This window comes from Tabrizicola oligotrophica (assembly GCF_011008935.1).
Taxonomy (GTDB): domain Bacteria; phylum Pseudomonadota; class Alphaproteobacteria; order Rhodobacterales; family Rhodobacteraceae; genus Tabrizicola_A; species Tabrizicola_A oligotrophica.
The window spans coordinates 610,905-666,068 of record NZ_JAAIVJ010000001.1; the positions used below are offsets into that span (position 1 = coordinate 610,905).

At 66.1% G+C, this 55,164-nt stretch carries 56 protein-coding genes (2 of these 56 running past the window's edge); 26 read left to right on the forward strand and 30 right to left on the reverse strand.

Annotated elements, in window-relative coordinates; translation table 11 throughout:
* From purL to grxD, 5 genes are all read left to right on the forward strand, one after another.
* Positions 1–1,223, forward strand: partial view of a phosphoribosylformylglycinamidine synthase subunit PurL gene (purL, locus tag G4Z14_RS02935; RefSeq protein ID WP_164623241.1) — the 3' portion only. 937 nt of this gene lie to the left of the window's left edge; the window shows 1,223 of its 2,160 coding nt (coding positions 938–2,160); its start codon lies off the left edge, out of view; it ends in the stop codon at positions 1,221–1,223.
* Positions 1,223–1,675, forward strand: a complete 453-nt coding sequence (locus G4Z14_RS02940; RefSeq protein ID WP_164623242.1) for a GNAT family N-acetyltransferase — start codon at positions 1,223–1,225, stop codon at positions 1,673–1,675. The genes purL and G4Z14_RS02940 overlap by 1 nt, the downstream gene beginning before the upstream one ends.
* Positions 1,672–2,175 carry a GNAT family N-acetyltransferase gene (locus G4Z14_RS02945; RefSeq protein ID WP_164623243.1) on the forward strand — a complete coding sequence of 168 codons (504 nt, stop codon included), beginning with the start codon at positions 1,672–1,674 and terminating at the stop codon, positions 2,173–2,175. The genes G4Z14_RS02940 and G4Z14_RS02945 overlap by 4 nt, the downstream gene beginning before the upstream one ends.
* Before the next feature lie 69 nt (positions 2,176–2,244).
* A complete protein-coding gene (locus G4Z14_RS02950) occupies positions 2,245–2,487 on the forward strand; it encodes a BolA/IbaG family iron-sulfur metabolism protein (protein ID WP_164623244.1) in 243 nt (80 codons plus the stop codon).
* Between the two features lie 107 nt (positions 2,488–2,594).
* A complete protein-coding gene (grxD, locus tag G4Z14_RS02955) occupies positions 2,595–2,957 on the forward strand; it encodes a Grx4 family monothiol glutaredoxin (RefSeq protein ID WP_164623245.1) in 363 nt (120 codons plus the stop codon).
* A gap of 114 nt (positions 2,958–3,071) precedes the next feature.
* On the opposite strand, the gene G4Z14_RS02960 is transcribed toward grxD, so the two are convergent.
* The 3 genes from G4Z14_RS02960 to G4Z14_RS02970 all read right to left on the reverse strand — a co-directional run bounded on the left by G4Z14_RS02960 (position 3,072) and on the right by G4Z14_RS02970 (position 4,328).
* Entirely contained in the window at positions 3,072–3,437 is a 366-nt protein-coding gene (locus G4Z14_RS02960; RefSeq protein WP_164623246.1) for an MliC family protein, read from the reverse strand.
* A gap of 98 nt (positions 3,438–3,535) precedes the next feature.
* Entirely contained in the window at positions 3,536–3,904 is a 369-nt protein-coding gene (locus G4Z14_RS02965) for a cell division protein ZapA (protein WP_164623247.1), read from the reverse strand.
* Positions 3,897–4,328: a hypothetical protein gene (locus tag G4Z14_RS02970; RefSeq protein ID WP_164623248.1), complete on the reverse strand. Its 432-nt coding sequence runs from the start codon at positions 4,326–4,328 to the stop codon at positions 3,897–3,899. The genes G4Z14_RS02965 and G4Z14_RS02970 overlap by 8 nt, the downstream gene beginning before the upstream one ends.
* Before the next feature lie 220 nt (positions 4,329–4,548).
* Between G4Z14_RS02970 and tkt the strand changes: the two genes are divergently transcribed.
* On the forward strand, positions 4,549–6,564 hold the full coding sequence (gene tkt / locus G4Z14_RS02975; protein WP_164623249.1) for a transketolase: 2,016 nt from the start codon (positions 4,549–4,551) through the stop codon (positions 6,562–6,564).
* Positions 6,565–6,649: 85 nt separating this feature from the next.
* Here tkt and G4Z14_RS02980 read toward each other — a convergent pair whose 3' ends face one another.
* Positions 6,650–7,834 (reverse strand): ABC transporter substrate-binding protein, encoded by a 1,185-nt coding sequence (locus G4Z14_RS02980; RefSeq protein ID WP_164623250.1) that lies wholly within the window; start codon positions 7,832–7,834, stop codon positions 6,650–6,652.
* Positions 7,835–7,956: 122 nt separating this feature from the next.
* Complete coding sequence (locus G4Z14_RS02985) at positions 7,957–8,931, reverse strand: DUF808 domain-containing protein (protein ID WP_164623251.1); 975 nt, start codon at positions 8,929–8,931, stop codon at positions 7,957–7,959.
* Positions 8,932–9,121: 190 nt separating this feature from the next.
* Here G4Z14_RS02985 and gap (G4Z14_RS02990) point away from each other — a divergent pair, with 190 nt between their 5' ends.
* From gap (G4Z14_RS02990) to G4Z14_RS03005, 4 genes are all read left to right on the forward strand, one after another.
* On the forward strand, positions 9,122–10,126 hold the full coding sequence (gene gap, locus G4Z14_RS02990; protein ID WP_164623252.1) for a type I glyceraldehyde-3-phosphate dehydrogenase: 1,005 nt from the start codon (positions 9,122–9,124) through the stop codon (positions 10,124–10,126).
* A 12-nt stretch (positions 10,127–10,138) separates the two neighbouring features.
* On the forward strand, positions 10,139–10,282 hold the full coding sequence (locus G4Z14_RS02995; RefSeq protein WP_164623253.1) for a hypothetical protein: 144 nt from the start codon (positions 10,139–10,141) through the stop codon (positions 10,280–10,282).
* Between the two features lie 126 nt (positions 10,283–10,408).
* Positions 10,409–11,410, forward strand: a complete 1,002-nt coding sequence (gene gap, locus G4Z14_RS03000) for a type I glyceraldehyde-3-phosphate dehydrogenase (protein ID WP_164623254.1) — start codon at positions 10,409–10,411, stop codon at positions 11,408–11,410.
* Between the two features lie 176 nt (positions 11,411–11,586).
* Entirely contained in the window at positions 11,587–11,748 is a 162-nt protein-coding gene (locus G4Z14_RS03005; RefSeq protein ID WP_164623255.1) for a DUF1127 domain-containing protein, read from the forward strand.
* Positions 11,749–11,797: 49 nt separating this feature from the next.
* Here the strand turns inward: G4Z14_RS03005 and G4Z14_RS03010 are convergent, their stop codons facing one another.
* Positions 11,798–12,460: an HAD hydrolase-like protein gene (locus tag G4Z14_RS03010; RefSeq protein WP_164623256.1), complete on the reverse strand. Its 663-nt coding sequence runs from the start codon at positions 12,458–12,460 to the stop codon at positions 11,798–11,800.
* An 84-nt stretch (positions 12,461–12,544) separates the two neighbouring features.
* Between G4Z14_RS03010 and glmU the strand changes: the two genes are divergently transcribed.
* The 3 genes from glmU to G4Z14_RS03025 are packed head-to-tail and all read left to right on the forward strand — an operon-like array spanning position 12,545 to position 16,391.
* Positions 12,545–13,894 (forward strand): bifunctional UDP-N-acetylglucosamine diphosphorylase/glucosamine-1-phosphate N-acetyltransferase GlmU, encoded by a 1,350-nt coding sequence (glmU, locus tag G4Z14_RS03015; protein ID WP_164623257.1) that lies wholly within the window; start codon positions 12,545–12,547, stop codon positions 13,892–13,894.
* Positions 13,894–15,711 carry a glutamine--fructose-6-phosphate transaminase (isomerizing) gene (glmS, locus tag G4Z14_RS03020; protein ID WP_164623258.1) on the forward strand — a complete coding sequence of 606 codons (1,818 nt, stop codon included), beginning with the start codon at positions 13,894–13,896 and terminating at the stop codon, positions 15,709–15,711. Before glmU ends, glmS begins: the two co-directional genes overlap by 1 nt.
* Before the next feature lie 2 nt (positions 15,712–15,713).
* Positions 15,714–16,391: a DNA alkylation repair protein gene (locus tag G4Z14_RS03025; protein ID WP_407703792.1), complete on the forward strand. Its 678-nt coding sequence runs from the start codon at positions 15,714–15,716 to the stop codon at positions 16,389–16,391.
* A gap of 79 nt (positions 16,392–16,470) precedes the next feature.
* Here the strand turns inward: G4Z14_RS03025 and G4Z14_RS03030 are convergent, their stop codons facing one another.
* The 9 genes from G4Z14_RS03030 to yajC are packed head-to-tail and all read right to left on the reverse strand — an operon-like array spanning position 16,471 to position 22,580.
* Positions 16,471–17,007, reverse strand: a complete 537-nt coding sequence (locus G4Z14_RS03030; RefSeq protein WP_164623260.1) for a DsbE family thiol:disulfide interchange protein — start codon at positions 17,005–17,007, stop codon at positions 16,471–16,473.
* Positions 17,000–17,161 carry a heme exporter protein CcmD gene (ccmD, locus tag G4Z14_RS03035; RefSeq protein ID WP_164623261.1) on the reverse strand — a complete coding sequence of 54 codons (162 nt, stop codon included), beginning with the start codon at positions 17,159–17,161 and terminating at the stop codon, positions 17,000–17,002. The genes G4Z14_RS03030 and ccmD overlap by 8 nt, the downstream gene beginning before the upstream one ends.
* The gene (locus G4Z14_RS03040; protein WP_164623262.1) at positions 17,158–17,886 is read right to left on the reverse strand and encodes a heme ABC transporter permease; all 729 of its coding nucleotides are present in this window, start codon (positions 17,884–17,886) and stop codon (positions 17,158–17,160) included. Before G4Z14_RS03040 ends, ccmD begins: the two co-directional genes overlap by 4 nt.
* A gap of 47 nt (positions 17,887–17,933) precedes the next feature.
* The gene (gene ccmB / locus G4Z14_RS03045) at positions 17,934–18,590 is read right to left on the reverse strand and encodes a heme exporter protein CcmB (protein WP_164623263.1); all 657 of its coding nucleotides are present in this window, start codon (positions 18,588–18,590) and stop codon (positions 17,934–17,936) included.
* Positions 18,587–19,216: a heme ABC exporter ATP-binding protein CcmA gene (gene ccmA, locus G4Z14_RS03050; RefSeq protein WP_164623264.1), complete on the reverse strand. Its 630-nt coding sequence runs from the start codon at positions 19,214–19,216 to the stop codon at positions 18,587–18,589. Before ccmA ends, ccmB begins: the two co-directional genes overlap by 4 nt.
* Positions 19,213–19,572, reverse strand: coding sequence for an Mth938-like domain-containing protein (locus G4Z14_RS03055; RefSeq protein WP_164623265.1), 360 nt, complete (start codon positions 19,570–19,572; stop codon positions 19,213–19,215). Before G4Z14_RS03055 ends, ccmA begins: the two co-directional genes overlap by 4 nt.
* A gap of 3 nt (positions 19,573–19,575) precedes the next feature.
* The gene (gene secF / locus G4Z14_RS03060; RefSeq protein WP_164623266.1) at positions 19,576–20,553 is read right to left on the reverse strand and encodes a protein translocase subunit SecF; all 978 of its coding nucleotides are present in this window, start codon (positions 20,551–20,553) and stop codon (positions 19,576–19,578) included.
* A 14-nt stretch (positions 20,554–20,567) separates the two neighbouring features.
* A complete protein-coding gene (gene secD, locus G4Z14_RS03065; protein WP_164623267.1) occupies positions 20,568–22,235 on the reverse strand; it encodes a protein translocase subunit SecD in 1,668 nt (555 codons plus the stop codon).
* 12 nt (positions 22,236–22,247) lie between these two features.
* A complete protein-coding gene (gene yajC / locus G4Z14_RS03070; protein WP_164623268.1) occupies positions 22,248–22,580 on the reverse strand; it encodes a preprotein translocase subunit YajC in 333 nt (110 codons plus the stop codon).
* A 176-nt stretch (positions 22,581–22,756) separates the two neighbouring features.
* On the opposite strand from yajC, the gene G4Z14_RS03075 reads away from it, so the two are divergent.
* Together G4Z14_RS03075 and serS are read left to right on the forward strand one after the other, a co-directional pair.
* Positions 22,757–23,767, forward strand: a complete 1,011-nt coding sequence (locus tag G4Z14_RS03075) for a glycosyltransferase family 2 protein (protein WP_164623269.1) — start codon at positions 22,757–22,759, stop codon at positions 23,765–23,767.
* Positions 23,768–23,813: 46 nt separating this feature from the next.
* The gene (gene serS, locus G4Z14_RS03080; RefSeq protein ID WP_164623270.1) at positions 23,814–25,118 is read left to right on the forward strand and encodes a serine--tRNA ligase; all 1,305 of its coding nucleotides are present in this window, start codon (positions 23,814–23,816) and stop codon (positions 25,116–25,118) included.
* A gap of 71 nt (positions 25,119–25,189) precedes the next feature.
* Here serS and der read toward each other — a convergent pair whose 3' ends face one another.
* From der to G4Z14_RS03095, 3 genes are read right to left on the reverse strand one after another with little or no spacing between them, the layout of a single operon-like run.
* On the reverse strand, positions 25,190–26,659 hold the full coding sequence (gene der, locus G4Z14_RS03085; RefSeq protein WP_164623271.1) for a ribosome biogenesis GTPase Der: 1,470 nt from the start codon (positions 26,657–26,659) through the stop codon (positions 25,190–25,192).
* A gap of 46 nt (positions 26,660–26,705) precedes the next feature.
* A complete protein-coding gene (locus G4Z14_RS03090) occupies positions 26,706–28,061 on the reverse strand; it encodes an outer membrane protein assembly factor BamB family protein (RefSeq protein ID WP_227751482.1) in 1,356 nt (451 codons plus the stop codon).
* Between the two features lie 47 nt (positions 28,062–28,108).
* On the reverse strand, positions 28,109–28,777 hold the full coding sequence (locus G4Z14_RS03095) for a hypothetical protein (RefSeq protein WP_164623272.1): 669 nt from the start codon (positions 28,775–28,777) through the stop codon (positions 28,109–28,111).
* Positions 28,778–29,049: 272 nt separating this feature from the next.
* Between G4Z14_RS03095 and G4Z14_RS03100 the strand changes: the two genes are divergently transcribed.
* Positions 29,050–30,681: a calcium-binding protein gene (locus tag G4Z14_RS03100; protein ID WP_164623273.1), complete on the forward strand. Its 1,632-nt coding sequence runs from the start codon at positions 29,050–29,052 to the stop codon at positions 30,679–30,681.
* 3 nt (positions 30,682–30,684) lie between these two features.
* Here the strand turns inward: G4Z14_RS03100 and G4Z14_RS03105 are convergent, their stop codons facing one another.
* From G4Z14_RS03105 to G4Z14_RS03120, 4 genes are all read right to left on the reverse strand, one after another.
* Positions 30,685–31,125 (reverse strand): DUF1499 domain-containing protein, encoded by a 441-nt coding sequence (locus G4Z14_RS03105; RefSeq protein WP_164623274.1) that lies wholly within the window; start codon positions 31,123–31,125, stop codon positions 30,685–30,687.
* Complete coding sequence (speB, locus tag G4Z14_RS03110; protein WP_164623275.1) at positions 31,122–32,087, reverse strand: agmatinase; 966 nt, start codon at positions 32,085–32,087, stop codon at positions 31,122–31,124. The genes G4Z14_RS03105 and speB overlap by 4 nt, the downstream gene beginning before the upstream one ends.
* A gap of 639 nt (positions 32,088–32,726) precedes the next feature.
* Positions 32,727–34,124: an aminotransferase gene (locus tag G4Z14_RS03115; protein WP_164623276.1), complete on the reverse strand. Its 1,398-nt coding sequence runs from the start codon at positions 34,122–34,124 to the stop codon at positions 32,727–32,729.
* Positions 34,125–34,243: 119 nt separating this feature from the next.
* Positions 34,244–35,407, reverse strand: a complete 1,164-nt coding sequence (locus G4Z14_RS03120) for a M20 aminoacylase family protein (RefSeq protein ID WP_164623277.1) — start codon at positions 35,405–35,407, stop codon at positions 34,244–34,246.
* Positions 35,408–35,461: 54 nt separating this feature from the next.
* Here G4Z14_RS03120 and mazG point away from each other — a divergent pair, with 54 nt between their 5' ends.
* From mazG to G4Z14_RS03135, 3 genes are all read left to right on the forward strand, one after another.
* Positions 35,462–36,340 (forward strand): nucleoside triphosphate pyrophosphohydrolase, encoded by an 879-nt coding sequence (mazG, locus tag G4Z14_RS03125; protein WP_164623278.1) that lies wholly within the window; start codon positions 35,462–35,464, stop codon positions 36,338–36,340.
* Positions 36,341–36,450: 110 nt separating this feature from the next.
* The gene (locus G4Z14_RS03130) at positions 36,451–37,452 is read left to right on the forward strand and encodes a Fe(3+) ABC transporter substrate-binding protein (RefSeq protein WP_164623279.1); all 1,002 of its coding nucleotides are present in this window, start codon (positions 36,451–36,453) and stop codon (positions 37,450–37,452) included.
* A 110-nt stretch (positions 37,453–37,562) separates the two neighbouring features.
* Positions 37,563–38,498: a nucleoside hydrolase gene (locus tag G4Z14_RS03135; protein WP_164623280.1), complete on the forward strand. Its 936-nt coding sequence runs from the start codon at positions 37,563–37,565 to the stop codon at positions 38,496–38,498.
* Between the two features lie 95 nt (positions 38,499–38,593).
* On the opposite strand, the gene G4Z14_RS03140 is transcribed toward G4Z14_RS03135, so the two are convergent.
* On the reverse strand, positions 38,594–39,709 hold the full coding sequence (locus tag G4Z14_RS03140; RefSeq protein ID WP_164623281.1) for an anhydro-N-acetylmuramic acid kinase: 1,116 nt from the start codon (positions 39,707–39,709) through the stop codon (positions 38,594–38,596).
* 60 nt (positions 39,710–39,769) lie between these two features.
* Here G4Z14_RS03140 and tyrS point away from each other — a divergent pair, with 60 nt between their 5' ends.
* Entirely contained in the window at positions 39,770–41,020 is a 1,251-nt protein-coding gene (gene tyrS, locus G4Z14_RS03145; RefSeq protein ID WP_164623282.1) for a tyrosine--tRNA ligase, read from the forward strand.
* A gap of 93 nt (positions 41,021–41,113) precedes the next feature.
* On the opposite strand, the gene G4Z14_RS03150 is transcribed toward tyrS, so the two are convergent.
* Positions 41,114–41,671 carry a peptidylprolyl isomerase gene (locus G4Z14_RS03150; protein ID WP_407703782.1) on the reverse strand — a complete coding sequence of 186 codons (558 nt, stop codon included), beginning with the start codon at positions 41,669–41,671 and terminating at the stop codon, positions 41,114–41,116.
* The gene (locus G4Z14_RS03155; RefSeq protein WP_164623283.1) at positions 41,661–42,170 is read right to left on the reverse strand and encodes a peptidylprolyl isomerase; all 510 of its coding nucleotides are present in this window, start codon (positions 42,168–42,170) and stop codon (positions 41,661–41,663) included. Before G4Z14_RS03155 ends, G4Z14_RS03150 begins: the two co-directional genes overlap by 11 nt.
* Before the next feature lie 121 nt (positions 42,171–42,291).
* Between G4Z14_RS03155 and G4Z14_RS03160 the strand changes: the two genes are divergently transcribed.
* The 6 genes from G4Z14_RS03160 (at position 42,292) to G4Z14_RS03185 (ending at position 48,736) form a co-directional block, all read left to right on the forward strand.
* Positions 42,292–43,482, forward strand: coding sequence for a phosphoglycerate kinase (locus G4Z14_RS03160; RefSeq protein WP_164623284.1), 1,191 nt, complete (start codon positions 42,292–42,294; stop codon positions 43,480–43,482).
* A 117-nt stretch (positions 43,483–43,599) separates the two neighbouring features.
* A complete protein-coding gene (locus G4Z14_RS03165) occupies positions 43,600–44,493 on the forward strand; it encodes a fructose bisphosphate aldolase (protein WP_164623285.1) in 894 nt (297 codons plus the stop codon).
* 108 nt (positions 44,494–44,601) lie between these two features.
* A complete protein-coding gene (locus G4Z14_RS03170; RefSeq protein ID WP_164623286.1) occupies positions 44,602–44,904 on the forward strand; it encodes an FtsB family cell division protein in 303 nt (100 codons plus the stop codon).
* A 150-nt stretch (positions 44,905–45,054) separates the two neighbouring features.
* Positions 45,055–46,044 (forward strand): pyruvate dehydrogenase (acetyl-transferring) E1 component subunit alpha, encoded by a 990-nt coding sequence (gene pdhA / locus G4Z14_RS03175; RefSeq protein WP_164623287.1) that lies wholly within the window; start codon positions 45,055–45,057, stop codon positions 46,042–46,044.
* An 11-nt stretch (positions 46,045–46,055) separates the two neighbouring features.
* Positions 46,056–47,423, forward strand: coding sequence for a pyruvate dehydrogenase complex E1 component subunit beta (locus tag G4Z14_RS03180; RefSeq protein ID WP_164623288.1), 1,368 nt, complete (start codon positions 46,056–46,058; stop codon positions 47,421–47,423).
* Between the two features lie 11 nt (positions 47,424–47,434).
* Positions 47,435–48,736, forward strand: coding sequence for a pyruvate dehydrogenase complex dihydrolipoamide acetyltransferase (locus tag G4Z14_RS03185; protein WP_164623289.1), 1,302 nt, complete (start codon positions 47,435–47,437; stop codon positions 48,734–48,736).
* Between the two features lie 63 nt (positions 48,737–48,799).
* Here G4Z14_RS03185 and cysE read toward each other — a convergent pair whose 3' ends face one another.
* The 5 genes in view from cysE to G4Z14_RS03210 are tightly spaced (at most 30 nt apart) and all read right to left on the reverse strand, a layout consistent with a single transcriptional unit that may run on beyond the window.
* Positions 48,800–49,612 (reverse strand): serine O-acetyltransferase, encoded by an 813-nt coding sequence (cysE, locus tag G4Z14_RS03190; RefSeq protein WP_164623290.1) that lies wholly within the window; start codon positions 49,610–49,612, stop codon positions 48,800–48,802.
* A gap of 30 nt (positions 49,613–49,642) precedes the next feature.
* Complete coding sequence (locus G4Z14_RS03195) at positions 49,643–49,957, reverse strand: DUF7742 family protein (protein WP_164623291.1); 315 nt, start codon at positions 49,955–49,957, stop codon at positions 49,643–49,645.
* A gap of 3 nt (positions 49,958–49,960) precedes the next feature.
* The gene (locus tag G4Z14_RS03200; protein WP_164623292.1) at positions 49,961–53,851 is read right to left on the reverse strand and encodes a baseplate multidomain protein megatron; all 3,891 of its coding nucleotides are present in this window, start codon (positions 53,849–53,851) and stop codon (positions 49,961–49,963) included.
* 14 nt (positions 53,852–53,865) lie between these two features.
* The gene (locus G4Z14_RS03205; protein ID WP_164623293.1) at positions 53,866–54,297 is read right to left on the reverse strand and encodes an NlpC/P60 family protein; all 432 of its coding nucleotides are present in this window, start codon (positions 54,295–54,297) and stop codon (positions 53,866–53,868) included.
* Positions 54,294–55,164 carry the 3' portion of a DUF2163 domain-containing protein gene (locus G4Z14_RS03210; RefSeq protein WP_164623294.1) on the reverse strand. Its footprint extends 17 nt past the window's final position, so the window shows 871 of its 888 coding nt (coding positions 18–888); its start codon lies beyond the right edge, outside the window; it ends in the stop codon at positions 54,294–54,296. The genes G4Z14_RS03205 and G4Z14_RS03210 overlap by 4 nt, the downstream gene beginning before the upstream one ends.

The window sequence follows — 55,164 nt, forward strand, 5'->3', positions numbered from 1 at the left end:
AGCGGATGCTGATGGTCCTCAAGCCCGAGCTTGAGGATGTGGCCCGCGCGATCTTCGTCAAATGGGATCTCGATTTCGCCATCGTTGGCGAGACCATCCCCGAGGACCGCTTCCTGATCCTGCATGGCAATGAGGTGAAAGCCGACCTGCCGCTGTCGAAACTCTCGTCCAGCGCGCCGGAATATGACCGGCCCTGGATCGAAACCCCTGCGGCGGCGCCCTTGGGCGTGGTGCCGGAAATCGCACCGATTTCCGGGTTGCGCGCGTTGCTGGCCTCGCCGAATTATGCCCAGAAGGCCTGGGTCTATGAGCAATATGACAGCCAGGTCGGCGCCGATACCCTCGTCGCGCCGGGGCTGGGTGCCGGCGTGGTGCGGGTGCATGGCACCGGCAAGGCGCTGGCCTTCACCAGCGACGTGACGCCGCGCTATGTAAAGGCCAACCCCTTTGAGGGCGGCAAGCAGGCGGTGGCGGAAGCCTATCGCAACCTGACCGCTGTCGGCGCAACGCCCCTTGCCACCACCGACAACCTGAACTTCGGCAATCCCGAAAAGCCCGAGATCATGGGCCAGTTCGTCGGCGCGATCAAAGGCATTGGCGCGGCGGTCGCGGCCCTGGACATGCCGATCGTCTCGGGCAACGTCTCGCTTTACAACGAAACCGACGGCTCGGGCATCCTGCCGACCCCGACCATTGGTGCGGTGGGTATTCTTGCCAGCCTTGACGATCTGATCGCCGGCCGCCCGGCCGAGGGCGATCTGGCGGTCATCATCGGCGCGACCAAGGGCCACCTTGGCCAATCCGCCCTTCTGGCCGAGGCCTTCGGGATCGAAGCCGGCGACGCGCCGCATGTCGATCTGGCGGCGGAAAAGCTGGCTGGCGATTTCATCCGCGCCAACCGCAAGGCCTTTGCCGCCTGCACCGACCTTGGCGATGGCGGGCTGGCGCTGGCGGCCTTTGAAATGGCCGAAGGCGCGGGGCTGGGGGTGAAGATTGACGCCGCCGAAATCGGATTCCTGTTTGGCGAGGATCAGGCGCGCTACCTTGTCGCCCTGCCCCAGTCCGGCCTTGCTGCACTGACCGCCGCTGCGAAAGCCGCCGGCGTGCCGCTGGCGCTGGTCGGCCAGTTCGGCGGCAAGACGGTGAGCCTTGGCGGTGACAGCGCGGCGCTGGCGGACCTGTCGGCGCTCTACCGGTCGGCCTTTGCCGCCGCCGTCGCCTGATGCTGCGGCAGGCCCGGCTTTCGGACCTGCCGCTGATCGACGCCCTCTGGCGCGCGCCGGACAATGCCGCCTGGATCGAGCCGCCCGATGCGGGCGAGATCGAAGCCTCCCTCGCCGCGGGCCTGACCTATCTTTGGCAGGCCCCCGGCACGCCCGCCGGCTTTGCCGTGCTGATGACCTGGGTGCCGCGCGTCTTTGGCCTGTCGGCCATCGCCTGCCCGCCCGGTCAGGGCACGCTGTTTCTGCGCGCCCTGCTGGCGGAAGTGTTCGGCCCGCTGGACGGCCACCGCATCGGCTTTGACGTCACCACCGACAACGCCCGCGCCATCGGGCTGTATCACAAGCTGGGCTTCCAGCGCGAAGGCCATATCCGCGAATGCTGGCAGCGCGCCGGCGGGGATTGGACCGACTGCTATCTGTACGGCCTTCTGGCCAAGGAATGGACATCATGAGCCTGCGCCCCGCCACGCCCGCCGATTTCGCCTTCATCCGCGCGCTGGCGCAAGACCCGGCCAACGCCCCCTTCATCACCGATGAGGACGACACCGCGCTGGCGGCCTATCTCACCGATCCGGCCTCCCGGCTCTACATCTGGGAGGACGCGGCAGGACCCGCCGGTTTCGCGCTCTACTGCGAGATCGGCCACCCGGCCGGGCGGGTCGAGTTGCGCCGTCTCGCGCTGTCCCAGACCGGGGGCGGGCGCGGCATGGCCTTCATCACCGCCCTGACCGACTACGCCTTTTCCGGGTTGAACGCCGCCCGCGTCTGGCTGGATGCCAGCGGCGAAAACCCCCGCGCCGCGCGGGTTTACGAAAAGGCGGGCTACCGGCTGGAAGGCACGCTGCGCGCCCATTGGTGGCGCCCGGCGCTTGGCCGCCCGGTGGACCTGCTGCTGTTCGGCATGCAGCGCGGGGAATGGCAGCGCCGCGACGCCCCCCGCGCCACGGCCTGAGGCCGACAGCCCCTTGCCCCTGCCCGCCCCCGGCCTTACATCTTGGGCAATACCCAAAGGAGCCCCCTCATGGCCATGGAAGCCGAAGACATCGAAGCCCTGATCCGCGCCTCCTTCCCGAAGGCGAAGATCACCGTGATGGACACTGTGGGCGACAAGAACCACTGGGCCGCCGAGGTGATCGACGAGTCGTTTCGCGGCCTGAACCGGGTGCAGCAGCAGCGCGCGGTCTATGCCAGCCTGAAGGGCAAGATGGACGGCGCGCAAGGCGAGTTGCATGCTCTGGCGCTGACCACCAAGGCGCCGGATTGACAAGACCGGCCGTTGACTTTGGTCAATGGCACCCCTGCCCGCGAAGGGCAAAGAAACAGGACCAAAGCGCACCACCCCACCGGTGCCCGACGCAAGGAAACGCGACAATGACCGCAGCCGACCAGATCCGCGAGACGATCTCGAAAAACGACGTGGTGCTTTTCATGAAGGGCACCAAGATGATGCCGCAATGCGGGTTCTCCTCGCGCGTTGCGGGCGTGCTGAACTACATGGGCGTGGACTATGCCGATGTGAACGTGCTGGCCGATCCGGAAATCCGTCAGGGGATCAAGGACTTCTCCGACTGGCCGACCATCCCGCAGCTTTATGTGAAGGGCGAGTTCGTCGGCGGTTGCGACATCGTGACCGAAATGGCGCTTTCGGCCGAGTTGGACGCCCTGTTCGACCAGAACGGCATTTCCTATTCGAAAGAGGCGGCCGACCGCATCCGCGAAGCCAACAACGGCTGATCCGCCTCTCCTCGGGGACTTCGTCGCCTCGTCGGGCAATCCCACGAGGAGCGCACGAAGTGCCCGACGAGAATGGGATGTGAACGGGGGGGCCGCTTTGGCCCCCTTTTGCGTTCAGTCCTTCCGCGCCCTGCATTCGGCCAAAAGCTGTTCTTCGGTCGCACCACCGGGTTCCTGCTTCAACAAAAGCACCTGATCGCCCTTGCTGTGCAGCCGATAGCCGCTTTGCGCGTCGGTATCGACAAAGCGCACCCCGGAGCCGCTGACCTCCTGCACCATGGCATGCACCACGCCGGCAATCTGCACGGCGGCAAAGCTGGTGGCGTCCGGGGCGGTGAAATAGGCCACCGACAGATCGTCCATCGCCGTGGAGCAGGTATAGGCCACGGTTTCCACCCGCGCGCCCTGCGCTTGCCACAGGCTTTGGGCAAGGGTCGCGGAAGGCAGAAGGCCAAGGGAAAGGGCAAGCAGTTTCAGCATCATGGGCCTGTGACAAGGGCGGGAAATTCCGCCCCTGATGGCCCAGAACCCGGGGAATGGAAAGGGGAAGAACGGTGCGGATTTCCCCGCCCCTGCCGTCAGGCGCCTTCTTCCACCCGGTCGGCCAGCGCCTCGGCCCGCGCGGCAAGCTCGGCCAGCGTCTCCACCACCTGCGGCGGGATCACCGGCACTTCCATCTTCTCGCGCTCGGGCGTCGGGCGGCCCTCGATCTCGGCCAGCTTCAGCTTCAGCTGGCGGTTCTCGTCCTCGATCGCCGCCGCCTTGTCGGCCAGCATCAGGCCCGACATCAACAGAAGCCGCGCTTCGGGCAGGCGGCCCATGGCGGCAACCAGCGGCTGCGCCTCGCTGTCGAGCATGGCGGCGGCGGCGCGCAGGAAGTGTTCCTCGCCCGGCTGGCAGGAAACCTGAAAGGCCCGGCCGCCGATGATGATGTCCAGCTCAGGCATGCGTGGCCCCCGTCGTAGCTTCGGTCGTTGCTTCCGTCACAAGCGGCTCCAGCGCGGCGACGACCTCGGCCAGCTCGGCGGCCTCGGCGCTGCGGGCGGCGCGCAGCGCGGCGATTTCCTTGCCCGCCTCGGCCAGAACCCGGCGCAGGGTGGCGATCTCGTCGATCTGGGCAGCCAGCTGGGCCTGCAACTCCTCGACGGCCTCGGCGCTGCCCTGCCCGGCAATCTCACGCTCGCGCAGGACCCTGACCCGCTCGTTCAGCTGGGCATTGGCCATGCGCTCCTCGTCCAGAGCCTCGGTCAGCCGGGCGAGTTCATCTGCCCCCGCGCTGTCGGAGGCGCGGCCGGCAAACCGGTCAAGCCCGCTGCCGATCCGCTCCATCGCGGCGGTGATCCGCCGCTCCAACTCGACGATGTCCTGCATGGGTCTTGCGCCCTTTCTGGTCTTTCCCGGCCCAAGGCAGCGCCCAAGGCCCATTTCCCGCAACCGTTGCGAATCGCACGGCCAGCGTCAAGCCCGATCATAGCCGCAGCCGCGCCCGCGGTCTTGTGTTTAAGCCCAAGAGCTTGCGGGCCGTGCTTGATCTTGCCGCCAAGGCTGATATGCACCCCGCAACGCCCCTTTCAGCCACAGGACAGCCGCCTTGGACATCGAAACCCTCCGCGCCCGCCACCCCGACCACTGGATGCGCGCCGCCGCGATCCGCACGCTTGCCCTTGACGCGGTGGCCGCCGCCAATTCCGGCCATTCCGGCATGCCGATGGGCATGGCCGATGTGGCCACCGTGCTGTTCGAAAAACACCTGAAGTTCGACCCCAAGGCGCCGCGCTGGCCCGACCGTGACCGCTTCATCCTGTCGGCCGGCCATGGCTCGATGCTGATCTATGCGCTCTTGCATCTGACCGGCTATGAGGATGTGACGCTGGACGAGATCAAGAACTTCCGCCAGTGGGGCGCCATCACCGCCGGCCACCCGGAATACGGCCATGTCGCAGGCGTTGAAACCACCACCGGCCCGCTTGGTCAGGGCATTGCCAACTCGGTCGGCTTCGCCATGGCCGAGGCGCATCTGCGCGCCCGCTGGGGTGCCAAGGTGCAGGACCATTACACCTGGGTCATCGCCGGGGACGGCTGCCTGATGGAGGGTGTCAGCCAGGAAGCCATCGGCATCGCCGGCAAGCACAAGCTGAACCGGCTGATCGTGATGTGGGATGACAACGGCATCACTATCGACGGCAAGGTCTCGCTCTCGGACGCCACCGACCAGAAAGCGCGCTTTGCCGCGTCGGGCTGGAACGTGCTGGCCTGCGACGGCCACGACCCCGAGGCGATTGATGCCGCGATGGTGGCGGCGAAGAAGTCGGACCGCCCGACGCTGATCGCCTGCAAGACCCATATCGCGCTTGGCCATGCCGCGCAGGACACCTCGAAAGGCCACGGCGCGCTGACCGACAAGGCCCAGCTCGAGGCCGCCAAGGCCGGCTATGGCTGGAACCACGGCCCGTTTGAAATTCCGGCGAACATCAAGGCCGAATGGGAAGCCATGGGTGCCCGCGGTGCTGCGGCCCATGCCGACTGGCAGGCCCGCGTGGCCGGGCTGTCGGCCGCCAAGCAGGCCGAACTGCGCCGCATCTTCACCGATGAGGCCCCGGCCAAGCTGCCGGCCGCCATCCGCGCCGTGAAGAAGGCCGCTGTCGAGGCCCCGGCGAAACTCGCCACCCGCTCGGCTTCGGAAAAGGTTCTGGCGGCGGTCAACCCGATCATGCCGGAAACCTTTGGCGGCTCGGCCGACCTCACGGGCTCGAACAACACCAAGACCGCCGATCTTGGCGCGTTCAATCAGGAAACCCCCGCCGGGCGCTACATGTACTGGGGCATCCGCGAACATGGCATGGCCAGCGCCATGAACGGCATGGCGCTGCATGGCGGCGTGCGGCCCTATTCCGGCACCTTCATGGCCTTCACCGACTATGCCCGCCCGGCGATGCGGCTGTCGGCGCTGATGGGCCTGCCGGTGGTCTATGTCATGACCCACGATTCCATCGGCCTTGGCGAGGATGGCCCGACCCACCAGCCGGTCGAGCATCTGGCGATCAGCCGCGCCACCCCGAATACGCTGGTGCTGCGCCCCGCCGATCTGGTGGAAGTGGCCGAATGCTGGGAAATCGCCTTCAGCCAGAAATCCACCCCCTCGGTGATGGCGCTGTCGCGCCAGAACCTTGCCGCGGTGCGCAAGACCCACACCAACACCAACCTGTCGGCCAAGGGCGCCTATGTGCTGGCCGAAGCGACCGGCAAGCGTCAGGTGATCCTGATGGCGACGGGTTCGGAAGTGGAGATTGCACTGAAAGCCCGCGAGATGCTGGAAGCGCAGGGCATCGGCACCCGCGTCGTCTCGATGCCGTCGATGGAGCTGTTCGCCCAGCAGGATGAGGCCTATCGCAAGAAGGTTCTGCCCGCCGGCCCGGTGCGCGTGGCGATCGAGGCTGGCGTGCGCCTCGGCTGGGACCGCTGGCTTCTGGGCGAGCGCGGCCGCGACACCAAGGCCGATTTCGTCGGCATGTCGTCCTTCGGCGCCTCGGCCCCCTATGACCGGCTCTACAAGGAATTCGGCATCACCGCCGAAGCCGCTGTCGAAAAGGCCAAGGCGCTGCTCTGACGCGCAAACCTCTTCGAAGAAAATTGCCCCCGAAACCAAAACGGCCCGAGGTTTCCCTCGGGCCGTTTCGCATTATTCCAACCGCTTACCGGTAGCCGACGGTTTCGATCTTGCCGTCCTTGATCTCGAACTCGCGGAAGTTGCCAGCACTTTCGCCGCCGCCGATCAGCTCGACCGAAGTCGCACCGACATAGTCGATGTCGGTGCCTGCCGCGATCAGCTCCAGCGCCTTGCCCAACTCGCCCGGCAGGATCACCTCGCCCGGCCCGTTGGCGATGTCCATCACCTTGGCGGTCCAGTCCGCACCCTTGGTCGAATTGGCCGCCGCCATCGACAGCAGCATCAGCGCCGCCGCGTCATAGGATTCGCCGGCATAGGACGAGGACGGGTCGAAATTCGCGGCCTTGGCCAGCTCGGCAAACGTCGCCGCCCCCTCGCTGTCGGTGCCCGGAACCGAGCCGTAGGAGCCGTTCAGCGCATCGCCGATTGAGGCGATCAGGCTTTCGCCATACATGCCATCGGGCAGGTAGAAGGTCGAGAAGGCGCCGGTATCGACCGCCGACTGGATCACGCCCTTGCCGCCCTGATCGACATAGCCCGCGACCACCAGCACCTCGCCGCCAGCCGAGGCCAGCGTCGCCACTTCCGCCGAATAGTCGCCCTTGCCGTCCTCATGCGGGACGGTCGCGGTCACGGTGCCGCCGCCAGCGGTGAAGGCCGCGGCGAAGGCGTCCGCCATGCCCTTGCCATAGTCATTGTTGGTGTAGGTCAGCGCCACGGTCTTGACGCCGCGCGCGGTCAGGATATCCGACATGATCTGGCCTTGCCGGGCATCCGACGGCGCGGTGCGCAGGAACAGGCCATCATCCTCGGCGGTCGACAGCGCCGGCGAGGTGGCCGAGGGCGAGATCATGCCAATGCCCTGCGGACGTGCCACCGCCTGCAGCACGGCGCCCGTGACGCCCGAGCAATCCGCCCCGACGATCGCCTTGACGCCTTCGGCCGTCACCAGCCGCTCGGCCGCAGCCGTTGCCGCCGCCGCGTCAACGCAGGTCGAATCCGATCGCACCGGAGTCACGGTCGACCCGCCCAGAAACTTGCCCGAGGCCGAGACTTCGGCCATGGCGAGTTCGGCCCCTGCGGCCATAGTCGGGGTGATCGATTCCAGCGGCCCGGTAAAGCCCAGCAGCACGCCGATCTTCACCTCTTCTGCCACAGCCGCACCCGCCAAAAGGGTGAAGGCCGCCACGGTGCCCATCAAATGTTTCATCTTGGTCTCCTTGAACGCGCCGCCAGATCTGGCGGCCTCAAGTACTTAGGTGAAAAGGGAAATCCCGAAAAGCCCACGGGACATAACGTCACCGTGACCGCGCAGGAAGCCGCCGCTTGCGCCTAGTGCGTTGCCGTTTTCTTGCCGGTCATCGCCGCCCACACCGGCCCGATCAGCCGCGTCGCGACCGGGATCAGCGCCAGCCCCAGCGCCAGCCCGATGACCCCGTCAAGGCCCGCCTGCACCGCCCAGGCGACAAAGCCCGCCGCTTGCGGCACGGCATGGGCGGCGGTTTCGGCGAAGTGGTGAATGGTCTCATAAGGCCAGGCCCAGAGATGCGTCACCTCCAGCCCGTGCAGCACGATCGAGCCGCCGACCCAGAGCATCGCCGCCGTGCCGACCGTGGACAGGACCGCCATCAGCTTCGGCATCCCCGCCACCAGCCCGCGGCCAAAGGCCCGCGCGGCGGCGGTCCGGCGGTTGGCCGCCATGTGCAGCCCGATGTCGTCCATCTTCACGATCAGCGCCACCGCACCATAGACCGCCACCGTGATCGCCACCCCCACCACCGCGAGCGTGATGGCCTGCATCCAGAACGACGGGCTTTCCACCGTGGCCAGCGCAATCGTCATGATCTCGGCCGACAGGATGAAATCGGTCTTGATGGCGCCGGCCACCTTTTCCTCTTCCAGATGCGCCGGGTCGCGGATGTCGAAATCCGTCTCCACCGCTGCGTCGCCATGCGGAAACAGCATGTGGAACACCTTCTCGGCGCCCTCGAAACACAGATAGGCCCCGCCCAGCATCAAGAGCGGCGTGATCGCGGCGGGCAGGAAATAGTTCAGCAGCAGCAGCGCCGGCAACAGGATGATGATCTTGTTCTTCACCGAGCCCAGCGAGATGCGCCAGATGATCGGCAATTCGCGGTCGGCCTCAAAACCGTGGACGTATTTCGGCGTCACGGCGGCATCGTCGATCACCACCCCCGCCGCCTTGGCCCCGGCCTTGGCCGCTGCCGCCGCGATGTCGTCCACGCTCGCCGCCGCCACCTTGGCAATCGCCGCCACATCGTCGAGAAGCGCCAGAAGTCCGCTCATCACCCACCCGTTCCTTGCCTGCCCCCCTGTCTAGCCGGGTCGGTGCCCGAAGGCAAAGCCTGTGACTTGTTAGCGCGAACGGGCAATGTTTGCGATAACACGCTGAAAAACAGTCGCTTTTGCGCTTTTGGCAAGGGGTGGTCTGCGCTATAGGCTGCGCGGGCATTCCATGGCTGCAAGGAACCACTACATGACCATCACCGTCGGAATCAACGGATTTGGCCGCATCGGGCGCTGCACGCTGGCGCATATCGCGGAATCGGGGCGCAACGATGTGCAGGTCGTGGCGATGAACGCCACCGGCCCGATCGAGACCAATGCGCATCTGTTGAAATACGACTCGGTGCATGGCCGCTTCCCCGGTTCGGTGAAGGTCGAAGGCAATACGCTGGATCTGGGCCGCGGCCCGATCCGGGTGATGTCGACCTACAACCCCGAGGAGCTGGACTGGGAAGGCGTTGATATCGTTCTGGAATGCACCGGCAAGTTCAACGAGCGCGAAAAGGCCGCCGTCCACCTGTCGCGCGGCGCCAAGCGCGTGCTGGTCTCGGCTCCGGCCAAGCGCGCCGACCTGACCGTGGTCTACGGCGTCAACCACCGCAGCCTCCTGCCCGAGCATCTGGTGGTGTCGAACGCCTCCTGCACGACGAACTGCCTCGCGCCGCTCGCCAAGGTGCTGAACGACGCCATCGGCATCGAATCGGGCGTGATGACCACGATCCACAGCTACACCGGCGACCAGCCGACGCTGGACCGCCGCCACAAGGATCTTTACCGCGCCCGCGCCGCCGCCATGGCGATGATCCCGACCTCGACCGGCGCCGGCAAGGCGATTGGCGAAGTGCTGCCGGAACTGGCGGGCAAGCTGGATGGCTCGGCGATCCGCGTGCCGACGCCGAATGTCTCGGCGGTGGACCTGACCTTCGTCGCCGGCAAGAGCGTGAGCGTGGCCGACGTGAACGAGATCGTCCGCGAAGCCTCGCTTGGCAAGATGAGCGCGGTTCTCGCCTATGACCCCGAGCCGAAAGTGTCGATCGACTTCAATCATACGCCGCAATCTTGCATCTTTGCTCCGGATCAGACCAAGGTTGTCGGCGGCCGCACCGTGCGCGTGCTGGCCTGGTATGACAACGAATGGGGCTTCTCCTGCCGGATGGCCGATGTGGCCGCTGCGATGGGGCGGCTTCTGGGCTGAACCGGAGGCGACTTGAGCGACCGCATTGCATTTGTTCTTGCCGGGGTTCTTGCCCTGGCCGTGCTGGCCGACCTTAGCCTGAATGGCGGGTCGGCCCTGCTGTTTCTGGCCCGCAAGATGCTCGACCTGATCGACCTGATTGCGATCTGGCGCTGAGGCCATTTCCCGCTACCTTTTGCCGAATTGCAGCAGGCCGGTCCTTTTCGGCTTGATCTTTTGGCCGTTTTGCGGATGTTAGCGCTAACGCGCGCTGTGAGTCGCGCCCTAGCCGGGGGAAATGCCATGGCCGTCAAGGTTGCCATCAACGGGTTCGGACGGATCGGCCGCAACGTGCTGCGCGCCATCATCGAATCCGGCCGTACCGACATTCAGGTCATCGCCATCAACGATCTCGGCCCGGTCGAGACCAACGCCCACCTGCTGCGCTTTGACTCCGTCCACGGCCGCTTCCCCGCCGAAGTGACCACCGGCCCGGACTGGATCGACGTCGGCCGCGGACCGATGCAGGTGACGGCGCTGAAGAACCCCGCCGATCTGCCCTGGGCCGGTGTCGATGTGGTGCTGGAATGCACCGGCATCTTCACCTCGAAGGAGAAATGCCTGCCGCACTTGGAAAACGGCTCCAAGCGGGTGCTGATCTCGGCCCCCGGCGACGGCGCCGACAAGACCATCGTCTATGGCGTGAACCATGGCACCCTGACCGCCGCCGACATCGTGGTCTCGAACGCCTCCTGCACGACGAACTGCCTCAGCCCGGTGGCCAAGGTGCTGAACGAGGCCATCGGCATCGAAAAGGGCATGATGACCACGATCCACAGCTATACCGGCGACCAGCCGACGCTGGACACCATGCACAAGGATCTCTACCGCGCCCGCGCCGCCGCGCTCAGCATGATCCCGACCTCGACCGGGGCTGCCAAGGCCGTGGGGCTGGTGCTGCCCGAGTTGAAGGGCAAGCTTGATGGCTTTGCCATCCGCGTGCCGACGCCCAATGTCTCGGTCGTCGACCTGAAATTCATCGCCAAGCGCGCCACCAGCGTCGAGGAGATCAACGCCGCGATCAAGGCCGCCGCCAACGGCCCGCTGAAGGGCATCCTCGGCTATACCGAGTTCAAGAACGTCTCGTCGGATTTCAACCACGATCCGCATTCCTCGGTGTTCCACATGGACCAGACCAAGGTGATGGACGGCACGATGTGCTCGGTGCTGTCGTGGTATGACAACGAATGGGGTTTCTCCAACCGCATGGCTGATACCGCAGTGGCGATGGGCAAGCTGATCTGATTGCAGGAAAATTCTGGAAACGGGGCGCCTTCGGGCGCCCTTTTGCCATGCGCGGGCTGCATGGCGGCAAGGCCTGCGCGCGGGTTGTTAACGCTAGCGCTGCGGCGCATATGCTGCACATGCGAAGAAGGGAGCGACCATCCGGGTCCTCCGGTCGCAAGACGAAAGGAAAGACCATGCTGAACCTGATGACCCGCCTGCGCGATGCAGCCGACAAACATGCCGCCTACCGCCGCATCCGCGACGAGATCGCCAACCTCTCAGACGCCGAGGCGCTGGATCTGGGGATCTTCCGCGGCGATGCCGAGCGGATGGCCCGCAAGGCCGTCTGGGGCTGAGCCGGCAGACACCGCGATGGACCGGGGGCCGCAAGGCCCCTTTTTCATGTCAGCCGATCAGCCGCACCACCAGAGCCGGCAGATCGCTGTAATGGTCGAGCAGCGCCTCGGGCGCCAGCCGCTCGATCGAACGCCCCTCCGGCCCGAAGGTCACCAGCGCCACCGGCACCCCCGCCGCCAGCCCGGTCTTGCGGTCGGTCTCGGTGTCGCCCAGCAGCATCGAGCGCCGCACATCGCCCCCCGCCTTGACGACCGAGGCGACATAGGGCGCGGGATCGGGCTTGCGGGTCGGCAAGGTATCGGCGCCGATCAGCGCCCCGAACAGCCCCGTGACCCCCAGCCGCCGCACCAGTTCCACCGCCAGCCCCTCGGGCTTGTTGGTGCAGATCGCCGTGGCATAGCCGGCCGAACGCAGCGCCTCCACCGCTTCGGCCGCGCCGGGATAAAGCCGGGTATGGGTGTCGATGCCCTCGGCATAGGCGGCCAGCAGCCGCGGATAGTCGCGCGCGATGTCGTCTTCGGTAAAGCCGATCCCCAGCCGGTCATAGCCCGCCCGCAGCATCGCCCGCCCACCGTGGAACGCCGTCAGCCGGTCGCGCCCGTCCAGCACCAGCCCATGCCCCTGCGCGATGAAACAGGCATTGGCCGCCGCGAGAAGATCCTCGCTGGTATCGGCCAGCGTTCCATCCAGATCGAAAACCACCGTGCGCATATTGTAACCTTCCGTGAGCCGGGGCGGGCTTGCAGACCCCGCGATCCGGGGTAAAACGGGCAGCAAAAGAAGGAAAGGGGCAGTATGCCGGTTTCGTTGATCGTTCTGGCCGCAGGCATGGGCACGCGGATGAATTCCGACTTGCCCAAGGTGCTGCACAAGCTCGCCGCCGCGCCGATGCTGCATCACGCCCTGCAGGCCGGGGCCAGCCTTGGGCTGGACAAGGTGGTGGTGGTGACGGGGCATGAGGCCGAGGCGGTGGCCCGCGCCGCCCGCAGCTATGACGAGACCATCGAGACCGTGGTACAGGAGCCGCAGCTTGGCACCGCCCATGCGGTCGCGCAGGCCGCCCCGCTTCTCTCCGATGCACCGGGCGACGCGATCGTGCTTTACGGCGACACCCCCTTCATCCGCCCCGAGACGCTGGAGGCGATGCTGGCGGCGCGGTCCGATCATGCCGTGGTGGTGCTGGGCTTTCACGCCGCCGATCCCGGCCGCTATGGCCGGCTTTTGACCGAGGGCGACCGGCTGCTGGCGATCCGCGAGTTCAAGGATGCCTCGGATGAGGAACGCCGCATAACCATTTGCAATTCCGGCGTGATCTGCGCTGAGGCCAAGGTGCTTTTCGCGCTGGTTTCCGAAGTCGGCAACCAGAACGCCAGCGGCGAATACTACCTGACCGACATCGTGGAACTGGCCCGCGCCCGTGGCCTGTCGGCCGGCGTGGTGATCTGCGAAGAGGCCGAGACCATGGGCATCAACACCCGCCAGCAACTGGCCGAGGCCGAATTCGCCTTCCAGTCCCGCGCCCGGGCCGAGGCGCTGGAGAACGGCGTCACTCTGACCGCCCCCGAAACCGTGTTCTTCGCGCTGGACACCGTGATCGGCCGTGATGCCATCATCGGCCCCAACGTGCTGTTCGGCCCCGGCGTCACCATCGAATCCGGCGCCGAGATCAAGGGATTCTGCCACCTTGAGGGTTGCCACGTCAGCCGCGGCGCCGATGTCGGCCCCTTCGCCCGCCTGCGTCCCGGCGCCGAGCTGGCCGAGGACGTGCATGTCGGCAATTTCGTGGAAATCAAGAACGCCATCCTCGACGAAGGGGTCAAGGTCGGCCATCTCAGCTATATCGGCGATGCCGACGTGGGCGAGTTCACCAATATCGGCGCCGGCACCGTGACCTGCAACTATGACGGGGTGATGAAGCACCGCACCCGCATTGGCAAACGCGCCTTCATCGGTTCGGACACCATGCTGGTGGCGCCGGTCAGCGTGGGCGACGGCGCGCTCACCGCCTCGGGTTCGGTCATCACCGAGGATGTGCCGGCCGAGGCCGTGGCGCTGGCCCGCGCCAAGCAGGTGAACAAGGCGGGGCTGGCCACCAAGCTCTTTGAACGGCTGCGCGCCATCAAGGCCGCGAAAGGAAAAGCATAATGTGCGGGATTGTCGGGGTTCTGGGCCATCACGAGGTGGCCCCGCTGCTGGTCGAGGCGCTGAAACGGCTGGAATATCGCGGCTATGACAGCGCCGGGATCGCCACGGTGAACGGCGGCAAGCTCGACCGCCGCCGTGCGGTGGGCAAGCTTGTCAACCTCTCCGACCTGCTGGTGCATCACCCGCTGCCCGGCAAGTCCGGCATCGGCCACACCCGCTGGGCCACCCATGGCGCGGCGACCACGCTGAACGCCCACCCGCATCTGTCGGGCCGGGTGGCGGTCGTGCATAACGGCATCATCGAGAACTTCCGCGAGCTGCGCAGCGAGCTGACCGCCGCCGGCGCCGCTTTCGAATCCGAAACCGATACCGAAACCGTCAGCCAGCTGCTGCGCCATCACCTCGACAAGGGCGCAAAACCCGCCGAGGCCGCCCGCGAGACGCTGAAGCGGCTGCACGGGGCCTTTGCGCTGTGTTTCCTCTTTGAAGGCGAGGAAGACCTGATGATCTGCGCCCGCAAGGGCAGTCCGCTGGCCATCGGCCATGGCGAGGGCGAGATGTTCGTGGGGTCCGACGCCATCGCGCTCGCCCCGATGACCGACCGCATCACCTATCTGGAAGAGGGCGACTGGGCGGTTCTGACCCGCAAGGGGGCTGAGATCTATGACGAGGCGGGCCGGCTGGCCAACCGGCCCGAGGCGCGGATTCAGGTCGACGCCACCCGCATCGAAAAGGCCGGCTACAAGCATTTCATGGCCAAGGAAATCGCCGAGCAACCGGTGGTGATCGCCGATGCGCTGAAGCATTACGTTGCCGGCGACGGCACGCTGCGCCTGCCCGAAGCGCTTGATTTCAAGGGCGTCGACCGGCTGACCATGGTGGCCTGCGGCACGGCAAGTTATGCCACCCATGTGGCGAAATACTGGTTCGAACAAATCGCCGGCCTGCCCGTCGAAATCGACATCGCTTCGGAATTCCGCTACCGCGAGCCGCCCTTGTCGCCGCAGCAATGGGCGCTGTTCGTCAGCCAGTCGGGCGAAACCGCCGACACGCTGGCGGCGCTGCGCTATGCAAAGGAGCATGTCGGCAAGGTGGTCTCGGTGGTCAATGTCGCCACCTCCTCCATCGCGCGGGAAAGCGATCTCGCCTTGCCGATCCTTGCCGGGGTCGAGGTGGGGGTGGCCTCGACCAAGGCCTTCACCTGCCAGTTGACGGTGCTGGCGATTCTGGCGCTGAAGGCCGCGCTTGACCGCGGGCGGCTGGATGCGGCGGGTCTGGCCGGGCATCTGGCCGCGCTGAATGCCCTGCCGGGGCTGATGAACCACGCGCTCGGGCTGTCGGCCGATATTTCCGCCGTGTCGAAAAACCTCGCCGAGGCGCAGGACATCCTGTTCCTCGGGCGCGGCCCGATGTTCCCGCTGGCCATGGAAGGCGCGCTGAAACTCAAGGAAATCAGCTACATCCACGCCGAAGGCTACGCGAGCGGCGAGTTGAAGCACGGCCCCATCGCGCTGATCGACAGCCATGTGCCGGTGATCGTGTTGGCGCCGCGCGACGGGCTTTTCGACAAGACGGTGTCGAACATGCAGGAGGTCATGGCGCGGCATGGCAAGGTGGTGCTGATCTCGGACGCCGCCGGGGTGGCCGAGGCGGGGGCGGGCTGCTGGAAGACCATCACCCTGCCCGAGGTCGCCGCCCAGTTCGCGCCGATCCTCTATTCGGTGCCGGCGCAGCTGCTGGCCTATCACACTGCGATTGCGAAAGGCACCGATGTCGACCAGCCGCGCAATCTGGCCAAATCGGTGACTGTGGAATGAGCGTGCCCGTCGAACAGGCGCTGGCCGCGCTTGAGGCTTTGGCCGACCCGGCCAAGGCCGCCGACATGGCGGCCTATCACAAGTCCACCCGCCGGTTTTACGGCGTGAGCGTGCCGCAGATCGACGATCTGACCGACCAGTGGCGGGCGGGCTGCACGCTGGAGGACCGGCTGGCGCTGGCCGCCGCGCTTTGGGCGGCTGACATCCACGAGACCCGGATCGCGGCGGCAAAACTGCTGACGCAGGCCCGCATCCGCCCCGATGACGAGGGGGCGTGGGTCTTGATCCAGTCCTGGCTGCCCGATTTCGACGGCTGGGCGATTGCCGATCACGCCATGATCGCCGGGCAAAAGCGGCTGGTCTGGCAGCCCGACCGCATCGCGACGGTGGAGGGTTGGACGCAAAGCCCGCAGATGTGGACACGCCGCGCCGCCATGGTCATCACCCTGCCCTTCGCCAAGAAGAACAACCCCAAGCCCGAAGAAACCGCCATCCGCGAGCGGGTTCTGGGCTGGGCCGCAAGCTATGCCACCGATCCCGACTGGTTCATCCAGAAATCGGTCGCCTGGTGGCTGCGCGATCTGTCCAAACATGACGCCGCGCGCGTGCGGCTCTGGCTCGAGGAGCATGGGGCGAAGCTGAAGAATTTTGCGCGCAAGGAAGCGGCGAAGTATCTCTGAGACCCTGCTCCTCGTCGGCTTCGCCGCTCGTCGTTGCTCCCCGAGGAGAAGCCGAAGGCGTCACGACAAGCGCGCGGCGCTACTGCGTCGCCAGCGCCTTGTCCAGCTCCGGCCGGAAGCGTTGCAGATAGTCGTCGCCCACCAGCGGCCCGATGAAGCGGAACACCACCTCGCCCTTGCCGTTGACGATGAAGGTTTCGGGCGGGGCGGTCACGCCCCATTCCAGCCGGGTCTTGCCCTTCGGATCATAGGCGATGGCGGCAAAGGGGTTGCCCTCCTCGGCCAGAAACCCCAGGGCATCCGCCTCGCGGTCCAGCATGTTGACGCCGATCACCTGGATGCCCTCGGCGGCAAGCGCCTTCAGCGTCGGATGTTCGGCCCGGCAGGGCGGGCACCACGAGGCCCAGAAATTCACCACGGTCACCCGGCCAGCCTGAAGATCGGCCTGCAGCGGTGCCGGAATGCCCGGCAGGGCCGCCTGTTCGATCGACGGCGCGGCTTTGCCGATGAACACCGAGGGCAGCTCATTGGGGTTGTCGCGGCCCATCCCTGTCCAGAAGAGCAGGCCGAGGCCGACGAACAACAGAACCGGCAGCAGCAGCAGAACTCTATTCACCGGCCTTCTCCTGCCGTTTTTCCACCTCGTCCAGCGCCCGCTTCATCCGGCGCGACTGCCACAGCGACAGCGCCACGAAGCCAAGGATCAGCGCCAGCGAGGCCGCATAGGACCACATCACCGCGCCGGCGTATTTGCCCAGTTCCGGCATCATGCCAGCCTCTCCCGCGTCAGGAGCGCCTGCAACCGGCGCGAACGGATTTCGGTGCGGGTGCGGATCAGCACCAGCGTGACGAACAGCAGAACGAAGCCCGCAATGCAGACCACCAGCGGCAGCCAGTAGACATCCGAGACGTTTTCCTGCTCATCCAGCGACAGCGAAGCCCCCTGGTGAAGCCCTTGATTCCAGAAGAGAACTGCATAGCGCGACAGGAAGGCAAAGACCGAGCCGACGATGGCCAGAACCGAGGTCAGGTCAGCCGCCGTGTCGGGGTTCTCCACCGCCGCCCAAAGCGCGATATAGCCGAGATAAAACAGCGCGAGGATCAGGAAGGCCGTCAACCGCGGATCCCAGGCCCACCAGGTGCCCCACATCGGCTGGCCCCAGATTGCGCCGGTGACAAGGCCGATCACGGTGAACATCAGGCCGATGGGGGCCGCCGCCTTGGCCGCAAGCGCCGAGACATGGTGGCGGCGAATGAGCCAGATCAGCGACGTGACCAGCATCATCGTCCAGGCTGAAATCGCCATCATCGCGGCGGGCACATGCAGGTAGATGATCTTCACGGTCGCGCCGAACTTGTCGGCGTCGGGCGTGAAGAAGAAGCCCCAGACCAGCCCGACCAGCATGGCGATCAGGGCAAGGCCCGTGACCCATGGCAGAAGGAAAGCCGAGGTCTGCATGAACTTCTTGGGGTTGGCATATTCCCAGATCGACATCGTTCTTCCTTGGCTTGGCGCTGCGGGCTTTCTAGCACGTCCGGCGGTCAGCGCAAATTGACGCGGATTGCCGCAGCCGCCGCGAAGGGCAAGAGCGCCAGCGCCCCCGCGGTGATCGCGGCCAGAAGCGCCAGCGGCGTCGCAACCGTCATGCCGGCCGCACCCCGCTTGACCACCTCGGCCCCGAAGATCAGCGTCGGCATGTAGAGGGGCAGCACCAGAAGGCTCATGAGCAGGCCGCCGCGCTTCAGCCCGACGGTCAGCGCCGCGCCGAAGGCCCCGATGATCGACAGCGCCGGCGTGCCGAGCGCAAGGCTGATCACCAGCCAGGGATAGCCCGGCAGCGGCAGGTTCAAGAGCACCCCCAGCACCGGCGCCGCCAGCACCAGCGGCAGGCCCGTCACCAGCCAATGCGCCAGCGCCTTCACGGCCACCGCGCCCTCCATCGGCAGGGGCGAAGTGGCGAGAAGGTCCAGCGAGCCATCCTCGAAATCCAGCGCAAAGATGCGGTCGAGCGACAGGAGGCAGGACAAGAGCGCGCCCACCCAGAGGATGCCGGGGGCGATTCTGGCCAGCGTCGCGGGTTCCGGCCCGACGCCCAAGGGCACGATCACCGCGACCAGCAGGAAGAACGCCAGCCCAAGGCCAAAGCCCCCGCCCGCCCGGACGGCCAGACGCAAGTCGCGGAAAAGAAGCGCGATCATGTGAACGCCTCGTCAAAAGCCGAACGGATGCCGCCCGCCGCCGCCGGCCGGGCGCGGAAGCGCCCGAGATCCAGCACATCGGCATCCAGCCCAAGGTCGATATGGGTGGCAATCAGCGCCGCGCCGCCCGCGGCCAGATGGTCGCGCACCACATCGCCGAAAAGCTGCACCGAGGCGGTGTCCAGCGACACCGTGGGCTCGTCCATCACCCAGACCGGACGCCCGGTCACCAGAAGCCGCGCAAGGCCAAGGCGGCGCTTTTGCCCGGCGGAGAGGTTGGCGGCGCGGCGGTCGGCCAGATCGCGCAGGTTCATCCGGTCAATCGCGGCCGCCACCGAGGCCGTGCCAAAGACCGAAGCCCAAAAGGCCAGGTTTTCCGTCACCGACAGCGTGCCTTTCACCCCGTCGGCATGGGCGGCATAGGCCACCGCGTCAGGGGCGGCCTGCACTCGCCCGTGCAGCGGCGGCTGCAACCCGGCGACAGTGCGCAGAAGCGTGGTCTTGCCGATGCCGTTCGGACCGCGCAGCACCAGCGCCCGACCTGCGGCCAGCGCGAAGCCCACGCCTTCCAGCACCGGAACCCCGGCGCGGGCAACGGCAAGGTCATGGGCGGACAGGAGGCTCATGGCCCGACCGGCAGCAGGGCAGCGGCGATGCGGCGCCCCTCGCCCAGAAGCACGTTGTAGGTGCGGCAGGCGGCAGGAGTGGACATCGGCTCGACGCCGATCCCGGCCGCCTCCAAAGCCTCGCGGAAGGCGCGCGGCACCGGGGCGATGGCAGCCCCCATGCCCAGCAGGAGCACGTCGATCCGGCCGGCCAGCGCCAGCGGTGCGGCGCTGTCGCTCAGCCCGCCCCAGTGTCCCGCATCCCAGGGCGTGACCAGCGTGGGCCCGCGCAGGACATGGGGGCCGACCCGGAAGAAATCCGGGCCATAGCCCTCGATCGCCTGCGCCGTGCCATAGCTGATCTCGACGAGCCGCATGGCTCAGGCATCCACATTGGCGAATTCGTGGTCCAAGGGCTTGCCGTTCTTCGGCTTGTCCGAGCGGTCCAGCCCCAGCATCAGCACGATGTTCTTGGCGACATAAAGCGTCGAATAGGTGCCGATCACCACGCCGAACAGCATGGCAAAGACAAAGCCCCGGATCACGTCGCCGCCAAGGATGATGAGGCAGGTCAGCGAAATGAGCGTCGTCGTCGCGGTCATGATGGTGCGGCTCAGCGTCTCGTTCGCGGTCAGGTTCATCATGTCGCGCAAGGGCATGGTCTTGTATTTCGCAAGGTTCTCGCGCAGCCGGTCGAAGATCACCACGGTATCGTTGACCGAATAGCCAAGGATGGTCAGCAGCGCCGCCACGATGGTCAGGTCGAACTTGAGCTGGAAGATCGAGAACACGCCGACGGTGACGACAACGTCATGGATCAGCGCTGCCACCGTGCCGACGGCGAATTGCCATTCGAACCGCAGCCAGACATAGATCCAGATGCCCAGGGCCCCGGCGGCGATTGCCAGAACGGCGGACCAGATCAGTTCGGACGACACTTTGGGGCCGACCGATTCCACCGAGGGGAAGGTGATCGCCGGGTCCACCGCCACCAGCGCAGCCTCGATGGCGGCGATGGCTTCGGGGGTGATGGCCTCTTCGCCTTCCTGCGCCTCGATGCGGATCTGCGCCACATGCTGATCGGCGCGGAAGCCCGGATCGAAGACCTGCGTGATCGCCACGTCGCCAAGGCTCAAGCCCGACAGCGCCTCGCGGTAGACGCCGACATCCAGCTCTTGCGTGCTTTCAGTGCGGATCGTCGTGCCGCCCTTGAAATCGACGCCGAAGTTCAGCCCGATGACCGCCACCGCCAGAAGCGAGACAACCACCGCCAGGACCGAGGCGCCGAAGGTCACCCATTGCAGCTTGAAGAAATCGATGGTGGTCTTTTCGGGAACCAGCCGCAAACGCCATGCCATTTTGTCGCTCTCCCTCAGACCACAAGCGCTTTGGGCTGTTGCCAGTTGATATAGGTCGTGACGATCAGCCGCGTCACATAGACGGCGGTGAACATCGAGGTGAAAATGCCGATGCCGGTGGTGACGGCAAAGCCCCGCACCGCACCCGAGCCGATCATGAACATGATGACGGCGGTGATCATGCCGGTCACGTTGCTGTCGAGAATGGCCGAGAAGGCCCGTTCAAAGCCCAGTTCCACCGAGCGCGCCGGCGACTTGCCGTCGCGCAATTCCTCGCGGATGCGCTCGTAGATCAGCACGTTGCTGTCCACTGCGACCCCCATTGTCAGCACGATCCCGGCGATGCCCGGCAGCGTCAGCGTCGCCCCGATGGTCGACAGTACCGCGATCAGCAGGATGACGTTGACCGCCAGCGCGATATTGGCAAAGACGCCGAACAGCCCGTAGCTCAGCACCATATAGGCCGCGACCGCGACCATGCCGACGATGCCGGCAAGCTTGCCCGCGTCGATCGAATCCTGTCCAAGCTCAGGGCCGATGGTGCGTTCTTCCAGAAAGGTCATCTTGGCCGGCAGCGCGCCGGCGCGCAAAAGGACCGCCAGATTGGTCGATTCCTCGACGGTGAAACTGCCGGTGATGATGCCCGAGCCGCCCGCAATATGGGCCTGGATGGTGGGCGCCGAAATCACCTCGTCGTCCAGCACGATGGCGAAGGGCTCGCCGATATGGGCGGCGGTGTAGTCGCCGAAGGCGCGCGCGCCCGAGGGGTTGAAGCGGAAGTTCACCGCCGGCTGGCCGTTCTGGTCAAAGGACGGCTGCGCGTCGGTCAGCTCTTCGCCGCCAACGACCGCTTCGTCGGCGATGATGTAGAAGATGTCCTTGTCATAGGCATCGCCCACCAGCTTGTTGCGCGCGCCGGGATCGGCGCCTGCATCGCTGGTGCGGCCCAGAACCTGATGGAAGCTCAGTTTCGCGGTGGTGCCGATCAGGTCCTTCAACTCCTGCGCCGAGCCGATGCCCGGCACCTGGATCAGGATGCGGTCATCGCCCTGCCGCTGGATCGTCGGTTCGCGCGTGCCGACCTCGTCGACCCGGCGGCGGATGATTTCAAGGCTCTGCTGCACAGTGCGCTGGTCGGTCGCCACCCGTTCGGCCTCGGACAGCTGCACGACGATGTCCTGGCCTTCGGCCACCACCTCAAGGTCAGATGCCCCTGCCCCGGTCAGGGTCATGACCGGGGTGGCCAGCGCCCGCACCTTTTCAAGCGCGACCGCCATGCCGTCTGGCGTGCTGATCGTCACCCGCAGGACGCCCGGCACCGAGGGCTGCCGCCGCACCGCGCCGACCTGATCGCGCACATCGCGCAGGGCGTCGCGCACTTCGGGCCAGAGCGCGTCGATGCGCTGCGCATAGACGTCGGCGACCTGCACCCGGGCGAGAAGATGCGCCCCGCCGCGCAGGTCAAGCCCCAAGCTCATCAGCGCCGAGGGCAGCACCTCGGGCCAAAGCCCGCGCGCCGCGGCCTGATCTTCGGTCGCCACGCCTTCCGCGGCGGCAATCGCCTTGTTGGCGTCGTTATGCTGCTCGACCCGCGTGTAGAACACATTGGGCAGGGCGGCGAGAATCCCCCAGACAATGATCGCAACGATCAGGAGGCGCTTCCACAGCGGAGTGTGCAGCATGGTTCGCTTGCCTTATGCGGCCGAGGCCGGTTCGGTCTTGTTCATGACCTGAACGATGGTGTGCTTCAGCACCTTGACTTTGACGCCATCGGCGATTTCCACATCCAGCACGCCATCTTCCCCGACGCGGTGAACCTTGCCGATGATGCCGCCCTGCGTCAGCACCTGATCGCCCTTGCGCAGCGCCTCGACCATCGCCTTGAGGTCCTTCATCTTCTTCTGCTGCGGACGGATCAGCAGGAAATACATGATCCCGAAGATCAGGATCAGCGGCAGGAAGGAACCGAAGGCGGCTCCGGCGCCACCGGCACCAGCGGCCTGCGCATAGGCGGGCGTGACGAACATGGGCAATATCCTTGTCGTTGGGGGCCTCACGCCCCGGTATGGATCGGCGCGCACCCTATCCGCGCCGAGCGGCTTGCGCAAGTTGCCCCGAGATGGGGTCTGCGCCGATCAATTCAATGTGCATTCGCCCCGCGAGTTGGGTAAGCAGGGTCAAAACCCCGGTGAAATGAGCCCGCATGCCGCGCATCTGCCTGCTCTCTGCAATGAAGAACGAAGGCCCGGATGTGCTGGAATGGGCGCTCTATCACCGGCTGGTCGGCTTCGATCACATCCTTGTCTACACCAACGGCTGCACCGATGGTTCGGACGGGCTGCTTGATGCGCTCGCGGGCCTCGGCTGGCTGACCCACCGCCGGCATACGCCGCCGCCGGGCCTGTCGCCGCAGGACGCCGTGGCGGCGCGCGCCATGGCCGATCCGGCGCTCGCCGGGGCAGATTGGCTGATGTGGCTCGATGCCGACGAATTCCTCGTGGTGCATGCCGGCGCGGGCCGGGTGGCCGACCTGATCGCGGCGGCGCGCGGGGCCGAGGCGCTGGCGCTGAACTGGCGCAACTTCGGCGATGGCGGGCGGAAGGTGACGGGCAGCGGGCTGGTGGTGGAAAGCTTCAGCCATGGCATGGCGCTCGACAATCCGCAAAGCCGCAGCGTGAAGACCCTGTTCCGCCTGACGCCGCGCATCGCCGGATTTGCCATCCACCGCCCGATCTTCACCGACGGCCCCGAGATTTCCTTCCGCGACGGCGCGGGCAAGCCGCTGGGCCACGCCTTCCAGTTCGGTCGCAACAAGGACGACCGCCCAAGGCACCGCGTGCCGGAAGGCCGGCAGAGCTGGCGGCTGGGCCAGATCAACCATTACCCGATCAAGGCGCTGGACCGTTACCTGCTGAAGCGCCTGCGCGGCAACGGGCTGGACCCGAACTGCGCGCCCGAACGGTTCGATCCCGAGTATCTCGACATCTTCAACTTCAATGAGATGGAGGATACCGCCCTTCAACGCGATGTGCCCGCCCTGAAAGCCGCCATGGCCGAGGCGCTGGCCAATCCGGCGGTGGCCGCCGCCCATGCCGCCTGCACCGCGCTGGATGCCGCCCGCCGCGCCGAGGTGGCCCCGATGATCGCCGCCCTTCTGCCCTTGCGCTATCGCCGGGGCGGCCCCCCTTCCCCATCCGGCGCGAATGGGGCATAACCCCGCCACTTCATTGCCAGACCCGTCCCGAAATTCGAGGCCCAAAATGCACGACATCCGCGCCATCCGCGAAAATCCGGCGGCCTTCGACGCCGCCCTCGCCCGCCGGGGCCTTGCCGCGCTGTCGCCGGAGATTCTCGCGCTCGACAATGATCGCCGGGCGAAAATCCTCGCCGCCGAAACCGCCGCCGCCGCGCAGAACGCCGCCTCGAAAGAGGTGGGTGCCGCCAAGGCCCGCGGCGACAATGCCGAGTTCGAACGCCTGCGCGCACTGGTGGCCGAGAAGAAGGCCGAGGTGGCCAAGCTGACCGAAGAAGCCGGCGCCGAGGATGCGAGCTTGCGCGACATGCTGATGCGCATCCCGAACCTGCCGCTGGACGACGTGCCGACCGGCGCGGACGAGACTGACAACGTCGAGATCCGCCGCTGGGGCACGCCGCGGACCTTCGATTTTCCACCGAAAGAGCATTTCGATATCGCCGGCGTCGCGCCCGGCATGAACTTCGAGGCCGCCGCGAAACTCTCGGGCGCACGCTTTGTCGTGTTGCAGGGCGCGGTGATCCGCGTTCACCGGGCGCTGGCGCAGTTCATGCTGGATACCCATATCGCCGAGCATGGCCTGACCGAGACCTGGACTCCGGTTTTGGTCAAGGAAGAGGCGATGTATGGCACCAACCAGTTGCCGAAATTCGCCGAGGACAGCTATCAGACCACCAATGGCTGGTGGCTGATCCCGACGTCCGAGGTCACGCTGACCAATATGGTCGCGGGCGAGATTCTTGAGGAAAATCAGCTTCCCATCCGGATGACCGCCCATACCCAGTGCTTCCGCTCCGAAGCCGGATCGGCGGGCAAGGACACCACGGGCATGCTGCGCCAGCACCAGTTCGAGAAGGTCGAGATGGTGACGATCTGCGCCGCGGATCAGGCTTTGGCGGAACACGAGCGCATGACGAAATGCGCCGAGGCCATTCTGGAAAAGCTCGGCATTCCCTATCGCACGATCGTCCTTTGCACCGGCGACATGGGCTTTGGCGCGCAGAAAACCCATGACCTTGAGGCCTGGCTGCCGGGGCAAGGCAAATACCGCGAGATTTCCAGCGTCTCGACCTGCGGCCAGTTTCAGGCCCGCCGGATGAATGCGCGGGTTCGCCCCGCCAAATCTGAAAATGGGGGCGGCAAGCCCGAGTTCGTGGCGACGCTGAACGGCTCCGGCCTTGCCGTCGGGCGCTGCCTGATCGCGGTTCTGGAGAACGGCCAGCAGGCCGATGGTTCGGTGGACCTGCCGGCGGTGCTGCATCCCTACCTTGGCGGCAAGACCCGGATTTCGGCGGCGGGCACCCTCGAGTAACGCTCTTCGTCGCCTTCGGCGCTCATCGCGGGGCCTGCCCGACGAGAAGCGCGACGCGCGCCCGAGGAGGGTCACTCGCCGGTGTTCTTTTCCTTGTGCTTGCGCAGCCGGCTCGGGGTGTGGAACTTGCGCACCTTCCACGGGTTCTGGTCGCCCTGCCCGCGGAAGAACAGCCGGATCGGCGTGCCCGGCATGTCAAAATGGTCGCGCAAGCCATTGACCAGATAGCGTTTATAGCTTTCCGGCAGCTCATCGGGACGCGAGCATTTCACCACAAAGCCCGGCGGCCGGGTCTTGGCCTGCGTCATGTAGCGCAGCTTGATGCGGTGGCCGCCCGGCGCCGGTGGCGGGTGGGCTTCGGTCATGGCGCCAAGCCAGGTGTTCAGCTTGGCCGTCGGCACCCGGCGGTTCCAAACGTCATGCGCCTTGCGGATGGCGTCGTGCAGCCGGTCGAGGCCCCGGCCGGTCTTGGCCGAAACCGTGATCAAGGGCGCCCCGCGCAATTGCGGCAAGAGACGCTCGAACATCTCTTTCAGCTCCGCCAGCTTTTCCTGCTTTTCGTCCTCGAGATCCCATTTGTTGATCGCCACCACCACCGCCCGGCCTTCGGTTTCGGCAAAATCGGCAATCCGCAGGTCCTGGGTTTCGAACGGGATTTCCACATCCAGAAGCACCACGACCACCTCGGCAAAGCGCACGGCGCGCAGCCCGTCGGAGACCGAGAGCTTTTCCAGCTTTTCCGTGACCTTGGCCTTCTTGCGCATGCCTGCGGTGTCGAAGATCCGGATCGGCGTGCCCTGCCAGTCGGCGCGCACCGAAATCGCGTCGCGGGTGATGCCGGCCTCGGGGCCAGTCAGCAGGCGGTCATAGCCAAGGATCTTGTTGATCAGCGTCGATTTTCCGGCATTCGGCCGCCCGATCACCGCAATCTGCAACGGCTTTTTCGCCGTCGGATGATGGGCGAATTCGTCGGCCTCCAGCTCGGCCTCTTCCTCCGACAGATCCACATCCACCACGGGCGCATTTTCCGCCTCGCGCTCGGCAAACTCGCCTTCCAACGGCTTCAACTCGCGGTAAAGGTCGTCCATCCCCTCGCCATGTTCCGCCGAAATGCGGATCGGCTCGCCCAGACCCAAGGAATAGGCCTCGAGCGCGCCGGAATCGCCCGCCTTGCCCTCGGCCTTGTTCACGGCCAGAAACACCCGCGCGTTCTTCTTGCGCAGGATATCGGCAAAGACCTCGTCCGTCGGCGTCACCCCGGCGCGGCCGTCGATGACGAAGAGACAGGCATCCGCCATTTCCACCGCGCGTTCGGTCAGCCGCCGCATCCGGCCCTGCAGGCTGTCGTCGGTGACTTCCTCAAGCCCGGCGGTGTCGATCACGGTGAACCGCATGTCGAAAAGCTTGGCATCGCCCTCGCGCAGGTCGCGCGTCACGCCGGGCTGGTCGTCGACCAGCGCCAGCTTGCGGCCCACGAGCCGGTTGAAAAGCGTCGATTTGCCCACGTTCGGGCGGCCCACGATGGCCAGCGTAAAGCTCATGATGCGTCCGTTTCTCTCAAGCCGCCCCCCTTACAGGGCTTTGCCTTCAACGGAAAGCGTGAAGTTGCCCGTTTCCGCCGACGACAAACAGCATCCCCCCGGCCAGAGCGGCAGGCGCTGCCGCGCCGCCCGGAATCTCGCCCGTGCCGACCAGCGCGCCATCGGCCGGGTTGAACAGCCGGATGCCACCGTCCGACGAGACCACTGCCACGCGGCCGCCCGCCAGAACGGGGCCGTAATGTGCGGTGATTTCCTTGAATTTCTTCGGCTTTTCCGCCTTGAAATAGGGCATCTGCACCGCCCAGATCACCGCGCCGGTGCCGGCGTCAAGCCGCACCAGCTTGGCTTCGTCATTGACGACGAAGACCGAGCCGCCCACCACCAGCGGCGGATTTGCCGCGCCTTCGGTCGCCGTCCAGAGCCGCTGGCCGGTAGTGGCATCGAAGGCCGCGGTGCGCCCGGCCGCCGAACCGACGTAGACCACGCCGCCTGACAGCACCGGATCGCCGGTCAGATCGCCCATGCCCGAGGCGAAAGCCCGGCCCAGACGCTGGCCCGCAATCGCCGCGCCCCAGGTTCTGGTGCCATCTTCGGTGTTGATCGCCGCAATCTCGCCGGCGGCAAAGGGAAAGACCGCCATGCCATTGCCCGCCGCCGGCGAGCCGGTGCCGACCATGCCGGAGGCCGCACGCGTGCCGCTGGCGTTCCAGCGCATCTTGCCATTGGCGGCATCCACCGCCAGCGCCGAACCATCACGCGCGGTGGCGTAAACCGTGTTGCCCTCGACCGTCGGGGCGCCGATCACCGGAGCATCGAAGCGCTGGCGCCACTGCACGGCCCCGGTCGCGGCATCCAGCGCCGCCAGTTCGCCATAGGCGGTGGTGACAAAGACCTGCCCGCCCTGTGCAGCCAGACCGCCGCCCGACACTTCCGAAGCGTTGCGGTCGAACTCGGCGCGCAGATCGGCGGTCCACAGCGCCTTGCCGGCAGTCGACAGCGCCGTCACCTGCGCATGAGCATCCATGGCAAACACCCGACCGCCGGCGACCACCGGAGCCGCAGTCAGCCGGTTGCGGCGCGAATTGCCGGTGCCGATCGCGGCCGACCACAGCCGCTGCGGCGCAGCCGAGAGCGCGGCATGCGGGCCGGAATGCTGGGCCGAGCCGCCGCGATGGGTCCATTCGGCATTGGCCACCGCGCCGGGCAGTGCGATCGGACGGGATTCGTTTTGCGGCAGCAGGGCTTCGGCCTGCGGGTCGGGCTGCTCTTCCGTCGGGAGTGAGGCCGCGAGCGGGGTGCGCACGTCAAACCGCTCGCCTTCAAGGATCACTTCCTTTTCGCAGGCGGCAAGGCTGAGCGCCAGAAGCGAAACCCCCAGAACCGGACGCATGAAACCAGCCATCGAAACCTTCCCCGCCTGCCCGAACGCCATGAGTGCCGCCTTTCCCCTTAGCCCTGATCGGCAGGTGCCGCCGCGTCGGGAAGGCTTCCCCCCAGAGCGGTAATCACCTGCCCCGCCCGGCCGCGCAGGCCTTGCGGTGCTTCCTGATCCTGCATGAGCGCAGTCAGGGCGGCAATCGCCTCGTCCGTCTTGCCTTCTTCGATCAGCAGATAGGCGAGTTGTTCGGCAGCCAGCGTGCGGAAGGCGCGACCGGGGGCGGAAATGCCTTCCAGTGCGGCGCGGCGGTCGGCCAGCGGCAGATCAGCCCCCGCCACCATCACCCGGCGCAACTGCGCCATGTCGCGGTAGATCTCGGGCTGGGCGGCATCGGCGATCAGCGCCTCGAGCGCGGTCAGCGCCGCAGCCTTGTCCTCGTCCGGGTCGGAGGCCAGCATCAACGCCCGGATGGCAAGCTGTTCGCCGTCCGCAGGCACCGCCGCCATGGCGTCGCGGCGTTCCACCGCGCCGCCGGTGTCCAGCGCCTCGAGCATGGCATCGCCGAAGCCTTGCGCGCGCGCCTCGGCCCTGGCCTTCTGCCATTCGTTCCAGCCCGCGCCGCCGACGATGGCCAGAACCACCAGCCCGCCGACCCAGCCATATTTGCGGAAGGCCGCAAACAACCGGTCGCGGCGCACCTCTTCGGTCACCTCTTCGATGAAACTGTCGGGATTGCTCACCTTGGGCCTCTCCTTGGCACGGGCCTTGCGACAGCCCGGCCCGCATTCCTTTTCTCGGGCCGGCCGGGCGTGAAACCACCGCGACAGTCCGTTCTCTTGCCCTGTCTTACAAGGCTTGCTGCCGCGCGCCAAGCCCTCGCCCCGCGCTTGGCGCATCAATCCTTGGCGGGTGGGCCGGGTTCAGGTCGGGCGAAGGGCGGATTTGCGCCCATCTGGGGCCATATTCGCTTGCGACAAGCTGGATTGATGCCGTGTCACCCGGAGAGTCCTGTATGGACGTCGCAACGATTGCCAATTTTCTGCTGTTTCTCGGGGCTTTCGGTGCCAGCTTTGCCTTGGACACCGAGGAAAGCGCTGGCCCCCGGTTGGAGGAGGATTCGCTTTATGACCGCGAGGCCTATGACCGCACCGACCGGCTTGGCGATGCGGATGACGAGGTCACGGCGGATGCCGACAACCTCGCGTGGTTCATGGAAGGCGGCAACGACGCGCTGACCGCCTCGGACGGCGCGGATTTTGCCGATCTGGGCCGCGGCGATGACCGCGCCGACATGGGGGCGGGCAATGATCTCATCGCGGCGCAGGACGGCAATGACAGCGTGGCCGGGGCCAGTGGCGCCGACCTTGCGCTTGGGGGCGGCGGCGATGACTGGCTGGACGGCGGGGCTGACCATGACAGTCTTGCCGGCGAGACCGGGGAAGACCTGCTGACCGGCGGGGCCGGGTCGGACATTCTGGCGGGCGGCGAGGGCAATGACGTGATTTCGGGCTTCTCGCAGCTTGGCGGCGCGAGCGGCTCGCTGAGCGGCGCCGATGGGGCTGACCAGATGTTCGGCGGCACGGGCGACGACCGGTTGATCCTTGGCCGCGGCGACAGTGCCACCGGCGGCGAGGGGGCGGACCGTTTCGAGATGGACGCGCGCTGGCACGATGGCAACGGCCCCTTCACGATCACCGACTACCGGGCCGGCGAGGACAGCCTCGTGCTGCAGTATGATCCCCAGATCGACCCGGACAGTTCACTGCCGCTGACCCCCGAACTGGAGGTGCAGCTCAGCGAGGATGGGCTGTCGAGCCTTGTCCTTCTGGATGGCGCGGTCGTCGCCGTAGTCGAAGGCGTCACCGGCCTCACCGCCGCCGACATCAGCTTGCTGCCCGATGGCGACACCGACACCGGCTATCGCCCCGAGGATTTTGACGCCACCCTGCCCGGCAGCGCGGCGGACGACAGGGCAGCCGGCAGCGCGGGCGATGACTATGGCCGCTTCGGCGCCGGCGACGATGCCGCACTTGGCGCGGCGGGCGAGGATTCGCTCTTGGGCGACGGCGGGTCCGACACATTGGCGGGCGAGACCGGCGATGACACGCTCAAGGGCGATGACGGCGACGACGCGCTGGCGGGCGACGGTGGCAATGACGCCCTGTTCGGCGGGCTTGGCGCGGACCGGCTGACCGGCGGCGACGGGGTCGACCGTCTCTGGGGTGGTGGTGGCAATGACATCCTCTCGGGCGGTCACGCCGATGCCGCGGGGGGCAGCGAGGCGGTGATCGACGGCGCCGACAGCCTGTCGGGGGGCGACGGCGATGACCTGCTGCTCTTGGGCAGGGGCGATCTTGGCCTTGGCGGCACGGGCGCGGACATCTTCTGGCTGGACGCCGCGACCAATGCCGGAGCTGCGGCCGTTGCCACCCTGCACGACTATGACGCGGACACCGACCGGATCGAGATTCACTATGACCGGATCTACGATCAGGACATGATCGAGATTGCCCCGACTGTCGCCGTCCTGATGGGGCCGATGAGCGCTTATGCCGTCATCACCTTCAACGGCGAGCCTTTGACCCATGTCACCGGCGCGACCGGGTTGACGGCCGCGGATCTGGCATTGGTCGCGGCGGGGTGAGCCTCACATCCGCCCCAGCCAATCGGTCAGCCGCCGCAGGTTCACGCCAAGATCGCCGCGGCCATAGCGTTGCCGCGACCAGATCCGCAGGCCGCGGTCGGTGGTTTCGGCACTGATGTAATCGGGAAAGCCGATCAGCTGCGACCGCGCGATCCAAGTGATGCGGCCCTCGTCAAGGCTGCCGGCAAGCCTGCGAGTGCGGGGGCTGGCTTCGGCCACCTCCGCCAGTCGGGCGAGCGCCGCTGCCGGGTCGGCGGCAGGCAGGAAGGCCACCGCCCCGCCCGGCACCTGTCGTATCACGGGCGAGACGGCCTCCGCCTCGCCCGCGATTTCGGCCAGGGCCACATGCCAGCGCGCCGGGTCGTCTGGGGCTAGCCGCACATAGGCGGCCAGGCCGAACAGCCCGGCCAGCAGCAGGACCAGAAGCCCCCGGCTGCAGCTCATCTGCGGGTTTTGGCCCAGTGGTAAAGGCAGATCAGCTCATGGGCCACATGCGCCCCGGCAATCGCCGTCGCGCCGGTGGTGTCATAGGCCGGCGAGACCTCGACGATGTCGCCGCCCACCATGTTGATGCCGGCGAGATCGCGCAGGCAGGCTGCGGCCTGCCAGCTGTGCAGCCCCCCCCAGACCGGAGTGCCGGTGCCGGGAGCGACCGACGGATCAAGGCAGTCGATGTCGAAGGTCACATAGGTCGGGCGGTTGCCGACGATCTCCTTCGCCCGCGCCACCACATGCGCGCTGCCCTTTTCATGCACAGTGCGGGCGTCGATGTAATCCACCCCGAGATAGTCGTCGCAGGCCGTGCGGATGCCGATCTGGACGCTGGTTTTCGGGTCGATCACCCCGGATTTCACCGCCTTGTAGAAGAACGTCCCGTGGTCGATGCGGTCCATGTCATCATCGGCCCAAAGGTCGGAATGGGCGTCGAAATGGATCACCGACATCGGCCCGTATTTCTCGGCATAGGCGCGCAGGATCGGCAGGGTGATGAAATGATCTCCCCCCAGCGTCACCGTCCCTGCCCCGGCGGTCAGGATGGTGCGGATATGGTCGGTGACAAGGCCGGGAAAGCTGGGCGTATGGGCATAGTCGAAGGCGACATCGCCATAATCGATGATGTTCATGTCTTCGAGCGGGTTGGTCGGCCAGCCATAGGGCGGATCAAAGGCCTGCAGCGCGCTCGCCTCGCGGATGGCGCGCGGGCCAAAGCGGGTGCCGGTGCGGTGCGTCACCGCCTGATCGAAGGGCACGCCGGTGATGGCCAGATCCACCCCCGTCAAGTCCTTGGTGTAGCTGCGCCGCAGGAACGAGGTTGCGCCGGCAAAGGCGTTTTCAAATGCAAGGCCACGCAGGCCCTTGCGGGTGAACGCAGTATCGACCTGCGTCTTGGCGTCTTCGAGTGCCATGGATATCTCGGGATTTGGGTCGCGTCGTCGTTATGAAAAGCCCCGGAGACGCCGCGGATCGCATGGGCAGGCGCGAGGGTGGCAGGTGGGGGGTGGGGGTGTCAAGGGGGCCGTTTCCCGGGGGCATTTCCCAGCCGCCTGACATATGAGCCGGCCCGGCGGGCGTCGCTCTTGCTTCCGGCCTTTTGCAGCGCAAGTCAGCAGAGGGTGGGGCAAGCGGAGCGCGCAGGTCGGCATTCCGCCCGACTCCGCATGGCTGTTTCACTGCGGGCGGAAGCCTGCCCTGCAAGGCCCCGCCCCGGCGCACATCGGGGAAGCATTCCGTTCATCTCATCCCCCACAGGGCCGCGCCCGACCTCGGGATGGCGCTCCAACCACCGTTCCAGGCGGTTTATGGTTCAGCCAATCCTACCGGAGTTCTAGCGGCGAACGGCGCAAACGCGCCCTCCCGGGGGGAGGTCGGGCCATGCCATTGGTTTCTCGAACCAATGGCGAAACCAATGGCATACCCGGCGGCGCAAGCGCCTTGATTCCGGGCTTTTCGGCACAAGTGTAGGTCGGACTTCAGCCCGACTCTTCTCGGCGGGCTGAAGCCCGCCCTACATTCCCTCGGGGGCGTATGATGCATGGGACCGCACCCTACCCCAGCCGATACCCCTCCCGCACCAGATCGTCCGTCACCCGGGCGATGGCCTTGCCCAGCGTTTCCACCACGAAATCGACCTGCCCTTCCGTGATCGTCAGCGCCGGGCTCATCACGTTCAGGTGGCCAAGCGGGCGCACCATCAGGCCCATGGCCTCGGCGGTGGCGGAGATGCGTTTGCTCTCGTTTGCCTCGTCGGGCAGGAGTGCCTTGCTCTCCTTGTCCGCCACCGATTCCACGCAGAGCATCAGCTTGCGGCCCCGCACGTCACCGACCAGCGGCAGGGCGGACAGTTCGGCCAGCCGGGTTTCGAAATAGGCCCCGACCCGGGCGGCGTTGCCCAGAAGATCCTCGCGTTCCATGATCTCGATGTTCTTCAAGGCCACCGCGCAGGAAACCGGGTGGCCGGAATAGGTGAAGCCGGTGGTGAACCAGCGCTGGCCACCTTCAGCCATCACCGCCCAGATGCGGTCCGACAGCAGCAGCGCGCCAAGCGGCACATAGCCCGAGGTCAGGCCCTTGGCCGTGGCGATCATGTCGGGCATGACCCCGAACTCGTCCCACGAGGCGAACCAGTGGCCGAGACGGCCGAACGAGGTCACCACCTCATCGGCGATGAACAGGATGTCGTGGCGCTGGCAGACCTCCCACATGCGTTGCAGATAGCCGGCGGGCGGCACGATGATGCCGCCCGACGCCTGGATCGGTTCGGCGATGAAACCGCCGATGCGGTCAGCGCCTTCGCGGGCGATCAGGGCCTCGAACTCGGCGATCAGCTGGTCGCAGAACTGCGCCTCGGTCAGATGGGCCGGGCGGCGGTAGAGGTAGGGCGAGGAGAGGTGGTAGATACCCTCGGACTGGTAGCGGAATTCCTCCACCCGGTCGCCGTTGCGCTTGCCGACCGATTGGGTCAGGTAGGTCGAACCGTGGTAGGAATTCTCCCGCGCCACGATGCCGGTCTTTTGCGGATTGCCCTTGCAATGGTGGTAATAGGCCACGGTGCGGATGGCGGTTTCCACCGCGGTCGAGCCGCCGGTGGTGAAGAAGACCCGGTTCAGATCCCCCGGCGCCAGCGCGGCCAGCTTGCCCGCCAGAAGTGCCGTGGTGTCCGAGGTCACGTCGCAGAAATAGTTGGTATAGGCGAGCTTCATCGCCTGATCGGCCATGGCCTGCGCCATTTCGGCCCGGCCCAGCCCGACATTCGTACACCACATGCCGCCGATGGCATCGAAATAGCGCGTGCCGGCGGCGTCCCAGACATGACAGCCCTCTCCTCTGGTCAGGACGAGAGAGCCGTCGCGTTCAAAGGCCCCGAAGTTGACCCAAGGGTGAACGGCATGGTCGTGGTCCAGGGTCCAGGGGGTGGCGTTGGTCAGGATCTGCGGCACATTCATTTTGAATCTCCAGTCAATATGAGACCGGAATAGCAGAGCCGCGCGGCAAAATCCAGAGTTTTGATCAAAAAAGGCGACAGACCGGGGTCTGCCGCCTTTGCCGTGCGGGATGGGGGGCCTCAGGCGAGCGGCTGGGCGCGCTCCACCAGACGCGCGAAGAAGCTGGCGCCGATGGGGGCGGCTTCGTCGTTGAAATCATAGGCGGCGTGATGCAGACCAGCCCCCGGACCGGTGCCAAGGAACAGATAGGCGCCGGGGCGGGATTCCAGCATGTAGGAGAAATCCTCGGACCCCATTTCGCGCACCGAGTTGCCGTTGACCAGCCCCTCGCCCACCACCTCGGCCGCCACTTCGCAGGCGAAGGCGGCGTTATCGGCGTGGTTGATGGTGGCCGGATAGCCCCAGTCATAGTCGATACGAGCGGTCACGCCATAGGCGGCGGCGTGGCCCTCAACGATCTCGTGGAAGCGCTTTTTCAGCAGCGCCCGGACATCGGGTTTGAAGCAGCGAATGGTGGCGCAGAACATCGCCTCCTCGGGGATGATATTCGAGGCCGTGCCGGTGTGGATCTGCGTCACCGAAACCACCGCCTCGTCCAGCGCATAGACGTTGCGTGGGATGATGGTCTGGATCGCCTGCACCATGCCCACGACCGCCACCACCGGATCGACGCATTCATGCGGCGTGGCGCCATGGCCGCCCTTGCCGGTCAGATAGACAAAGGCGGTGTCGACCGAGGCCATCAGCGCGTCGGGCGTGGTCAGGAACTGGCCGAAGGGAATGTTCGGGGCGTTGTGGATGCCGTAGACTTGAGTCACGGCGAAGCGGTCCATCACGCCTTCCTGCACCATGACCTGCCCGCCGCCGCCATCTTCCTCGGCCGGCTGGAACAGGAGCGCGACGCGGCCGGAGAATTTCCGGGTCTCGGCCAGATACTTGGCCGCGCCCAGAAGCATGGTCACATGGCCGTCATGGCCGCAGGCATGCATCTTGCCGGGGATGGTGGAGGCATAGGCCGCCCCGGTGATTTCCTCGATCGGCAGGGCGTCCATGTCGGCGCGCAGGCCGATCGTCGGGCCTGCCCCCTGCCCGTTGATGATGGCGACGATGCCGGTCCTGGCAATGCCGGTGTGAATTTCGTCCACCCCGATCTCTTTCAGGCGCTCCACGATGAAGGCGGCGGTGTCGTGGCAATCGAAGGCCAGCTCTGGGTGCATGTGCAGATGCCGCCGCCAGCCCTTCATTTCTTCGGCATAGGCTGCGATACGGTTCAGGACGGGCATGGGGTGACTCCTTTGTCTGGCCTTTGATCAAAACGCAAAACCGGGAAAACGGCAATGGCCCTCACCGACTCGGACCGTCTCGTTCACGACCCCATGGGCGGAATGCCGCGCCTGCTGGAGATCATGGCCCGGCTGCGCGACCCGGCAACGGGCTGTCCGTGGGACATCGAGCAGAGCTTTGCCAGCATCGCCCCCTATACGCTGGAAGAGGCGCATGAGGTGGCCGACGTGATCGAGCGGCAGGCCTGGGCCGAGTTGCCGGGCGAGCTGGGGGACCTGCTGTTTCAGGTGGTCTATCACGCGCAGATGGCGCAGGACGCCGGGCTTTTCGGTTTCGACACCGTGGTCAGGGCGATTGCCGACAAGATGGTGGCCCGCCACCCGCATGTCTTTGGCGAGGAGAGCCGCGACAAAACCGCCCAGCAGCAGACCGCCGACTGGGAAAGGATCAAGGCCGCCGAGCGCGGCGCGAACGGTTCGGGCGCGCGGGTGCTCGATGGGGTGGCGATGGGGCTGCCGGCGCTGACGCGGGCGGTGAAGCTGCAGAACCGGGCGGCGCGGGTGGGGTTTGACTGGCCCTCGACCGATGAGGTGCTGGCCAAGCTGCGCGAGGAAATGGCGGAGCTTGTCGAGGCGCGCGAACACCATGGCGCGGCGCAGGTCTTTGAGGAATTTGGTGATCTTCTGTTCGTGATGGCCAATCTGGCCCGGCATATGAAGCTGGACCCCGAGGCCGCGCTGCGCGCCGCCAATGCCAAGTTCACCCGGCGGTTCGGCCGGATCGAGGACTGGCTGGCCGAAGCGGGCAAGGCCCCATCCGGGAGCGATCTGGCGGAGATGGATGCGCTCTGGAATCGGGCCAAGGCCGAGGACAAGGCGCGGCAGGCGGCGGTGTCCGGGGCCGCGGGCGGAGCCTCCGGCGGGGATATTTAAGCCAGTATGAAAGCGCGGGCGCGATAGCAAATTGTTTTAGTCAGGTATTGACCCAAGCAAAAGAGTCAGGCAAAGCGGGCGCCAGAAAACCTGACCAAAGGACTCAAGCAATGCGCCTTTCCCTTGCCGCCCTCGCCCTTGTCTCGACCGCCCTTCCGGCGCTGGCCGAGGAAGTGAACGTCTACTCGCACCGCCAGCCCGAACTGATCCAGCCGCTGATCGACGCCTTCACCGCGGAAACCGGCATCACGGTCAACGTGGCCTTCGTCGACAAGGGCATGGTGGAGCGGCTGCAGGCCGAGGGCGACCGCTCGCCCGCCGATCTGGTGCTGACGGTCGACATCGCGCGGCTGCTGCAAGTGGTCGAGGCTGGCGTCACCCAGCCGGTGCAATCGGACGTGCTGGAAGCCAACATTCCGGCCGAATACCGCGACCCGGCCGACCAGTGGTTCGGCCTGACCGCCCGCGCCCGCATCATCTATGCCTCGAAAGACCGGGTACAGCCGGGCGAAGTGACCACCTATGAGGATCTGGCCAGCGACAAGTGGAAGGGCCGGATCTGCACCCGCTCGGGCACGCATGACTATAACGTCGCGCTGACCTCGGCTGTTCTGGCGCATCATGACGCGGCCTATACCGAAGCCTGGCTGCAGGGCGTCAAGGCCAACCTCGCCCGCAAGCCCGATGGCGGCGACCGCGATCAGGTCAAGGCGATCTGGGCCGGCGAATGCGACATCGCGGTCGGCAACACCTATTACATGGGCCAGATGCTGGCCGATGCCGAGCAGAAGGCCTGGGCCGAAAGCGTGAACGTGGTGTTCCCGACCTTCGAGGCCGGCGGCACCCACATGAACATCTCGGGCATTGCCATGACCAAATCGGCGCCGAACAAGGACGCCGCGCTGAAGCTGATGGAATGGCTGACCTCGGATGCGGCGCAGAAGATCTATGCCGAGACCAACCACGAATTCCCGGTGAAGCCGGGTGTGGAGCGGTCGGCTCTGGTGGCAAGCTGGGGCGAGTTCACCCCCGACGCGCTGCCCTTGGCCGATGTCGCCGCCAAGCGCGCCGAGGCGCTGAAGCTGATCGAGACGGTTGATTTCGACAACTGATCCGGCAAGGATCGGAGCAGCGGAAGGGGGCCGGGCGCGGCCCCCTTTTTCTTTGACCGGATGGACAAGGATGCGCTAGCAAGACGCTTCGACGCAGGAGGGAGACCAGCATGGCCCGCAAGATCATCATCGACACCGACCCCGGTCAGGACGACGCCTTTGCCATCCTGCTGGCGCTGGCCAGTCCCGAGCTCGAGGTTTTGGGGGTGACGGCGGTGGCGGGCAACGTGCCCTTGCATTTCACCGAAAGGAACGCCCGGATCATCTGCGAGCTGGCCGGCAAGACCGACACGCGGGTCTATGCCGGCTGCGACCGCCCGATGAAGCGCAAGCTGGTGACGGCGGAATATGTCCATGGCCAGACCGGCCTCAATGGCCCGCAGCTGGCCGATCCGGTCATGGCCTTGCAACCCGAGCATGCCGTCGATTTCCTGATCGAGACCCTGCGGCGCGAGCCGGCGCATACAGTGACGCTGTGCCCGCTTGGGCCACTGACCAATATCGCCACGGCCTTTGAAAAGGCCCCCGACATTGTCGGCCGGGTCGGCCAGATCGTCTTGATGGGCGGGGCCTATTTCGAGGTCGGCAACGTGACGCCCACCGCCGAGTTCAACATCTACGTTGACCCGGAAGCGGCGGAAATCGTGTTCAGATCCGGCATTCCGCTGGTGGTGATGCCGCTGGATGTCACCCACAAGGCGCTGACCACACGGGCGCGGGTGGAGCGGTTCCGCGCTTTGGGCACCGAGGTTGGCCGGGTCTGCGCCGAATGGCTGGAGTTCTTCGAGCGCTACGACATGGAGAAATACGGCAGCGACGGCGGGCCTTTGCATGATCCGACGGTGATCGCCTATCTTTTGCAACCGGGGCTGTTCAAGGGGCGGCACATCAATGTGGAAATCGAGACCCGGTCGGAATTGACGCTGGGCATGACGGTGGCCGACTGGTGGGGCGTGACGGGACGGTCGGCGAACGCGCTGTTTGTCGGCTCGGTCGATGCGGACGGGTTCTTTGCGCTGCTGACCGAGCGGATCGGGCGGTTGTGAGGCACCGGAGGTGGGTGAATCACCCATCCCACACCCCGTAGGGTGGGTAGTTCCGCGCCAGCGGCGCGGGTTCACCAAGGCTCGGGCAAGATCACTCAGGCTGGCTGATCTGGCCGGCTGATCTGGCCGCCGCCGACAGCGGCTGGAACGCCGGTGGTCGTGGGGCAAGAGGTGGGCAGCCCGCGCAGCACCCGGACGGCCAGATAGGCAAAGGCCTGCGCTTCCAGCATGTCGCCGTCGAGGCCCGCCGCCTCGACCGGCTCCACCGGGCAGTCGAGCCGCTGGCCAAGCTCGCGCATCATCGTGGCGTTGTGCCGCCCGCCGCCGGTGACCAGCAGCCGGCTGACCGGGCGCGGGAAATGTTCGGCCCCCTTGGCGACAGCGGCGGCAGCGATGGCGGTCAGCGTGGCGGCGGCATCTTTGGGGGCAAGAGTTTCCAACCCGGCAAGGGCTTGCGTGAAGTCGTTCCGGTCCAGAGACTTGGGCGGCATCCGGAAGAAATAGGCATGACGCAGAAAGGCCTCGATGGCCGCCGCGTCGGCCTTGCCGGTGGCCGCGAAGGCCCCGCCCTCATCCTGCGACTTGGCGAAATGGCGCTGCATCAGGTCGTTGACCGGGGCATTCGCCGGGCCAGTGTCGAAGGCCAAAAGCGCGCCGGGAGCGTGCGGCTCGGCGATGGCGGGGTCGACCCAGGTCAGATTGCCCACTCCGCCGAGGTTCAGAAAGGCAAGCGGGCCATCCGCGCCGATCAGGCGCGCGCAGGCATGGTGGAAGAACGGGGCCAGAGGCGCCCCCTGCCCGCCCATGGCGACATCGGTGCTGCGGAAATCCCAGACTACGGGCAGGCCAAGTGCCTCGGCCAGCACGGCGCCGTCCCCGCACTGGTGGGTGCCGCGCCCGGCCGGATCATGCGCCAGCGTCTGGCCGTGAAAACCCGCCAGCTCGACGCCGGTGAAGCGGGACAAGAGCTCGGCATGGGCGGTCTCGACCACCTCGGCGGCGGCGGCCACGGCAGGATCGCCGGGCCATTGGCCGAAGGCGGCGCGGATCGTGGCGCGTTCGGCCTCGGTATAGGGGCGATAGGCATGGGGGCCGAATTCCGCGATCGTCGCGCCATCGGTCAGCACCATGGCGGCATCGACGCCATCGAGCGAAGTCCCCGACATCGCCCCCAAGGCCCAGACCGGGCCGGTCTTACCGCCCTTTTTCATGCCTTCCCCTGCCCTGCCTGCCCCGTTATACCCCTGCCATCCTTAAAGCATGAGACGGCCATGACCTACCATCCGAAATCCGATTTCCTGCGTGTGATGCTCGAGCGCGGCTTTGTGGCTGATTGCACCGATTATCAGGCGCTTGACGAGGCTTTTGTGAAGGGCGTCGTGCCGGGCTATATCGGCTTTGACGCGACGGCGAAGTCGCTGCATGTCGGCAGCCTGATCCAGATCATGATGCTGCGCTGGCTGCAGAAATGCGGTGGCAAGCCGATCGTGCTGATGGGCGGGGGCACCACCAAGGTGGGCGATCCCAGCTTCCGCGCCGATGAGCGGCCCTTGCTGACCAATGCCCAGATCGACGACAACATCGCCGGGATCAAGCGGGCGTTCTCGCCCTATGTCCGCTTTGGCGATGGGCCGAATGACGCGATCATGGTCAACAATGCCGAATGGCTGGACGGGCTGAATTACCTTGAGTTTCTGCGGGTGATCGGGCGGCATTTCTCGGTCAACCGGATGCTGAGTTTCGAAAGCGTGAAGTCGCGGCTGGACCGGGAGCAGAGCCTCTCGTTCCTTGAATTCAACTACATGATCCTGCAAGCCTATGATTTCCTTGAACTGAACCGCCGCTATGGCTGTCTGATCCAGATGGGCGGCAGCGACCAGTGGGGCAATATCGTCAACGGCGTCGATCTGACGCGCCGGGTGATCGACCATGAGGTTTTCGGGCTGACCTCGCCGTTGCTGACCACTTCGGACGGCAGGAAGATGGGCAAGTCGCAGTCGGGCGCGGTCTGGCTGAATGGCGACATGTTCAGCGCCTATGAGTTCTGGCAGTTCTGGCGCAATACGACCGACGCGGATGTGGGGCGGTTCCTGAAGCTTTACACCGAATTGCCGGTGGCGGAATGCGACCGGCTGGGGGCGTTGCAGGGGGCCGAAATCAACGGCGCGAAGATCGTGCTGGCCAATGCGGTCACGACGCTGTTGCACGGGGCAGAGGCGGCGGCGGCGGCAGAGGCCACGGCGCGCGAGGTGTTTGAAAAGGGCGGCGTGGGGGATGACCTGCCGACCGTTCACATCGGCGCGGCGGATCTGGCCGAGGGGCTGGGGATCGTGCAGCTGTTCGTCAAGGCGGGGCTCGCGCCATCGGGCAAGGAGGCCAAGCGGCTGATTTCCGAGGGCGGGGCGAAGGTGAATGACGAGATCGTCACCGATGCCGGCCTGCGCTATGGCGCGGATGATCTGGGCCAGCCCTTGAAGCTGACGGCGGGCAAGAAGCGGCATGCCTTGGTGGTTCTGGGCTAACTCCTCGTCGACTTCGTCGCTCGTCGTGGCGAGGAGAAGTCGACGGCGCCCGACGAGAAACGAAAAGGCCGGGGTTTCCCCCGGCCTTTTGCATCATTCCTGCACGGTGACCTTGGTCATCACGTCCGGGGTTTCCGGCGGCTCGCCGCGCTGGATGGCGTCGACCACCTCCATGCCGGAAATCACCTTGCCGACAACGGTATATTGCCCGTTCAGGAAATCGCCCTGATCGAACATGATGAAGAACTGGCTGTTGGCGCTGTCGGGGCTGGCCGCGCGGGCCATGCCGACAACACCGCGGGCAAAGGCGAGGTCGGAGAACTCGGCCTTGAGGTCGAGCAGGTCCGACCCGCCAGTGCCGGCCATCGACAGATCGCCCCCGGTCTTGCCGTTCGACACATCGCCAGTCTGCGCCATGAAGCCGTCGATCACGCGGTGGAACACCACGCCGTCATAGGCGCCGGACTTGGCCAGCGCGACCATCTGGGCGACGTGGTTCGGGGCGACGTGATCGGCCATGTCGATCACGATCTGGCCGTTGGCTGCGCCCGCAACTTCGATCACGAGGTTGGGGCCGGGGCCGTCGACCACTTCTTCGGCCAAGGCGGGCGAGGCAGCAAAGGCGAGAGCGATCAGAGACTTACGCAACATCGGCGGCCACCCGGACAGTGATCATGCGATCGGGCGACATCGGCGGCTCGCCGCGGGTGATCTTGTCGACATGCTCCATCCCCGCAATCACCCGGCCGTAGACGGTATACTGGCGGTTCAGGAAATGGTTGTCGTTGAAGTTGATGAAGAACTGGCTGTTGGCCGAATTCGGGTTCTGCGAGCGCGCCGCGCCCAGCGTGCCGCGGTCATGCGGGATACCCGAGAATTCCGCCGGCAGATCGGGATATTGCGACCCGCCCGTGCCGGCGCGGCGCAGGTTGAAATCCTTTTCCATATTGCCGTTTTCCACGTCGCCGGTCTGGGCCATGAAGCCGTCGATCACCCGGTGGAAGGCGACGTTGTCATAGGCCTTGTCGCGGGCGAGCTGCTTCATCCGCTCGGCATGTTTGGGGGCGATGTCCTTCAGCAGCTCGATCACCACTTCGCCGTCTTTCAGCGTCAGGATGATGGTGTTTTCGGGGTCTTTGATCTCGGCCATCTGGGCGGTCTCCATTTTTCTGGCCGCGACCCTAATGTCGCGGGGCTGAAAGGGAAAGGGGTTGTGGTTGACGAAGCGGTGCAATGCGCGGAAAGAGGAAGGCAAAGCTTTGGAGGACCGCATGGGCTGGAACACGCTGGATGATGTGGCATTGGCAGGCAAGACCGTGCTGTGCCGGGTGGATATCAACGTGCCGATGGAGGCGGGCCGCGTGACCGACACCACGCGGATCGACAAGATCAAACCGACGGTCGAGGACATCATCGCGCGCGGCGGCAAGGTGGTGCTGCTGGCGCATTTCGACCGGCCGAAGGGCAAGGTGGTGCCGGAGATGAGCCTTGGTCAGGTGCATGCGGCGCTGACGGCCGCGCTTGGCCGCAGGGTGGTGTTCGGTGCCGATTGCATCGGGGCCACGGCCCGGGCGGCCATCGCGGCGGCGGGACAGGGCGATGTGGTGCTTTTGGAAAACACCCGCTTCCATGCCGGCGAGGAGAAGAATGATCCGGCCCTTGCGGCGGAACTTGCGGCTTTGGGCGATGTGTTCGTCAATGATGCCTTTTCGGCAGCGCACCGGGCGCATGCCTCGACCGAGGGCATCGCGCGGCTCTTGCCGAAGGCGGCGGGGCGGCTGATGGAGGCGGAACTGAAGGCGCTGGAGGCGGCGCTTGGCAATCCGGTGCGCCCGGTGGTGGCGGTGGTCGGCGGCGCCAAGGTGTCGACCAAGCTCGACCTTCTGGGCAATCTTGTCGGCAAGGTCGACCATCTGGTGATCGGCGGCGGCATGGCGAACACCTTCCTTGTGGCCCAAGGGGTCGAGGTCGGCAAATCGCTGGCCGAGCGCGACATGGCCGGCACCGCCCGCGAGATCCTTGCCAAGGCCAAGGCGGCGGGGTGCAGCATCCATCTGCCGGTCGACGTGGTGGTGGCGCGCGAGTTCAAGGCCGGGGCTGCGAATGAGACCGTGGCGGCGGGCGCCTGCCCGGCGGATGCGATGATTCTGGACGCCGGGCCGCAGACCGTGGCGGCGCTGACCGCCGTGTTCGAAAGCTGCCGCACCCTGATCTGGAACGGCCCCTTGGGCGCCTTTGAAATCGCGCCGTTCAACGCCGCGACCGATGCGGCGGCGCAGGTGGCCGCCAGCCTGACCAAAGCCGGCAAGCTGGTGTCGGTGGCGGGCGGCGGCGATACGGTGGCCGCGCTCAATCAGGCCGGGGCGGCGGCGGAGTTCACCTTCATCTCGACCGCCGGCGGGGCTTTCCTCGAATGGATGGAAGGCAAGGTGCTGCCGGGGGTTGCGGCGCTGAACGGCTGAGACGGGCGGCGCGCGAACAGTTTCTTCCAAGGGCAAGGATCTGTTCGCGCTATCAGATTTGCCAGCGGCGCCCTCAGGCGCTATTGGCCGGGAAATCATGCAAAAACGGGTGTTCGGATGATCAAGGCGCAGCAGACGGAACGGGTGGCAAAGGGCAACGGCTTTATCGCGGCGCTCGATCAATCGGGGGGGTCGACCCCCAAGGCGCTGCGGCTTTATGGCGTGCCGGAGACCGCCTATTCCGGCGAGGCCGAGATGTATGACATGATCCATGCCATGCGCTCGCGCATCATCAAATCGCCCGCCTTCACCGGCGACAAGGTGGTGGGCGCCATCCTGTTCGAGCAGACCATGGACCGGACGGTGGACGGCATTCCGACCGCCACCTACCTGTGGGACAAGCGCGGCGTCGTGCCGTTCCTGAAGATCGACAAGGGCCTGGAGGCCGAGGTTGACGGCTGCCAGGTGATGAAGCCGATGCCGACGCTGGACGCGCTGCTCGACAAGGCAGTGGCGGCGGGGATCTATGGCACCAAGGAGCGCTCGGTCATTTCGGCGGCCAATGCCAAGGGCATTCAGGCGGTGGTGGACCAGCAATTCGCCGTCGGCCGGCAGGTTCTGGCCAAGGGGCTGATGCCGATCATCGAGCCGGAAGTGACGATCTCGATCGCCGACAAGGTGGAGGCCGAGGCGCTGCTGCGCGACGCCCTGCTGAAAGCGCTGGACGCGCTGCCCGCGGGCGAGACGGTGATGCTGAAGCTGACGCTACCGACGGTGGTGAACTTCTATGCGCCGCTGGTCGATCACCCGAAGGTGCTGAAGGTGGTGGCGCTGTCGGGCGGCTATTCCCGCGACGAAGCCAATGCCATTCTGGCGCGGAACCGCGGCATCATCGCCTCGTTCAGCCGGGCGCTGACCGAGGGGCTTTCGGCCCAGCAATCGGACGCCGAGTTCGACGCGGCGCTTGGCGCGGCGATTTCCAGCATTCACGCGGCCTCGGTCGCCGGCTGAAAATTCAGGGAATTCCCTGCTTTAGGGGATTCACTTTGTGATTCGTCTATGGCATGCTTTGCCCTGTGACCACCCCCGGCCAATGAGGGGCGGCGCAAGAGGCAGAGCATGACGAACACCCCATCCCGCCTATCGCTCGGAGGCATCTTCTATATGGTGTTGGCCTTCACTTTGGGGGGCTACTTCACCTTTGCCGCCGTGCAGGGCGATTATGGGGTGTTCCGTCGTGTCCAGATCAACGCCGAGGCCGAGGCCCTGCGCGCCGAGCGCGACCGGCTGGCCGGAGAGCTTGCCGCCATGTCGAACCTGACGCACCGGCTGTCGGACACCTATCTGGACCTCGATCTGCTGGATCAGCAGGCGCGTGAAGTGCTGGGCTACATGCGCGCCGACGAGATCGTCATCCGGTAACAGGCCGGCCGGGCCTTGGGCCAAATTGCACGAAATGCATGGCTCTTATGCGCGGACCTTGGGTCCGCGTTTTTCATTTTGCGTTATTTCGCCGATGTTGTATGGATGGTTTAACGTTAAACCATTCTAATAGTGTCGGGAGGATACGCCGTGGCTGCGAGAAAAGCGCCGGAAAAGTCCAACGTCTCCAAGGACGATCTGCTGAAATACTACCGCGAGATGCTGCTGATCCGCCGATTCGAGGAAAAGGCCGGCCAGCTTTATGGCATGGGGCTGATCGGCGGGTTCTGCCACCTCTACATCGGACAAGAGGCGGTGGTCGTCGGGCTTGAGGCCTGCACCAAGGACGGCGACAAGCGGCTGACCAGCTACCGCGACCACGGCCATATGCTCGCCTGCGGCATGAATGCGAATGGCGTGATGGCAGAACTGACCGGGCGCGAGGGCGGCTACTCCAAGGGCAAGGGCGGGAGCATGCACATGTTCTCGAAGGAAAAGCATTTCTACGGCGGCCATGGCATCGTGGGCGCGCAGGTGCCGCTGGGGGCCGGTCTGGCGATGTCGGACTGGTACAGGGGCAATGACAATGTGACCTTTACCTATTTCGGCGATGGCGCAGCGAACCAGGGCCAGGTCTATGAAAGCTACAACATGGCCGAGCTGTGGAAGCTGCCGGTCATTTTTGTCATTGAAAACAACGGCTATGCCATGGGCACCTCGATGAAGCGGTCGACCAAATCGGTCAGCTTCTTCGGGCGCGGTGCGGCTTATGGCATTCAGGGCGAGCAGGTTGACGGCATGGACGTGCTGGCGGTGAAGGCGGCGGGCGAGAAGGCCGTGGCGCATTGCCGGGCCGGCAAGGGGCCGTACATTCTGGAGATGATGACCTACCGTTACCGCGGCCACTCGATGAGCGATCCGGCGAAATACCGGACCCGCGAGGAGGTGGAGAAGATCAAGCAGGAGAAGGACTGCATCGAGCATGTCCGCGACCTCCTGACCCAGGGCGGTCTGGCCAGCGAGGACGAGCTGAAGGCCATCGACAAGGATATCAAGGATATCGTCAACGCGAGCGCCGAGTTCGCCAAAGACAGCCCCGAGCCCGCGCTGAGCGAGCTTTGGACCGACATTTACGCCTGAGGGAGGACACCATGGCGACTGAAGTACTGATGCCCGCGCTGTCCCCCACGATGGAGGAAGGCACGCTGGCCAAATGGCTGGTGAAGGAAGGCGACACGGTGAAGTCCGGGCAGATCCTGGCCGAGATCGAGACCGACAAGGCGACGATGGAGTTCGAGGCGGTCGATGAAGGCACCGTCGGCAAGCTGCTGGTCGCCGAAGGCACGGCGGGCGTGAAGGTGAACACCCCGATTGCGGTGCTGGTCGAGGAAGGCGAAGCGGTTCCGACGGCTGCGGCTGCGGCCCCTGCCCCGGTTGTCGCTGCGGCGGCTCCGGTGGCGGCAGCCCCGGCTGCGGTTGCCGCGGCCCCGGTCGCCGTGGTGTCGAAGGCCAGCCCGGATTGGGCCGCCGGCACGCCGATGAAGACCATGACGGTGCGCGAGGCGCTGCGCGAGGCGATGGCCGAGGAAATGCGCGGCAACCCCAACGTGTTCCTGATGGGCGAGGAAGTGGGCGAATATCAGGGCGCCTACAAGATTTCGCAGGGGCTTCTGGACGAGTTCGGGCCGAAGCGGGTGATCGACACCCCGATCACCGAAATCGGCTTTACCGGCCTTGCGGTGGGTGCGGCCTGGGGCGGGCTGAACCCGATTGTCGAGTTCATGACCTTCAACTTCGCCATGCAGGCGATCGACCACATCATCAACTCGGCCGCCAAGACCAATTACATGTCGGGCGGTCAGGTGCCCTGCCCCATCGTGTTCCGCGGGGCGAACGGGGCGGCGGCCCGCGTGGCGGCCCAGCATTCTCAGGACTATGCGGCGTGGTATGCCGCCATTCCGGGCCTGCGGGTGGTGATGCCCTATTCGGCCTCGGATGCGAAGGGGCTGTTGAAACAGGCGATCCGCGATCCGAACCCGGTGGTGTTCCTTGAGAATGAAATTCTCTACGGGCAAAGCTTCGAAGTGCCGGACCTGCCCGATTTCACCATTCCCTTCGGCAAGGCGCGGATCTGGCGCGAGGGCAGCGATGTGACCATCGTCTCCTTCGGCATCGGCATGCGCTATGCGCTGGAAGCCGCTGATCTTCTCGCGAAGGACGGGATTTCGGCCGAGGTGATCGACCTGCGCACCCTGCGTCCGATTGATTACGACACCGTGCTGGCGAGCGTGCAGAAGACCAATCGCTGCGTGACGGTGGAAGAGGGCTTCCCGGTCGGCTCGATCGGCGACCATCTGGCCTCGACCATCATGCAGCGGGCGTTTGATTACCTTGACGCTCCGGTGGTGACCTGCACCGGCAAGGATGTGCCGATGCCCTATGCCGCGAACCTTGAAAAGCTCGCGCTGGTGACGACGGCCGAAGTTGTCGCCGCCGTCAAATCCGTTTGCTACCGGTAAGGGAGGGGAAAATGGCTGTGGAAATCCTGATGCCCGCGCTGTCTCCGACCATGGAGGAGGGCACGCTGGCCAAATGGCTGGTGAAAGAGGGCGATACGGTGAAGTCCGGGCAGGTGATTGCCGAGATCGAGACCGACAAGGCGACGATGGAGTTCGAGGCGGTCGATGAAGGCACCGTGGCGAAGATCCTGATCGCCGAGGGAACCGCCGGGGTGAAGGTGAACACGGCGATTGCCGTGATCGTCGAAGAGGGGGAAACCCTGTCGGATGCGCCCAAGGCGGCGCCGGCAGCGGCCCCCGCAGCGGCAGCCCCCGCCGCTGCTCCGGTTGCAGCCCCGTCTGCTGCTCCGGTTGCCGTCCCGGCCGCGCCGGTCGCCTCCGGCGCGCGGGTGTTTGCCTCGCCGCTGGCCCGTCGGATTGCCAAGGACAAGGGTCTGGACCTGGCCAGGGTGACCGGCTCCGGCCCGCATGGCCGCATCGTGCGCGCCGATGTCGAGGGGGCAAGCCCCGTCGCGGCGGCAGCCCCTGCGGCGGCGGCTCCGGCCGCGGCGCCTGCCCCGGTCAAGGCAGCACTGCCCACGGGCATGGCGGCGGAAACCGTGCTGAAGATGTATGCCGACCGCGAGTTTGTGGAAATGCCGCTCGATGGCATGCGCCGCACCATCGCGGCGCGGCTGACCGAGGCCAAGCAGACCATCCCGCATTTCTACCTGCGCCGCGAGGTGCGGCTGGATGCGCTGATGGCCTTCCGCGAGCAGCTCAACAAAGGGCTGGAATCGCGCGGCGTGAAGCTGTCGGTCAATGACTTCATCATCAAGGCCTGTGCGATTGCGCTGCAGGCGGTGCCGGATGCCAATGCCGTCTGGGCCGGCGACCGGATCCTGAAGCTGAAGCCGTCGGATGTGGCGGTGGCGGTGGCAGTGGAGGGGGGCCTCTTCACCCCGGTGCTGCGCGATGCTGACAAGAAGACCATGTCGGCGCTGTCGGCCGAGATGAAGGATCTGGCCACTCGCGCCAAGACCAAGAAACTGGCGCCGCATGAATATCAGGGCGGCTCTTTCGCGATCTCGAACCTTGGCATGATGGGGATCGAGAACTTCGATGCGGTCATCAACCCGCCGCATGGCGCGATTCTGGCGGTGGGCGCGGGGGTGAAAAAGCCGGTGGTGCTCAAGGATGGAGCATTGGGCGTGGCGACGGTGATGTCGATGACGCTGTCAGTCGATCACCGGGTGATCGACGGGGCGCTTGGGGCGGAGTTCCTCAAGGTCGTGGTCGACAGTCTGGAAAACCCGATCTCGATGCTGGCCTGAGGCCAGAAAAAGAAAAGGCCCCGAGGTTTCCCTCGGGGCCTTTTCAATTCAAATGCTTGCGTTTCAGCAGTCGCAGTCTTTCAACCGCTGGTCCATGGTCACGGCCGGTTGGTCACAGCCGGCATCGCCAACGATCCGCGCCGGAACCCCGGCGACGGTCTTGCAGGCCGGCACGTCCATCAAGACCACCGACCCCGCGGCGATCCGGCTGTTGGCGCCAATGGTGATGTTTCCCAAAACCTTGGCCCCGGCCCCGATCAGCACGCCATTGCCGATCTTCGGGTGGCGGTCGCCATCTTCCTTGCCGGTGCCGCCCAGCGTCACCGAATGCAGCATCGAGACATTGTCGCCCACGACCGCCGTTTCCCCGATCACGATGGAATGGGCGTGGTCGATCATGATGCCCCGACCGATGCGGGCAGCGGGGTGGATGTCAGCGCCAAAGACCTCGGATACCCGCATCTGCACGAAATAGGCCATGTCGCGACGGCCTTGCTGCCAGAGCCAGTGCCCGATGCGATAGGCCTGAACCGCCTGAAAGCCCTTGAAGAACAACAGGGGCTGGATGAAGCGGTGGCAGGCCGGGTCACGGTCATAGACCGCCATGATGTCGGCCCGCGCCGCCTGACCCAACTCGGCCTCGGCGGCATAGGCCTCATCGGCGATCTCGCGCAGGATCTGCTCGCTCATCTCGCCGGAGGCAAGTTTCAGCGAAAAGCGATAGGCCAGGGCCCGCTCCAGCGTCGGATGGTGCAGCACGCTGGAATGCACCAGACCGCCAAGCAGGGGCTCGGCTGTGACCATTTCGAAGGCCTCGTCGCGGACCCGCGACCAGACAGGATCGACTGAAGAAAGTTTTGCCTTGGTTTCCGCCATGACCGTCGCGCCTCATGTTTCGCCGCCATCCTAACATAGGGCAGACCAGAGGGACAGACCATGCCCGCGCGCGAGATTTCCGGCACGAAACCGGGCGACCGCATCCGCCATGACGGCCAATGAGGCATAGCACAACGGCCTTGCGCTGTGGGTTTCGGTCAAGGCCCGGGCCATCAGACTGCCGTTGCCCCAGCCCGGATGCGGTCGCCCGAAGCGGCGCATGTAGTGATGCGCGGCATGGGCCTCATGGATCATCCGGTCGGCGAGGTTCCGGCGCAAGGCCGGCGGCACATCGGCAAGCCGCCCTGCCCCAGCCAGCAGATCGTCCAGCATGCAGCGCCGCATGGGCTAGCCCAGCGCCAGTTCCGCCGAAGGCCCCGCACCAAAGCTGGCGGAAAGCTGCGCGACCTCGATCCGGGTGGTCGGCCCCGCCCCGTCCGCGCCCTGCATTGCCGCGGTGTAGGTCCAGGATGGCTGACTCGTGGTGACCTCCCGCAAGAGTGCAGCGCCATTCCTGATCTGCACACGGTAGCTTTCGGTTTCCTCTCCCAAGGGCACTTCAAGCGATTGCCAGCTGTCCCCGTCCATCCGCGTCCGGCGAATCCAGCGGATCGCGACATCTGCTCCTGACGTGCCGGTCTTGCGCGGGTGACAGACCGAATAGGGCCTGAGGCCGATGCCCGAAAAGGCTTCGCTTCGCGCAACCACGCCGGGCGCGTCATAGCCGCGCGTGGCATCGCCGATCCGATAATTCCGCGACAAGCCGCGCGCCGATTGCGGCAGGCTGATCTGCTTCAGGGCGGTATCCAGCACGACGACCAGACTGCCAGCCGGCCAGAGATCGGGCATCACGCCATCCGTACCCATCTGACCACGCAGACGGGTCGTGACCTCGTAGGTCGACGGGGCGACCAAGGCCGCATCGCGGAACTGGATGATTTCCCAAGTGTCCGAACTGCCATCGCCAATGGCAATCGCATTCGCCCCGGCCAGCACCGCCATCTCTTCGGCCGAAGACAGGTTGCCGCTGCCCAGTCGCAGGCGAAGCGCCGGACCACGCTCCCAGCGCGAAGACGCTCCGCGTGGCAGGTCGGTTTCTGTGACGCCGATGAAGGCGGGGCGCTCGACCACGGTGTTGACGGCAAATCCCGCCTCGGTTGCCGAGGACCAGATGGCCATCTGGCCCGGCCATGGTGCGGCCGCAATGGCAACATGGGGAACATGCGGCTTTTCCGATCCGGTCAGCAAGGGCAGATCCAGAAAGACCGGGAAAGGCGGGGTCGGCGGTTGATAGGGTTTCCAGACGGTCGCCTCCGGGTCAATGCGCGGGTCACGGTAAACCGCCGGGTCAATGCGGACCGCCTCAAGCGCCAGAGCCGAAGTCAGTTCGCAGCGGTCGATGCGATAGCGCTTGCCGTCGAGTTCCACCACCGACCCCGCACCGACGGCACGCATCGAGGGCGGCAGGCTGAACCGCAGCGTGTCCCGCGCCAGGCGCGATTCCACAAGCCAGCGCTCTGCCATGCTCGCCGCCTCGCCATTGGTCAGGGCCAACGGCAGATCGGTCTGCGCCACCACCTCGCCCACCGCGTCCGGCAGGCTGGCGGCCACGGCGCGCACTGCAAAGTCGCTTTCGGCTTCCAGATAGATCAGCCGCAGGTGATCCTGCATCTCGGCCTCGCCCAGACGGCCCAATTCGGCGGCCTCCGCGCCACCGCCCTCGGCAAATCCCGCCGGATCCAGGGCAACCGCGCCCAGGCCCGTGCGGCGCAGGAACGACAGGATACCCTCGCGCTCCACCGCATCAACCGAAGCCGCCTGCAGGACCGGCTGCAAGAGCGCACGGGCCGAGGTGACTTCGCTCAGCCCATAGCCACGCACCACGCCCAGCGCCTGATCGGTATCTGCATCCGGCAGGCCGGATCTCTCGCAGACCTCGGCGATCACCGCCGCCAGCGACTGGTTGGCCGAGCGCCCGTTCAGCCAATGACCGGTCTCGAAGTTCGCCCCGTCATCCCAGAGCGGTTGGTTCACCGGAAACACCGGGAAAGGCCGCGCGTCCCAGGCCCAGGCCAGGGACCGATCGAAATCGAGCATCGGAGCGGAATAGACCAGCGATGTCGGATTGTTGGCCGGCTCGCGCCAGAACCGCGCCATGGCCGTATGATAGGCCATCTGCATCAGATCATCGCGCTGCCCGGTCGAGTGGCTTGGCAAGGCAGATTCCGAGGATTTCGGATCCAGAAACTTGTTCGGCTGGTTGCTGCCCTTGTCGATGGCGGCGCATCCGTATTCGGTGAAACGGAAGGGCTTGGACTGCGGCACCCAGGCAGTCGGCAGCGCCTGCCGCACACCACCGATGCGGGGGTGGTGCTGGCAGGTCCACCAGTTGCGCAGATCCTTGTAACGATAGACCCAAGGCTCGCCATATGCCCCGTCGGTGATCGCCGTGCGGGTCTGCGTGGCCGCATCGGCCTCGCTGGCATAATACCAGTCAAACCCCTCGCCACCGGCGATATTTGCCTGCAGATAAGCCGGGTCATGCAGAGTCTTCCAGCCGCTGTCCGCATGCGTCTCGCCCTCGCGCCAATCCGACAGGGGCATGTAATTGTCGATGCCGATGAAGTCGATGTTTGCGTCGGCCCACAGCGGATCAAGGTGGAAATACACATTGTCATCGGTGTGATAGCCGAAATACTCCGACCAGTCCGCCGCATAGCTCAGCTTGCAGCCCGGCCCCAGAATGGCGCGCACATCGGCCGCCAGCGCGATCAACGCCGCCACAGCCGGAAAGCTGTCGCCCTCCCCGCGAACCTGCGTCAGACCGCGTAGTTCCGAGCCGATGCAAAAGGCCTCCACCCCACCGGCTGCAGCACACAGATGGGCGTTGTGCAGGACAAAGCGGCGATAGCTCCACTCTGCCGGGCCAGCATAGCTGACGGTGGTGCCGGAAACCGAGAAATGCGCCCCTTGCGCCGTACCGAAAAACGCCGCCACTTCCGTCTCTGCCAGCTCCGTGCGGTCCGGCGTCCCCGCTCGTCCCGGCGCGATGGAGGTGGTGATCCGCCCGCGCCACGGCAGTTTCGGTTGATCCGCACTCTCGGTCCAAGGGTCTTGAAGCCTGTTGGCCTCAAGCTGATCCATCAGGATGAACGGGTAAAAGGTCACCGCCTTGCCGGCCGCCGTCAGAGCCTGAATGGCCTCGATCACCGCCTGATCGGCCGGCGTGCCGCCATAGATGGACCGCCCGCCGACCTGCGGCACAACCTCCGCCGCCGCGCGGCTGATCCCCCCCGAGCGCCAGGACATGCCGACGCCCTCCAGGGTCTTTTGCTCCACCTTGGGGCGGATGGTGCATTGCCCGCAGCGCAGGTCGTCGCCGAACCACGACACCACCAGCGACACGGCCCCCACCCCCGGCATCTCATCGCCCAGCTGCTCCAGCGACAACGCGAAATCGGTCTGGTCGGTCGGCATGTTCATATTGGCCGTGCGGTTGACGCCGGGCGACTCTGCGTAATGCACCGGGGTTGTTGCCAGTGCATATTCCCCGGTGCCAGGGATCATGCAGACCCCGGAAATGGTCGCAGCCAGGTCCTCCACGACCGGACGCGCCGCGGGATCTGCCCCACGGACCACTTCAAAGCTGAACTGCGGCACCCGGTTGCCAAAGGCGGCAAGGTCCAGATCCTCGATCACCACATAGGCAATGCCACGGTAGGCGGGCGCCTTGCCCGCCCCTTCCACCGCCTCGATCTTGGGATCGGGCAACTGCGCCTCACCGCCCTTGTAGATCCGCATGTTCAAGGTGTTGGTGGAGATTTCGTTGCCATCGGCCCAGATCCGGCCCACCCGGCGAATCTCGCCCTCGCACAGCGCAATCGCCAGGCTGACCGAATAGCTGAACTGCGAGGTCTTCGCCCCGCCCGTACCCTTGCCCCCCCCGCTTTCCGTCACCGTCTCCCTGAAGCGTGTCGCCCAGATCACCTGCCCTGCCAGCCGCACCCGCCCCCAGACGCGGGTTACCGGCGTGCCCTCGCTGGCGCCGGTCAGGCGAAAGCGCTCGACCCTGCCGACCTCGACGGCATCCGAGCCGGCGCCAAGGATCTTCTGGTCGATCGCCCGCCCCAGCGTTGCGCCCACCGCCCGGCCAATGACCGCCCCGGACAGACCCAGCACCGTGCCGCCAAAGCCCGAGCCGATGGCCGCGCCCGCAGCCGACAGAAGGATGGTTGCCATGGGTCATATCCCTTTCAAGGAAAACGGAAAATCGCGGCGATCTTGCGCCGCCAGGGGGCCGAGAGCGGCGACAGCACGACGCCGTGGCCGCAATAGGCATGAATGAACGCCGCCGCCTCGCCGGTGCGGGCCAGAATCCCCAGGTGCTTTGCCACGGCGCCGGGCCGCATGCGGAACAACAGCACATCGCCCGGTTGTTCCTGTCCGGCGGCAACCGGGATCAGGAACTGCCGCGCAGCATCCAGCAACTCTTCCCGGCCCTGTGGCTCGGACCAGTCGGCGGTATAGGCGGGAATGCCAGTCGGCTCGGCACCATGAACCTCGCGCCACACGCCACGGAGCAGGCCCAGACAATCGGTGCCGGCCCCCTTGCAGCTGGCCTGATGCCGATAGGGCGTGCCAAGCCAGCCCTCCGCCCGTGCCAGAACTTCTGCACCCCGACTCATCCCTGCAGGCTCCCGCCATCATTCAGCGTGGTGCTGGCGGGATAGGCGGTCAGCCAATCCTCGCCCGGCACATGCGGAAACCCCCGGAAGTTTGCAAAGTTGCCGAACTTGTCCCGGCAGGTCGCCGCACGCCGGTCGCAGCCCGCCTGCAAGCGGATGCTGTCGCCCACGGCCAGCGTCGCCCCGGTGCCATGCCACAGGTCCAGGACCCTGCCGCTCCCGGTCAGCCTGTCACCCTTGATCATCACCGCCATCCCGGCCGAGGACCCGGACAACACCTCGATCTGGCCCCGCTCGAACCAGCGGTCCGCATAAGACGTGCCGCTCTCGATCCGCAGCCGGCCCAGCACGTCGATTTCCGCAATCTCCGCCGCATGGCGATAAGCCGCGCTTGCCAGATTGATCCCGCAGCGCCCGTCACCCAGAACTGCACCGCACCCGGCCTGATAGACCCGGCCCTGCACCTGATTGAGCCGCTCCGTCAGCCCGCGCAACTCCACCCGGAAGGCGCCCGCCTTGCGCGTCACCTCGCCGAAATTGCCGCGGAATTCGACCATGCGCTGGGTGACATCAGCCCAGTTGACCAGCCAGCTCTGCACCTCGGCCCCGTCGAACCGCCCCTCGGCCAGATCTGCCTCCGACACCGACGCATCCGAAAGCGCGCCCACAGCCTCGGAGTTGTCCACCGACAGCCCTGTCGTCTGCTGCAAGGCCCCCGCCGAGAGCCCGGTCGAGGCCCGGAACACATGGCCGTCAAACGACAGGTCGCCGTCATGATCGGTGAATCCGAGGCGTTCCCCATCGGTCCGCGTCACCAGCCAGCAGTGACAGACCGAGGTCACGCCCCCGGCCAGGTGCTGCAGCAAC

Bases quoted from the DNA above. Each gene is read 5' to 3' on its own strand.
- G4Z14_RS02940 (WP_164623242.1), top strand. From the start codon at position 1,223: ATGCTGCGGCAGGCCCGGCTTTCGGACCTGCCGCTGATCGACGCCCTC.
- G4Z14_RS02945 (WP_164623243.1), top strand. From the start codon at position 1,672: ATGAGCCTGCGCCCCGCCACGCCCGCCGATTTCGCCTTCATCCGCGCG.
- G4Z14_RS02950 (WP_164623244.1), top strand. From the start codon at position 2,245: ATGGCCATGGAAGCCGAAGACATCGAAGCCCTGATCCGCGCCTCCTTC.
- grxD (WP_164623245.1), top strand. From the start codon at position 2,595: ATGACCGCAGCCGACCAGATCCGCGAGACGATCTCGAAAAACGACGTG.
- G4Z14_RS02960 (WP_164623246.1), bottom strand. From the start codon at position 3,437: ATGCTGAAACTGCTTGCCCTTTCCCTTGGCCTTCTGCCTTCCGCGACC.
- G4Z14_RS02965 (WP_164623247.1), bottom strand. From the start codon at position 3,904: ATGCCTGAGCTGGACATCATCATCGGCGGCCGGGCCTTTCAGGTTTCC.
- G4Z14_RS02970 (WP_164623248.1), bottom strand. From the start codon at position 4,328: ATGCAGGACATCGTCGAGTTGGAGCGGCGGATCACCGCCGCGATGGAG.
- G4Z14_RS02980 (WP_164623250.1), bottom strand. From the start codon at position 7,834: ATGAAACATTTGATGGGCACCGTGGCGGCCTTCACCCTTTTGGCGGGT.
- G4Z14_RS02985 (WP_164623251.1), bottom strand. From the start codon at position 8,931: ATGAGCGGACTTCTGGCGCTTCTCGACGATGTGGCGGCGATTGCCAAG.
- gap (WP_164623252.1), top strand. From the start codon at position 9,122: ATGACCATCACCGTCGGAATCAACGGATTTGGCCGCATCGGGCGCTGC.
- gap (WP_164623254.1), top strand. From the start codon at position 10,409: ATGGCCGTCAAGGTTGCCATCAACGGGTTCGGACGGATCGGCCGCAAC.
- G4Z14_RS03005 (WP_164623255.1), top strand. From the start codon at position 11,587: ATGCTGAACCTGATGACCCGCCTGCGCGATGCAGCCGACAAACATGCC.
- G4Z14_RS03010 (WP_164623256.1), bottom strand. From the start codon at position 12,460: ATGCGCACGGTGGTTTTCGATCTGGATGGAACGCTGGCCGATACCAGC.
- glmU (WP_164623257.1), top strand. From the start codon at position 12,545: ATGCCGGTTTCGTTGATCGTTCTGGCCGCAGGCATGGGCACGCGGATG.
- glmS (WP_164623258.1), top strand. From the start codon at position 13,894: ATGTGCGGGATTGTCGGGGTTCTGGGCCATCACGAGGTGGCCCCGCTG.
- ccmD (WP_164623261.1), bottom strand. From the start codon at position 17,161: ATGATGCCGGAACTGGGCAAATACGCCGGCGCGGTGATGTGGTCCTAT.
- G4Z14_RS03040 (WP_164623262.1), bottom strand. From the start codon at position 17,886: ATGTCGATCTGGGAATATGCCAACCCCAAGAAGTTCATGCAGACCTCG.
- ccmB (WP_164623263.1), bottom strand. From the start codon at position 18,590: ATGATCGCGCTTCTTTTCCGCGACTTGCGTCTGGCCGTCCGGGCGGGC.
- ccmA (WP_164623264.1), bottom strand. From the start codon at position 19,216: ATGAGCCTCCTGTCCGCCCATGACCTTGCCGTTGCCCGCGCCGGGGTT.
- G4Z14_RS03055 (WP_164623265.1), bottom strand. From the start codon at position 19,572: ATGCGGCTCGTCGAGATCAGCTATGGCACGGCGCAGGCGATCGAGGGC.
- secF (WP_164623266.1), bottom strand. From the start codon at position 20,553: ATGGCATGGCGTTTGCGGCTGGTTCCCGAAAAGACCACCATCGATTTC.
- secD (WP_164623267.1), bottom strand. From the start codon at position 22,235: ATGCTGCACACTCCGCTGTGGAAGCGCCTCCTGATCGTTGCGATCATT.
- yajC (WP_164623268.1), bottom strand. From the start codon at position 22,580: ATGTTCGTCACGCCCGCCTATGCGCAGGCCGCTGGTGCCGGTGGCGCC.
- G4Z14_RS03075 (WP_164623269.1), top strand. From the start codon at position 22,757: ATGCCGCGCATCTGCCTGCTCTCTGCAATGAAGAACGAAGGCCCGGAT.
- serS (WP_164623270.1), top strand. From the start codon at position 23,814: ATGCACGACATCCGCGCCATCCGCGAAAATCCGGCGGCCTTCGACGCC.
- der (WP_164623271.1), bottom strand. From the start codon at position 26,659: ATGAGCTTTACGCTGGCCATCGTGGGCCGCCCGAACGTGGGCAAATCG.
- G4Z14_RS03090 (WP_227751482.1), bottom strand. From the start codon at position 28,061: ATGGCTGGTTTCATGCGTCCGGTTCTGGGGGTTTCGCTTCTGGCGCTC.
- G4Z14_RS03100 (WP_164623273.1), top strand. From the start codon at position 29,050: ATGGACGTCGCAACGATTGCCAATTTTCTGCTGTTTCTCGGGGCTTTC.
- G4Z14_RS03105 (WP_164623274.1), bottom strand. From the start codon at position 31,125: ATGAGCTGCAGCCGGGGGCTTCTGGTCCTGCTGCTGGCCGGGCTGTTC.
- speB (WP_164623275.1), bottom strand. From the start codon at position 32,087: ATGGCACTCGAAGACGCCAAGACGCAGGTCGATACTGCGTTCACCCGC.
- G4Z14_RS03115 (WP_164623276.1), bottom strand. From the start codon at position 34,124: ATGAATGTGCCGCAGATCCTGACCAACGCCACCCCCTGGACCCTGGAC.
- G4Z14_RS03120 (WP_164623277.1), bottom strand. From the start codon at position 35,407: ATGCCCGTCCTGAACCGTATCGCAGCCTATGCCGAAGAAATGAAGGGC.
- mazG (WP_164623278.1), top strand. From the start codon at position 35,462: ATGGCCCTCACCGACTCGGACCGTCTCGTTCACGACCCCATGGGCGGA.
- G4Z14_RS03130 (WP_164623279.1), top strand. From the start codon at position 36,451: ATGCGCCTTTCCCTTGCCGCCCTCGCCCTTGTCTCGACCGCCCTTCCG.
- G4Z14_RS03135 (WP_164623280.1), top strand. From the start codon at position 37,563: ATGGCCCGCAAGATCATCATCGACACCGACCCCGGTCAGGACGACGCC.
- G4Z14_RS03140 (WP_164623281.1), bottom strand. From the start codon at position 39,709: ATGAAAAAGGGCGGTAAGACCGGCCCGGTCTGGGCCTTGGGGGCGATG.
- tyrS (WP_164623282.1), top strand. From the start codon at position 39,770: ATGACCTACCATCCGAAATCCGATTTCCTGCGTGTGATGCTCGAGCGC.
- G4Z14_RS03150 (WP_407703782.1), bottom strand. From the start codon at position 41,671: ATGTTGCGTAAGTCTCTGATCGCTCTCGCCTTTGCTGCCTCGCCCGCC.
- G4Z14_RS03155 (WP_164623283.1), bottom strand. From the start codon at position 42,170: ATGGCCGAGATCAAAGACCCCGAAAACACCATCATCCTGACGCTGAAA.
- G4Z14_RS03160 (WP_164623284.1), top strand. From the start codon at position 42,292: ATGGGCTGGAACACGCTGGATGATGTGGCATTGGCAGGCAAGACCGTG.
- G4Z14_RS03165 (WP_164623285.1), top strand. From the start codon at position 43,600: ATGATCAAGGCGCAGCAGACGGAACGGGTGGCAAAGGGCAACGGCTTT.
- G4Z14_RS03170 (WP_164623286.1), top strand. From the start codon at position 44,602: ATGACGAACACCCCATCCCGCCTATCGCTCGGAGGCATCTTCTATATG.
- G4Z14_RS03180 (WP_164623288.1), top strand. From the start codon at position 46,056: ATGGCGACTGAAGTACTGATGCCCGCGCTGTCCCCCACGATGGAGGAA.
- G4Z14_RS03185 (WP_164623289.1), top strand. From the start codon at position 47,435: ATGGCTGTGGAAATCCTGATGCCCGCGCTGTCTCCGACCATGGAGGAG.
- cysE (WP_164623290.1), bottom strand. From the start codon at position 49,612: ATGGCGGAAACCAAGGCAAAACTTTCTTCAGTCGATCCTGTCTGGTCG.
- G4Z14_RS03195 (WP_164623291.1), bottom strand. From the start codon at position 49,957: ATGCGGCGCTGCATGCTGGACGATCTGCTGGCTGGGGCAGGGCGGCTT.
- G4Z14_RS03200 (WP_164623292.1), bottom strand. From the start codon at position 53,851: ATGGCAACCATCCTTCTGTCGGCTGCGGGCGCGGCCATCGGCTCGGGC.
- G4Z14_RS03205 (WP_164623293.1), bottom strand. From the start codon at position 54,297: ATGAGTCGGGGTGCAGAAGTTCTGGCACGGGCGGAGGGCTGGCTTGGC.